This window comes from Paenibacillus sp. Lou8.1 (assembly GCF_024213565.1).
GTDB classification, from domain to species: Bacteria; Bacillota; Bacilli; order Paenibacillales; family Paenibacillaceae; genus Paenibacillus; species Paenibacillus polymyxa_B.
In genome coordinates, this window is record NZ_JANAVN010000002.1 from 1 (window position 1) to 57,671 (window position 57,671).

Consider the following 57,671-nt stretch of genomic DNA (forward strand, 5'->3'; position numbering starts at 1 on the left):
CCGGATGTATATATTACATAAGCCAAGTTTTCAGGTTTACTAATTAACTTTGGATTTGATACATCCCCAGTAAATAGATCCTGATTTTCTATGCTAATAAATTCAGCATTTCTGTAACTACCTTTAGCATTTATAAATTTATCCTGTATCAGAATAATTTGGCTGCCACTGTCATCAAGCATAAACTGGATCCTGTCTTCAGGGTATTCAGGAGCTATGGGTAAATAAGCCCCCCCAGCTTTTAGGACAGCCATGATCCCTATGATCATTTCCGGGGAACGTTCTACCATAATTCCCACTACACTATCAGGTTTTATTCCCTTTTCTCTTAATTTTCTGGCCAGTTGGTTTGCCTTTTCGTTTACTTCCTTATAAGTCAGCTGTTTATCTTCAAACACTACAGCAATATTATTGGGTGTCTTTTCTACCTGCTCTTCAAACAGTTGATGTATAGTCTTATCCTTAGGATACCGGACCTTTGTATCGTTAAAGTCATATAGTATTTTCTGCTTTTCTTCCTGTGAAAGCATATCAATTTCTGACAACCTTTTTCCAGGATAAACCGTTATCTCTTCCAGAACATTAAGGTAATGGGCTGCAAACCTTTCTACAGTCTCTTTCTTGAACAGCCTTGTGGCATATTCCAAATCAAATGCAATACCTTCCTGGGTTTCCCGAGCATTTAATGTCAAGTCAAATTTGGATATTCTAAATTCATTTGTATAGGGTATAAACTTAAGCCTATCTATCTTCAATTCTGATGAGCCGGTATTTTGCAATACAAACATAGTATCAAAAAGAGGATTCCTGCTCATATCCCTCTTTACATTAAGCTTTTCCACCAGTTCTTCAAACTGGTAGTCCTGATTTTCATAAGCCCTTATAGAGTTTTCCCTTACTTCCTTTAGAAACTCAGCAAAGGTCTTTTCTCCCTGGGGATAGTTCCTCATGGCTAAAGTATTTACAAACATACCTATTATGTCTTGTAAATCTGTATGAGGTCTTCCAGCTATAGGGCTTCCCACTATAATATCTTCCTGCCCCGTATACTTAGACAGCAGTATGTTGTATGAAGCAAGCAATGTCATGTAAAGAGTAGCCCCATTATCCCTTGCAAGCTTAATAAGTTTTCCCGTAAGCTCACTGTCTGCTTCAAAACGGATAAAACCTCCGTCAAAGCTTTGAACCGCAGGCCTTTGGTAATCTACTGGCATATTCAGCACAGGAATTTCTCCATTAAATTCCTGGAGCCAGTATTCCTCCTGCTTCTTTATTTTGTCCCCAGCAAATAGTTCCTTCTGCCAAACAGAATAGTCCTTGTACTGTATACGGAGGGAAGAAGGGTTATTTCCTCCATACATATCCATGAACTCATGTACCAGTATATCCATGGACGTACCGTCAGATATGATATGGTGCATGTCAAACATCATGACATGCTTGTCTTTTCCCGTTTTCACAAGGCCTACTCTTAGCAGCGGAGCAATTCCAAGATCAAACGGCTTTATAAATTCTTTTACGATTTCCCCCACTTTTTCTTCGTCAGATTCTAGATACACTACACTAAAACCCACAGGATCATTGATCTTCTGGACGGGTTCACCCTCTATGAAATGGAAAGATGTTCGAAGGGTCTCATGCCTATTTATAAGCTGTTGGAAGGTCTTCTGAAAAAGCTCCAGATCAATACTGCCTTCAACCAGCAAGCTGCCTGGCATATTGTATGCTGTCCCTGCTCCTTCAAACTGATTTAATATATACAGCCTTCTTTGGGCTGATGACATAGGGTAGTATTCCATCTCTTTAGCAGTTTGGATGGATTGATATATACTCTCCTTTGCTTCCTTCATATACCTTGCTATTTCCGCTATAATTGGAGCCTTAAATATTTCCTTAAGAGGCATGTCTATATTGAACTCTTTGTGAATTCTCGCTACAAGGCTTGTAGCCTTTAAAGAGTGTCCACCTAACATAAAGAAGTTGTCATTTCTTCCTATCTTCTTAATTCCAAGGATGTCTTGCCAAATCAGTGCAAGCTTCTCTTCAAATTCGCCTATAGGCGCTTCATACTCTATTCCCGTATTTATATTACCTTCGGGTTCAGGCAATGCCTTCCTGTCTATCTTGCCATTAGCTGTCAATGGCATTTTTTCAAGCTGCACAAAGTATGATGGTACCATGTATTCGGGCAGTTCTTTTAAGAGATGCTCCCTTAGTTCTGATATTGTCAGCTCATTTTCTCCCGCTATATATGCACACAGGTATTTACTGCCCTGATGGTCTTCCTTTGCAATCACCAAAGATTCCTCAATTGAAGGATGCTTTAGCAGTTGTGCTTCTATTTCACCAAGCTCTATCCTAAAGCCTCTTATCTTTACCTGGTGGTCTATTCTACCCAGGTATTCCATTTCTCCATCAGATAATAACCGGACCAGGTCTCCAGATCTATATAACCTCTCTTCCGGCTTGTACGGATTTTGAACGAACTTTTCCTTTGTAAGCTCCGGTCTTCCAAGATATCCTCTGCAAACTCCGTCTCCTCCTACACAAAGCTCTCCGGCTACTCCAATGGGAACAACTTTCATGTTCTTATCCATTACATATGTTGTAAGGGTTGGTATAGGCCTTCCTATGCTGCTCACATTAGATCTAATTTCTTCCTCTTCTATCTCTTTATATGTGACATGCACTGTTGTCTCGGTTATTCCATACATATTGATGAGTCTAGTCTGCGGGTACTTCTTTCTCCATTCCTTCAACAATGCAGGCTTTAATGCTTCCCCTCCGAATATGACATATCTTATCTTAAGTTCTTTTTCTTCATATGATACTTCTTCATTGGCTATATTATAGAAGGCTGAAGGTGTCTGATTTAATACGGTCACCTTCTCATTCCTTAGAAGTCTCAGATACTCTACATTGCTGCGTGCTGTCATTTTAGGAACTACCACCAATCTGCCCCCATATAACAACGCCCCGTACATCTCCCATACGGAAAAATCGAAACTCATAGAATGAAACATAGTCCATACATCATTTTCGTTAAAATCAAACTGCATTTTACTGTTAAATAACAGCCTTACTATGTTTCTATGCTCTATCATTGCCCCTTTGGGTTTACCTGTAGAGCCTGAGGTATATATTAAGTAAGCTAGATCGGAAGGTTTATTTACCTCCGATAAGTTATATTGTTCATCTGAATATTCCTGCTCATCTTCTAAATTTATTACTGTACCTATTGATGTATATTTGTCTATAAAATGTGATTGGGTCAACAGGATCACTGCCCGGCTGTCTTCCAGCATATGACTTATTCTTTCCTCAGGATAATCTGGATCTATGGGAAGATATGCCCCTCCTGCTTTTAATACCCCTAGGATTGCTACTATCATCTCAAGTGAGCGTTCTGCCAGAATACCTACGATACTGTCCGGTTTGACTCCTTTAGCCCTTAATACATGGGCCAACCCATTTGATTTTTTATTGAGTTCACTATATGTAAGCTTTTTACCCTCAAATACCACAGCTACATGATCAGGGTTCTTCTCTGCCTGCTCTTCAAAAAGCTGATGGATAGTCTTGTTTTTAGGATACTGTGCCTCTGTAGCGTTAAAGGTATATAGGATTTGCTGTTTTTCTTCCTGTAACAGTAGATCAATTTCCCACAACCTTTTTTCAGGGCATGCCGTTATCTCTTCAAGAACGGTTAAGTAATGGGTTCCAAACCTTTTTATTGTCTCCTTCTTAAACAGCCTGGTACAATATTCAAGGTTAAATGTTATACCTTCTTGACCCTCTACCACTTCAAGCATAAGGTCAAATTTTGCCTTTCTGCCTTCCAGCCAGTTGTTGTATTGTTTGAAGTTTATACCCGATGCTGCAAATTCTGTCTTGTTTGAAGTGCGCAGTGCAAACATAGTGTCAAAAAGAGGATTCCTGCTCATGTCCCTCATGAGATTAAGTTTTTCTACAAGTTCTTCAAACTGGTAGTTCTGATTTTCAAAAGCCAAAAACGCATTTTCCCTTACTTCCTGCAAGAATTGGACGAAGGTCTTTTCTCCCTCAGGATAGTTCCTTATGGCCAAGGTATTTATAAACATACCAATGATACCCTGCAGGTCAGCATGGGGCCTTCCGGCTACAGGACTTCCAACTATGATGTCTTCCTGTCCAGTGTATCTGGACAGGAGTACGTTATATGCAGCCATCAGTACCATGTATAAGGTAGCTCCATTATCTGTTGCAAGCTTATTTAGTTTGACTGAAAGTTCAGGGTTTATTTCAAAGCTTACAGCATCTCCTTCAAAACTTTGTACCGCCGGTCTTGGATAGTCAGTAGGCATATCCAGTACCGGTATATCACCCTTAAATGTCTGGAGCCAGTATTCTTCCTGCTTCTTTATTGAGTCTCCGGCAAACATCTCCTTCTGCCATACAGAAAAATCCTTGTACTGTATCCGTAGTGGCAAAAGGGTCTTCCCTTGGTACAAATCCAAAAACTCACTCATAAGTATATTGACTGATATACCATCTGATACTATGTGGTGCATGTCAAACATCATAACACGCCTGTCTTCGTTCGTTTTTACAAGTCCTACTCTCAGTAATGGAACTTGGCTAAGATCAAAGGGCGTTATGAATTCTTTGACTATTTCTGCTGCTTTTTCTTCATCCAGTTCCAGGTACGTAATACTGAAATCCACGTAATCATGAACCTTTTGTACTGGTTCACCCTCAACCATATGAAATGATGTGCGCAGAGCCTCATGTCTTTTTACTAGCTCCTTGAATGCCTGTTCGAAGCGTACTGCATCAATGTTTCCTTCCAGCAGTACGACGCCTGGCATGTTATATGCAGTACCTGCTCCTTCAAGCTCGTTTAGTATATACAGCCTTTTCTGGGCAGATGACATAGGGTAAAATTCCTGCTCTCTGGCAGAAGGTATTCCAGAAAAGGCATTTGGCGTATATTTTGAAACATCTTTTCCTTTTTCTTTTAGCATCGTCTCAAATAGCTTTCTTTTTTCTGGAGAAAGAGATTCTATTCTTTTCATCAAATTATCCATAACTTCGTCCCTCTTCTCTATTTCATCTCTTTTAATTCCTATTTATAGATTTTCAATCATGCTTAAAATTTCTTCGATTTCCACTGTATCGTTAAGTCTATTTTTAATACTTTTTGCTATTGCCGAAATTGTAGGACCCATAAACACTTCTTTTAATGCAAATTCTATGTCAAATTCTTTATGAACCCTTGATACAAGATTGGTTGCCTTTAATGAGTCTCCTCCTAATTCAAAGAAGTTATCATTTACTCCAATCTTCTGGACTCCAAGGATTTGGCTCCATATCAGTACAAGCTTCTCCTCAATTTCACCGAATGGTGCAGCATAGTCTACCCCTGTATTAATATTTCCATCAGGGGCAGGCAGGGCATTTCTATCTACCTTGCCATTCGCTGATAAAGGCAGTTTTTCCAACTGTACAAAATATGAAGGGATCATGTAGTCTGGCAGATCTTTGGAGAGATACTCCCTTAATTCCGGTATTGTCAATTCACTTTCTCCAACTATATATGCACAGATGTACTTGTTCCCTTGGGGGTCTTCCCTTGTTGCTGCCACAACTTCTTTTATTGAAGAATGTTTTAGAAGCTGAGCTTCTATTTCTCCAAGCTCTATTCGGTATCCGCGGATCTTAACCTGATGGTCTATTCTGCCCAGGAATTCGATATTCCCGTCAGGCAGCCATCTTCCCAGGTCTCCTGTTTTGTACAGCCTTATCCCCTTTTCTTCTCTGAAAGGATCTTCAAGGAATACATGGGCTGTTTTTTCAGGGTCATTTAAATAACCCCTTCCTACACCTGTTCCAGAGACGCAGATCTCTCCTTTTACTCCGATAGGGCACAGGTTCATGTTTTTATCTGTTATATATAGATTCATATTTTGTATAGGCTTGCCTACAGGAATGTTCTCTCCTTCATGAGCAGCTTCCATAGTATATAGAGTAATATCGTCCGCTGCCTCTGCAGGTCCGTAGGCATTAACTACTTTAGTATTTGGACATAGGTCAAACCATTTCCTTACTATGCCGGATTTTACGGTTTCTCCCGTTATCAGCAAGTAATGAAGTTTTTCCGGTTTATTCCCTGTATTTTCCACATACTCAAGCATTAAAGCAAGGTATGAAGGTACCACCTCAAGGACCGTTATGCCATCTTCTATGATCCGATTCGTAAACCTTGCAACATCCTTTACTATTTCATCTGGATAGATGATAATTTGAGCTCCTATGGTTAGGGCTGCAAAGAACTGCCATACAGATACATCAAAGTATTGAGGCGAGTTCTGGGATATTATGCTGTTGTTAGTTATACAAAGTTCCTTTATTTCCGCATGGATGTGGTTTATCATGCCAAGATGCTCTATCATAGCTCCCTTTGGTACACCAGTTGAACCAGATGTATATATAACATAGGCCAAACTATTTATGTCTATATCTAGATCTAGGTTTTTGCCACTTTCAGCCTCAATCTCTTTTTCACACTGGTCAAGGTATATAATTCGGCCTTTATAGTTCTCACTAAGCTGCTGGGTCACATAATCTGATAAGGTCAACACATAGGCAGCTTTAGATTCCTTAAATATATCAAGCACCCTTTGTGTAGGGTATTTTGGATTTACAGGTATGTAAGCCCCCCCTGCTTTCCATATACCAAGTACCGATTCTACAAATAAGGGTCCCCTCTCCAGCATGACAACTACGGCTTCTTCTCTACCAGTGCCAGCCTTTAGCATGTACCTTGCTATCCTGTTTGCCCTTTGGTTGATCTGGCCATATGTAAATCTACGGCCTTCATACGCTACTGCTATATTGTCTGGACGTACTTTCGTCTGCTGCTCAAACAGGTGGTGTACCGTCAGGTGATGTTCAAATTCAACCTTCGTATCGTTAAAGCCGTATATTATTCGCTCCTTTTCTTCTTGGGATAACATATTGATTTCTGATAGTTTTTTTTCAGGGTTTGAGGTTATCTCTTCAAGGATATTAAAGTAATGCTGAACAAGCCTTTCTACCGTCTCCTTCTTAAACAGACGTGTAGCATATTCCATCCATAATATTGTATTATGACCATCTGGTATCAACTGGAATGTTAGGTCAAATTTTGATGTTTTACTTTCAACCGGATATTTGGAATACTTTAATTCACCACGATGTTCCATAATATGCTCATCAGAAGGAACAATATTAAACATAACAGTAAATAAAGGATTTCTGCTTGAATCTCTCTTTACGTTAAGTTTTGTCACAAACTGATCAAACCTGTATTCCTGATTTTCATATGCTTCTAAGGAGCTTTCTTTTACTTCTTCCAAGAACTCAGTAAAGGCCTTATTTCCCTCTGGGAAATTCCTTAATGCCAGGGTATTTATAAACATCCCCAGTATTCTTTCAGTATCAAAATGAGTTCTTGCCGCTATAGGAGTACCAATAATTATGTCTTCCTGTCCTGAGTATTTATACATTAGTGTATTTAATGCCGCAAGAAGTATCATATACACGGTGGCTCCTGTTTGGGAGGAAAGTACATTTAATTTATCCATCAAATGACTGTCTAAATCAAATAGCAACCTATTTCCTTCAAAGCTTTGAAGGACAGGCCTAGGATAATCTGTAGGCATATCAAGGATAGGAATTTCACCCTTGAACCTATTAAGCCAGTATTCTTCCTGCTTTTTGTAAACCTCAGTGCTAAACAAGCCATTCTGCCACTGGGCAAAATCCTTATATTGCACCTCCATTGCCGGAAGGCTTTCACCACTTAATATAGAAACTATTTCATCAAAAGTCCTGATTATTGAAGTTCCATCCGAGACTATATGATGTACATCAAGCAAAAGTATTTGCCTGCTAGCATGGATTTCTATAAGACCTACTCTTATTAAGGGTGCTTTGCTTAAATCGAACGGTCTTACAAATTCATCGATTATTTTCTCTACTCCGTCTTCCTCAGACTCAAAATATTCTATAGTAAAATCAACTTCATCTTGTATCCTTTGCACAAGCTCCCCATCAATCATCTCAAAGGATGTCCTAAATGCTTCATGCCTTTGTATCAATGTTTTTAATGCTTCCCCAAGGGCAACCCTTTCAATCCCACCTTCAAATAAAATTCCCACAGGTATGTTATACCCAATGTTGTTACCCTCAAGATTATTAATGATATACATCATCTTTTGTGCAGATGAGGTTTCATAGTACTCTTTTTCAGAAACTTTAGGTATTCTTTCAAGCTCAGCCTTACCCATATTTAGGGAATCCTGTTCTGAAATCTTTCCCGATTCGTATAGCTTTGATATCATTTGATCGGAAAGATCGTATATGCTGGAACCCTTAAGAAGTTCTACTATGGAAACAGGTGTTTTAAAGGCAACCTCCATCCTGTTTTTTATTTCGGTGGCCATTAATGAATCCATCCCAAAAACAGTTAGTGGTTGTTTGGTACTTAGATCCTCAGGATTATAACGCAAAACCTTCGCTACTATTGTTTTAATATGCATTTCAACGATATTCTGCCTGCTCTGTATTGGAGATGAAATAATATCCTCCAGGATATCAACATCCACCTTTGATTTATTTATATTCTCTTGTTGTCCTGACTCATCTTGCAAAAGAGTTTTAAGCACATGTGGAGAACTCATGGGTGAGAACCATTTTTCCCCAAACGTTTGCCACGAGAGTATAGGTAGAACCACAGACTGTGCAACAGCTTCTCCAACAAGGTGCTCCATAGCCCTAATTCCCTTTTCTACCGTTACAGATTCTATGGATTTTTGTATATAATACTCCGGATCACGTTCCATAAACCTTGCAGCCATTCCAACCTCTGACCATGGTCCCCAATTGATACTCAGTGCAGGAAGTCCTCTCGATAAACGGTAATGTGCAAGTGAGTCCAAAAAGGCATTCCCAGTTGCATATGCTCCCTGGCCTGGTGAACCAAATACAGAAGCAACTGAAGAAAATAAAATAAAGAAGTCAATAGGCCGTCCCTCTGTCATACGGTGAAGGTTCCATGCACCATTTACCTTAGGCGAAAGGACCCTATAAAAAGTCTCATCTTTACTAACCTCAAGAAATTGATCATCCGTAATACCAGCAGAATGTACAACACCTCGAATAGGAGGCCTTTCTTCCTTATCAAAATCTTTAAAAAATCCAGCAAGCTTTTCCTCATCAGTTACATCCACTGATCCAATATATACTGTTGCCCCCTGGGACTCCAGCTTACGAACAAACTCAATCCTCTCTGCAAGGCTGCTGCCTGGCTCTACATTGTTCCATTCAGAACGTTTTGGAAATTCTCCGCGTCCAAGCAGTACCAGATGTCTTGCTCCCTTGGCAACCATCCACTGGGCTGTAATCATACCTATGCCACCAAAAGCACCTGTAATAACATAACTTCCATCGGGGCGAAGATGTACGGGTACTTGATGCTGCATATCAATCCGCAGTTTATCGATTCTTGCTGCAAGTCTATTCCCATTACGGAAAGCAATTTGGTTCTCTCCATTACCTAAGACTTCTTTTAACAGCATTTCCATTTCACCCGCATTGGCCTCTATGTCAAGGTCTACAAGGCCTCCCCAATTTGAAGGCAACTCATGGTAACCTATGACGGTGCCAAGGCCCCATACCAACGACTGTAAGAATGCAGAATTTGGAGTAGCCCTGTTGATCATTTGGGCTCCTCTTGTAATAACCCACAGCTTAAAATTTAATCCCAGATTTGTGGTTGCTTGTACCAGGTGTTTTAATACAAACAGGTTTTCAAAACAAGCTTTTTCTATAGCTGTATTGCTAACTTCCTGGATCTCAAGGATATTGAGGCTCCACATATATACAATACCTGTTAGCTTCGTTTTAATTTTTGAGAATTCATCAAACAACGCTCTAAGATCCTCAATGCTTCGAGGGTTTATATATATCTCACGCTCTTCATACTGCCAACCAAAATTCTCACCAGGATATACCATAAAGCATTCTTCTCCCCTTTTTTCAAGGAGATTTGCCAGTTCTTTTCCTGCTGCTTTATGATCCACAAAAATAAGCCATGCTCCAGAGTTAGCAGCAGCTGTGCGGGTATCAACTTCTTCACTTTTTAGAAGCTCCCAGTTTATCTCATAAAGATAATCCTTAACTCTTCCAGCATCAGACCCTCCACTATTTCCAAGTTCCTTAGTTCTTATGCCCAGTATTTCGGCGATTAGATTTCCGTCCTCACTATATAGACGGATGTTGGCGTTCAAATTATTATCTTTCCTATCTACCATCTGCGTATGACAAAGCATGACAGGCTCCGGCCTTCCATAAAGCTGCACCCTGTCTATTCCTACAGGTAGGAATGATTGGCCTTCGTTATTTTCATCTTCATTAAGTGGTGCAACTGCCGCAATGGTAACCTGGAAACAGGCGTCCAATACCGCCGGGTGAAGACCGTAGATAGAGCTATCAATCTCCAGTATTTTAGGGATCTCGATCCTGCCAAGAGCTTCGTTATCACCTTTCCATATCTTGTCTATACCTTGGAAATAAGGACCATAATGGAAACCCATTTGATAGAAGGTTTTATAACATACTTCTTTTCCGTATTCTTTGGTACAATTGCCAAGTATTTGAATCAACTCATCTTTAGCAGTGATCTTTATGTTTTGCCGTTTTCTTATTGTGCCGGATGCATTGCATGTCCAAGTCTTATCTTGTCCCGGTATCCTGCTTGAAATCTCGAATTTTGCGGTTTTTGGATCCAAAACCACCTGCACCACAGGTGATACTCCTTGATTTAAAAATAAAGCATTTTCAAACTTTATATCTTCAACTGTATAAAAACCCTCTCCAAAATAGCTTCTGGCACAAGCCATTCCCAGCTCTACATACCCTGCTCCGGGGAAAACTTCTATACCTTGTATTTTATGATCAGAAAGATACGTCATATAGGTAGTATTAAGTTCAATCTCCCATATAGGGCTGGAAGTTTTCAAACGGCGTCCTAAAAACTTGTGCTTATTTTTTCCCTGCCTAAATTCACTTGATTCCTGCGTTTCCATCCAGTATTTATCCCATTGCCATGGATAAAGAGGGAGACTTACAAACTCACCTTGGTACCGGTAAATCTTGTTCCAATCTATAGGGTATCCCAGTGCATATAGATTCCCTAAGTTCTCCAGTATTGAAACCTGTTCGTTTTCATTTCTTTTTATAGAGAACAACTTCTTACCTTCAACGTTTTTAGCTGACAGACAATCAGAAATAGAAGCTGCTAAAACAGGGTGAGGGCCCACCTCAATAAATAAGTTATAATTCAACGAAATCATTTCATACATTGCTGCTTCAAAACGTACCGGCTCTCTTACATTTTTATACCAGTAATGTCCATCACACTCTGTACCCGTCAGCATTTTCCCTGTAACCGTGGAATATATCGGTATCCCGGCAGGCTGGGACTTTATTCCTTTTAATGCCTCCAATAGCTCCTGCTCATATGGTTCCATTTGGTAACTGTGATACGCTACATTGACCTTTAAAAGCCGCGCAAAAACCCCCTTATCCTGCAACTGTTTTTGGATCTGCTCAAGGGCATCAGGATCACCTGACAAAGTTACCGAATTTGGGCTATTGATTGCTGCCATTGAAACACCTTTTATGTTCTCATCCAGCAGGGCCACAACTTCTTTTTCTGGTAAACCTACCGCCAGCATTGTGCCCTTGTTTACTGCTTTTTGCTGTGCACGGCTTCTGTGAATACTTACCAACATGGCATCTTCAAGGCTGTAAATTCCTGCAACATATGTAGAAGCCACTTCTCCAACACTGTGTCCTACCACCGCATGGGGTATAATACCCAAGGATTTCCATACTTCAGTCAAACCCACCTGAACAGCAAAATTGGCAGGTTGAGCAAACTGGGGCTGGTCCAGACGTGAATTCTCCTCATCGGCGAGAAGTTCCTCCAGTAGAGACCATCCAGCATACTGACGTGTAAGTTTATCACATTTTTCTATCATATTTCTAAACACAGGGTCTTTTTCAAGGAGCTGTCTGCCCATAGCCCACCATATGGGCCCCATACCTGTATATACAAAAACAGCTTTATTGTACTTTCCTGCCTCAACATTTCCCGCAGACATCCCCTGGCGTGCTTGTCCTTTAATATACGCTTCCAGGTTTCCTGCAAGTTCTTCCTTTGAAGATGCCGAAACCGCTAGTCTATAGTCATGATGGGTGCGCTTTTTGCTCATCATGCTTCCAATATCATATAAAGAAATACTTTCTCCACTTCCATTAATAAAATCAACATACTTTTGCGCATAGTTTTTTAGCGCCTTTTCTGAGCGCGCAGATATGGGAATCATATATGGCCATCCGGTATTTACATTAACTTCAGGAGTACCCTCTTTTTGGAGATCTGTAGCTTCCTCCAAGAGGATATGGGCATTTGTTCCTCCAAAACCGAATGAATTTATGCCAACCAATGCGGGTTGCGGCAAAGGCTCCAGGGTCTGAGGAATTCGTATACATAAATCGTCAAAGGGAATTTTAGGGTTTGGATTCTTAAAGTGCAGATGTGGAGGTATTTGCTTATGCTTTATGATTAGTGAAGCTTTTATCAGTGCGGCAACTCCTGCAGCGGCCTCAAGGTGGGCAATGTTTGTCTTAACAGATCCGACAATACACTTTTTATCTTTTGGCCTGTCTGTTGAAACCACTCGTGCTATTGCATTAGCCTCAATAGGGTCTCCAACCGGAGTGCCGGTGCCGTGAGCTTCAATATATGTTATATCTGAAGGTGATATTCCTGCCTTTTTGTATACCTCCTTCATTAAGTTTTCCTGAGCCTGCCCGTTTGGAACAGTAATCCCGTCTGTGTGGCCGTCCTGGTTTACACCCGATCCACTTATTACGGCATAAATCCTATCTCCGTCTTCGATAGCATCTGACAGGCGTTTTAAAACCACAACGCCGGCTCCTTCTCCTCTTGCATAACCGTTTGCACTGGAATCGAAAGTTTTGCACCGTCCATCGGGAGATAAAAAACCACCCTTACTTTCCGCTATGGTATACTCAGGTGTAGCTATAACACTTACTCCGCCTGCTATTGCGAGATTACATTCATTATTCAATAAACTCCCGCATGCAAGGTGTGTTGCAACCAAAGAGCCCGAACACGCTGTATCTACAGACAAACTTGGACCTCTGAAATCATATATATATGAAATCCTGTTGGACAACATAGTCATCATCATACCCGTTGCCGAATGTGTATCTAAACTTTCAACCGATTCGTTTTTAAATTGTATTGCTTGATAGTCAAGGGTGAAGCCCGCTACAAAGACACCGGTATTGGTTCCTGCTAGCTTGGCCGGATCCAAGCCTCCATCTTCCATTGCTTCCCATGATGTCTCCAGCATCAGTCTTTGCTGTGGATCAAGAAAGGCCGCTTCCCTTGGAGAAATACCAAAAAACAAAGGGTCAAACTCATCTATTTTATCTAAAAATCCACCATGACAGGTGTAATGCTTGCCTGGCTTTGATTTGTCAGGATCATAAAACTTTTCTAAATCCCAGCGGCCTTCGGGTAAATCGGAAGTCATATCTTTTCCCGCAGTCAATGCTTCCCAGAACTCCTCAGGCCCCCTTATTCCTCCTGGCAAACGGCATCCTATTCCTATAATGGCGATTTTATCCATAACTTTCGACCTCCAATACTTTATTTATATTCTCTTGAATAGCTTGTCTGATAATTGAACAACCCTGCTGCAAAAGTTCAAGCTCGATGGTTAACGGAGGCATAAGTTTTATAACACTGTCTTTTCTTCCTGCGCTTTCGATGATTAAACCGTTTTGGTAACATTCCTCTACTACTTTTTGCGTGATTCGCTCATCCTCCACATTGGAAAAATCAATACCCCAAATCAAACCTGCACCCCGAATGGTCAGGCCCTTATGTAATGACAAAATCTGCTTGGTTAAATATTCTCTTACAAATGCTTCCTTATATTTCACAGACTGTTCCAAATTATTCATTTCCCAATATTCCAACGCAGCTGTAGCTCCAATGAAAGCAAGCTGGTTTCCCCGGAACGTACCGTTATGCTCACCAGGCTTCCAGACATCAAGTTCCGGTTTCATCAGCAGAATAGACATGGGAAGGCCATACCCGCTGATTGACTTGGAAAGCAGTACAATATCAGGGATCATCCCGGCACGTTCAAATGAAAAGAACGGTCCGGTGCGTCCGCAGCCAACCTGAATGTCATCGCAAATCAGTAGAATACCGTGTCTGTCGCTAAGTTCCCTCAGCCTAAGCATCCATTCGGGTGAAGCTATATTTACGCCGCCTTCCGCCTGAATGGTTTCAAATATAATAGCCGCCGGTTTTTCGATTCCCGAGTGACCGTCGTTTAGAACGGCTTCCATGTATTCAATAGTATCGAATGAGTCAATTGGACTCTCGGAGTATGGGAAAAAGGTAACATCGGATAATGCTATGCCGGAGGAAGATCTTTTCTGAATGTTGCTGGTAACAGCCAGACTCCCCAGCGACATTCCGTGAAATCCTCCCATAAACGCAAATATACCAGTCCGTTTAGTGATCTTTCGGGCAAGCTTCAGCGATGCTTCTACAGCGTTTGTACCTGTAGGCCCGCAAAATTGAATTTTATAGTTTAACTTTCGGGGTTCCAATATGATCTGCGAGAATTTTTCGATAAATTCACGTTTCGCTTTTGTGTACATATCAAGCCCATGAGTAATACTGTCCGATTCAAGATAAGCGAGTATCTTTTGTTTGATGTATTCGTTGTTATGTCCATAATTTAAAGCTCCTGCTCCTGCAAAAAAATCAACAAATTTCTTTCCGGATTCTGAATAAATCAGTGCACCTTTAGCCCGGTCAAACACATCGTAGAAGTTTCTACAATATGCTCTTACGTTGGATTCATACTGCTCAAAAATTTCCATACTCATAATTCCTCCCTTAAACTGAAGTTAGTGTTTAAACACTAACTTCAGTTTATTTTTCCGGCCCAATCCACATCCATGTTCTCTCCCGGCTTGTGGTGGATGTGCATCGTTGCCTTTGTCCTCCCCCGCCCACTCCCGGTATTACTTACAAAACTGGGTGTACATGTACGGTAGGATTGTAAAACCTGCAAGGGTGGAAAATAAATAACATCTTAGTTCTTACCGCCATAGCCCTTATAAGTAGCGTAAACTGCATCTGCATATTGATTGGCCAGAATAGGACGGCCATAAGAGTCTGTAGCTCCCGGATACCAGTTATCTCCTCCGTTATAGTGTAATAAGCCATTATATATGTTGCCGAATCTAGTAATCTTTTCATTTAAAATCAGTCCGCCCAAGCATACCTGATCTTGTTCACTGCCGTGATTATAAGCACGGCCAAATTTTGAACTGAATTGAGATAAATAAGCATTACGTGTGTTTGGTTCTACCTGCATCAATCCGTCGCCGGCTGATGGACTGCCTGGTAAGCCTGCTCCAAAGCTGCTTTCCTTTTTGATCACAGCACTCAGCAATAAAGCAAAATCTTCGCCTTTACCGAATTTATCGCCCGCATTCATTGTGTATGTCCATATGTGGCTTGGAACTTCGGAAGGCTTTGTTACTGAAGGACCTGTTGGTGGCGTTGTTGGCGGTGTTGTAGGTGGCGTAGTTCCGCTGCCGCCTTTCTTCCATAAAGCAGGAACATTGGATGGTTCCCAGCCTACAAGGGAAGTATGTGCCTGAAGACAGGTATAAGTACTTCCACTATATGTTACTGTATCATTTACCGCATATGCAGTATTTGGACGTTCATACAATATTTATACCATAACGAACATTGTTCGTAAAGAACAATGTTCGTTATGTGTTAGAACACCTACATGTTCTAACTTTAGAACTCTCATCTTTTTCGCGCCTCCAAAAGGCGGAATTTAGGAGAAGAGGATATCTTGGTGTCGTGTGAAAGTATAACGCAACGCTCCACTACCCGCCGGATATATATCGCTAGCTCCAGAAGTTTGGGCTTACCGGACGCGCTGGGGTTATGGCGGCAGCCGCAGGACCGATCGATGAGGATCGGACGGATTGACGCGGCATCAATGCGTCAAAGTCAAGAGGCCGCTGAAGAGCTTTCGTAAGCTTTTTTCTGTTGCGGACGGAACCACGAGGCAGCAAGAGCGAGTAGAGAAGTCCCTATTAGTGCGATGATGACCCAGCGGTAACCGTGAATGACGAAAGCAAAATCAACGGCAGAAATCACATTGTTCTTTCCGGAATACAGCACGTTCTTCAGGTGGGCTGGCAGCGCTGCGCCGACGATGGTTAAAGAAAGAGCCGTACTCAGCACTTGACCCAAGTTATATAGCATGGACCGCAGTCCATTCGCCACCCCGCGGCTTTGCTCCGGAACGCTTGACATGACCTCCGTCGTATTGGGGGTAAGGAATAAACCGGTCCCGACCCCGATTAACAACATGCCGCAAGCGGTGACCCCGTAAGAGAAATTTCCACCGACCACGAATAGGAGTAGTAGTAGTCCTGCTATAGAAATAAGAATTCCAAGTGAGGCCAGAACTCGAATGGCCGCCTTCTTAGTCAACATGCCAGCAATCGGAGAAATGACCAACATCCCTATCGTAATTGGAAGGATCCTTAGACCGGCATTAAGCGCGTTTTGGTGGAAGGCAAATTGGTAATAGAGAGCGAAGAGCAGAGCAACCGCCGTACGGGCAAAAGAATTAAAGAATGTAGCGATGTTCCCCATACTGAACGTCCAGCTTTCAAAAAGGCTTAAATCTAGTAGAGGTGATGCTGAACGATGCTCATGCCATAAAAATATAGTAGTAAATATGGCGAATATCGCAAAACCTCCGATCACCTGCTTGTCTCCCCAGCCCAGTTCTCCCCCCTTGGATAAAGCAATGATTAGACCCGCTAAAGCGACAAAGATCATGATGCCTCCATATCCGTCCACTTTTTTATGGAGCTGCGCTAGGGGCTTCACCCTTAGAATCCAGAGCCCCCAGATGAGAGCAATGATCCCGAAGGGAACATTAGACCAGAACACCCACCTCCAGCCTCAGGCGGTCGTGACCACGCCGCCGACGACCGGGCCAAGCACCTGCGCGACGGAAGCGGACAATAAATTCAGACCGAGACCGGTGCCCAGCTGCGATTGGGGAAACGCATCGGTAATCAGCGGTGTTGTGTTCGTCACTACGAGCGCTCCTCCGGCAGCCTGTACGATCCGAAGAAGGATTAGTACCTCTACATTAAAAGCATAACCGAGTAGTAAACTGGATACGGTAAAGATGGCCATTCCTATTAAATACATTCGGCTTCTTCCGAAAATATCCGAAATTTGTCCGAAGATTAAAATCAGGATAGTGTTTACCAGCATATAGGAAAGTAAAATCCAGCTGGAAGCTGCCGCATTCGCATGAAATTGCTGGCTTAATTCCGGCAATGCGACATTAAGCGTTCCGATATTGACCAGAACCAGGAACGCTCCGAGACTGGTTACAGATAAGACATACCAGGGGTACATCCTATCGGACTTGGGACTTCTCTTTTGGGTCATAGAGACCAACCTCCTGAAATAAAAAAACGACCCCTGGAACCTGATAAATCCAAGGGCACATCTCCTTTGGGTTCAAACTTCAGCAAAGGCAGAAATGATTTCCTGTGTTGTCCGAACACGCCCGATGCGTGGAAAAATAAAATTTTTCACGTGATCGTGCTCGGCTTGAGAAAACCCGGTCATGGCATCGATCGCCAAAATCAGCTGATACCCATTCATAAACGCTTCCCGCGCGGTCGTATCCACGCCAAGCCCGGTAGCGATGCCGCATAAGACGATGGTGTCGATTCCCCGGCGACGCAACTGCAGGTCGAGCTCCGTTCCGTAAAAAGCTCCCCATTGCTTTTTAGTAATGATGTGGTCTGTTTCGGCGACCCGCATTTCCGGGACGATTTGATCCCATCCTTCAGGCAGATTCAGTGGTGGTGCAGGCGAATCCAACTTCGGTCTCGGGATATCCTTCAGATCTTTGCTAGATACCCGGACCAGGGCAACCATTGAGCCTTGCTCACGGAAAGCATCTGCCAAGGCGGCAGCGTTAGATACTACCTGCTCGGCGGAATAAGGGGCGTATTGATTACCAAGCCATTTTTGCAAATCAATGACAACTAACGCTGTTTTTTGCGGATCCAATAATTTTTCCATTCTATATGTTCTCCTCACCCTTTGGATTTGACCTGAAGTTTAAAATATTAAACATTTGGTCATTTGACTATGTCCGGCCTGCCTCTCTAGTAGCTCATCATTGTCTCCTAAGATACGCCGATAAGTAAGATGGAGCGCTCTTAGATTATGGGGTGTGAAATATGGCTTCCTAAGTTCAGGCCATAACTTCGATTGAATGCGAGTTAAAAAATTATACAGTCCGCTAGTTCGTATAGGGCCATCATTATGTTTTGAAGCCAGTAAACGAAGTTCCGTAAGGCCATCCCCACCCCACTCTCTTGGAAAAAATATAGGTTCTGATGGGGCAAAATGAATCAATTCGTTAAACCATCTTGCAGCATCGTTCTTCACTAGAGCGTGATGAACCCATTCATAGCCGTTTCGATCGGGTTGATTGCGAATGGTCTTGGTTTTGTGAAAACGAATCCAGGAATTATCCTGCGAATCTATAAATAAAGCATTCTGAAGCAAATTAACTATTTCATGAGGCCTTGCTGCAGTTGATAACATCAACAGGCAAGCCCGCCTATGACGAAAGTCCATCAGAATGTTCTCGTTAATTAAAGGAGTTTGATCGTTCATTAAGGTCTGCACAAGAATATAAGCTTTGGACATACTAAATACTCGTCCATGATCTTTTGACATAACACGTCTAGGTCTTGGCATAATCCGTTCTATGTTGTATGAAGCATTTGTAGTTCTTATAAGCCACCTAAGCCAATGTCGAAGCGCCACTCAGAAAAACGTCTTATCTTCTTGTCCCTTCATCTGGCCAAAAATCTCTGTGTATACTTCTGATATTGAATTCTCGCTTATGTCAGTAAGACCTTTTGATCGACATTTGATTGCAAAATACCGGATGTACTTGACTATCGCTTTCCAATAATTTATGCTGATAGTTTTTTTACCGTATCTGAAAAGTAAATTTCCTTCATCGTCGTAATAATCATCAGTTATTGAATCATTCACACGTTGCCTCAAGTAAGAAAATGCAAAGGTATAGAGACTCTCCTCAAACGGCGTTTGGGTTGGATATATTCCCGCGGCTATCCAGAGACTTCTTTCCGCTTCATCGCAAGGTATGACCGGTTTATTTTCAATCAAGGAATCTGTTTCTTTAGCTAACATCTTACCTAGGAGGGTTAAACTACTTCTATGATATTTAGCGATCTTACTTGCTTTTGCTAATACAGAGGAAGTAATAATATGATTACCCTCTAACCCTTCCTTAAGGGCGTAACCTGCGAACCATAAGCAAACTACAGTTCGAAGCAAAGGAATCCTTTTCTTTGCCTTTTGTAGTTGTTTTTCGCTATCCATCGGATACAATACCGGATAGTATTTATCGTAAAGCGCATCAAAGTACTCAAAATTCGGTAACTCGGGAAAAGGAAATTTATTGAATTCGGTCTTGGTTGGAAATACGATCTCTAAAGGCAAACTGATCCGTTGTAAAAAGGCAAGCAGTAATACGTAATCTCTTTGGGTGCCGGGTAACTTGAAAAATATTGTGGGTTGTACCAAATCCGTTAAGGAGCTTGATAAAATAGGTTCAACCCGTCCCCAAGTCTCTGCCGATCTGTATTGTTCATACTCCGATCTTGTCAGATGCTCTCTACTCTCGAATTGTCCCTTTCGCCTTACAGTAATGGGTCCAAATCTCAGGGATTGCCAAGCTAATATTTGCGACACGATTTCACCTCTTTCCAATCTAAGCTCAGACTAGTCGACTGATAACCTCTATTTGAATCTGTTCGTCACTATAGCCGAAATGCCGAATCATGTCCCCAAGCAACGCTATTTGCGTAGCTAATCCGGCCGCCTTGGCGTTTTTGGTTGTAAAATCCCGACTGCCTCGCATCATGTTCCACATGTCCTTGGTTAATCTGGCCAAAGTATGAAATGCCTGTGCTGCTTCACTTTTTCGTATGGCGAAATGATGACAGGAAAAACACTTTGCCTCAAAAAGGCAAGCCCCCTGTATTAAACATCTTCCTACACCTGTAGGAGCTGGAAGCCCGAATTTTGCAAAGAATTCATCTAAAGATAGCTCTTCAGATCCCAAAGCTTTTATCAATTCGTCAGGCTCAGTTTGTTCGCTGGCAAGTGCTTCGAAGATTCGCCAAATAAACCGTCCCGCAATCTCACCATCCTGATATTTCTTAATAGTAGCAAATAACAATGCTTGACGGGAGAGATTACTTCGTAAGTATCGATTCAGCATGGTTTGATTTTCATGACCTGCAGCAAGTCGTGCTAACTCACTGTTCCCGGTTTCGATTGCAATGTGAGTTATGAGATAGTGTCTGTAACCATGAGCCTTCCCTTTTTTATCTCCATGTCCAATAAATTCTGCTATCTTATCAAAAAACCTATATATTTGTCTTTCATTCAAAATCCAGGGATATTTCTCCAATAGAAAAAGATGCACATACGATGCATCCGCTCTTTCGTTCCGTATCGGTCGGAAGGCTTTATCGCTCGATCTTTTCTGTAAAAATTCGACCGCTCTAAGACCTGCAGAATCAATTATAGGAAATTGGCCGTTACGATGTTTAGCTTTCTCAATACCTGAATATGGGCTGTATAATCCTACCGCTGATGGAGCATTAGGCAATGGCAGCATACATTCTTCAGCCTGAAGATTGAGCAGATACGTTTTACGCACCGGTGATGAGGCAATAATTAACCAAAAAGCGCAACATAAAACTTCAACATCATCTTCGGGATGATAATTTTCAATTGCTTCCTTCATGAGCATCGGGAAGTTTGGGTCATCAAAAGCGAGGCCATCACCGGAATATGTTTCTTCTTGGGCCTCACGATGAATTCCAGAATATAAATCACTGGGCCAGTCAACGTATGTTGGAAAAAATGTATGAGAACCTTTCCCCCAATCAAAGAATAACTTTATGTGTAGAAGATTGTTCCCGGTATACTTAGCTGAAAACTCCTCTCCATCGTTATTCTTTGAAATGTAATCAAACAAATCGAGAAAATCTTCATACTCGAGAGATGAAGCATCCGACTCCCCGTGCTGGTCAAGCCATTTGAAAAATTTATGCAAAGCACTGCCCGCTTTACGAATATAATAGTCTAGCGAATTACTTCGTTTTAAATGCTCGCGAAACTCACGTGCGATATCCCCCCCACTTTGGATGCTCACAGCAATCGTCAAACAGTATTCTTTGCCTACGTCTTCCTGGTTCATCCGAATATCCAAGCTCAAAAAGAATGTCCTTTAAACACTTGGCGTTATAACGTTTGTCGTTCGGACGCATTACATCCGCTAACGCTATATCTTCTTCCGTGAAATCGCCCAGCGGTTTCATAACACCTAGAAGGTGTATAGATAGTTTGTTGAACAAACCTATACGGTTTGAGTCTTTTTTGCGGATGTGTTCTGCTTCTGAATTTTTGAGGAGGCCCATTTTGACGGGGAAATCCGACAGATTAACACGACCTCTGGTTGACAGGTAACAAACCAAGTCGTTTCGACGATATTGTGCTACTACATCATTTCCCTTGCAAAAACCTGTATGCCAAGCCCAGAAAATGACATACCATAGGTCTCGACTGTCGCGATGCCGAAAGGTTGGTCTCTCTTCAGGCGGTACAGCTAACCAGTTATCCGGGGCCGGAAATGTAGTAAATAATTGAAGGACGGGATTTTTTATAGAAGAAAATACTTGATTCACATGATTCAAACGCAGCGTGTTTTTTAAAAATTTGCGAAATTCCGATAATGGAGTCCATTCTAGTGTCATTCCGAGTCCTCCTCATGCGCGTGGATTCCCTCTGAGATCTCCGCCTGTCGCATAAATACCCTCCCTAAATGATCTACTTTACCTTTTTCTGTGTCATTATTTGACTCAGGTATCCAATGAATATATGTATCGCGCGTAATCACGACAGAAGAATGCCCCAACCACTTGCTGATCTCTTCGATTGGTCTGCGATATCTTAGGAGAAGTGATGTCGCGAATAAGTGTCGGAAGGTGTGTGGATAGTAGGAACGTAGGTCTACGCTTCCCCCAGTTCGTTGAAATAAGTCATCAGCCAAATTATTATACTTACTGTAAACGCCTTTCTTACTTAATGGCTTCCCTTTTGAATTGTTTGACTCTGATACAAATAGATAGCCATGATCTTCACTTGTGTAATAAGACAAAAGTTCCCGCCGCTGAAGAAGTGCCCAATACAGAAGATCAGTGAACTCCTCTTGTGTTGGAAATCGGATATTTTTCCTGCTAAATGGATCAATTGTTTTGTGAGTTATCAACGCCACGTCCCTGCAGGAAGCCTTCGTTTTCCATCCCGTATCAATGACCCAATTCCCCCGCAACCCGCGTTCTTTTACAAACTGCAAGTTCCCGGAAAGAGACTCGGTTAATTCCTCTCTTGCTGTATGATACACGTTTAAGTTGGAAGGAATTGTTGACGGCTCAATTCGAATCTCAGCTGCTTCACCAGGGCGTAATCCAAAGTAACGCAATATCGCAAAGAGAAGAAGATCCAAAGCATTTTCATACGGATCGATCAATTCAAAGAACATGTCTGCTTCGGTCTCACTAAAGACCTTGTCGTGGTTAATGGGAGAGGCTTGCCTGCTCTTCCCTCCTCCAGGTCCTGCAGTACCGGAATCTCGAGCAATATTTTCCACATCAAACACTATCCGCACCCTACTACCCGCAGTACCCGCTATTAATGAATGATTATCTCTTATTTCTTTTCTCGGAACCTGCTCTAATGGCAGGTATTTAAATCTTGTTGTTCTATCACGCAAGAACTTCAGATATGCACATGCAGTATAGATGATCGGAGCAAGTGCACCAGACGGTACTCACACCAGTTGGTTTTCTTTAAATCGTTATGACTGCTTCGAATTACGGTTGATAGCTTCCCTTCTGCCATTGCATGTTTGTTAAGGGGGATATTCTTTAACATAGACCAATGAATCCCGTGAGTCGCCACCTTTAAATCTTCAAATGGCTTGTAACCTTTTGGAATACATCGAAGGTAATCCGCAAATCCCAGTAATATTACTTCAATAGGATACGGTCCACCTGCTTTTACTTCGATATTATGGATATGTTCAAAATCTTCCTCTAGCCTCCAGAACATCATGTAATCCAAGAACTTTTTCAGATTCTGGGCATGCCATGTAACCGTATTCATTTTTAGCTTTTCCGTTAATAATAGATTCATTAAAAATGTTGTAGCTTCATGATGAGTACTATGATTTGGTTTAACAATAGCGATCACTTGGGTACCTTCTACTTGATGTATGTAATGTAAACCATCAATGTTAAGGGATTTGTAGTATCGGGCATACCCAACCAATCGCATTGTTTCCCCCATTAGCTGTGCTATGCTCAGAAGCTCTTTATACACACACTCCCCCCCTCTCCCAAGCATTTTTATTCATTCCTCTGTATAAGTTGAGTATAGAGGGACCACCCCCACCTCAATTATGTTTCCATAATTTTCTTTAATTCTACACAATACGTTGCATTCTGACAACAATAATTCACCCCCTATCCATAGATAAGATAAGGGGTTTCGAGATTTACATTATTTACTTCCCATTTCTCCTTCCTCTTCTCCAAGATCATACCCTAATAAATAAAAATGATTTAAGAAAGAATAAAGTTCTTTGCCAGACACCTCTTGATTATTATTGGCTAGCTTCAAATGATACTTTATCACGTTCAACTTTTCTTCACTTTTAGAAGGGCTGAAATTGGCTTGAGTTACCTGCCTCTCAAATTCCTCCACATCTTTCGTATGCCGTGCCTGGTTCAATAGCCACTGTACATTATGAAAATCTGTTGCATTCAGTGGACCCGTGATTAGTGCAATAATGTCTTTTTCTTTATTAAAAATTTTAGGATTATTAAAATCACTCCACGCTGCTCGAATGACTTCCGAGAATATTTCATCTCCTTGAGTGATTTTAATCCTATGCTTGATCTGACCAAGTAACTTTCGCTTTCTCTTTGAAGCAGGCTCTTCTATTAATACAATAAAGTCATCAGTATTAAACCCATCAACTCTTCCTTGTAGTTTTATTTCAGTAATAGGCCAAGGAGGCAAACAAGGTGCAACTCCTCCTGTAAGCATTAAGATGACAAAAGAAGCTTGAACGTGGGCCTCAAAATGTCCTCCCCCGCCTCCCGTAGAAATCGGATTACTGAGTTGTTTATCCTTCATATTAATTTGTCCTCACAGAATACTTTGTTTTATAACTTATCAATCTTAACGTAAGTATAAGTCGCAAAACAGTTTTCATCAAATTGCGCTTGTTAATTTTAATATTCAATATTTTCCACAAATCCCCTGCCATCTCCAAGAATTTCAATACACCTCGAAACCGTTTTATCACAAACTCACGAAGTTTAGGGTTATTATCAGCCATTCCGAATTGGAAACTGCTTTGACAACGCTTGTATTGAGTCGTTCTTTTCGCATCTCAAAACCGAAAAGATCTATTTAACTAAACCTCAAACATTATTGGAGCTATAGCAGGATATCCAAAATTACGATTAGATTTACAACCATTGGCGCTTTCAGAAATGGGAAACGGTCGCAGCATAGGGTTGTTTTTTAGGGGTTGTCTACTTCACAAGGTTATGACCAAAATAGCGAATTTTAATGGGACAATGTTCTTGTCCTCGGCATCATCCACGTATTGTCCCATCAAATAATCTTTTTACCTAGCCAGCTAAGCGTTGTTTTCTGGAAATAAAAAAACTGATGATTGGAACCAGCACCTAAACCTTAAGCCTTGATATAAATACTGTAAACTCCTATTACCTGTCGGTTATATTTTACATCCACAAATAATTAACTGTCATCTAATGCGATATATTTTTTTGGAAATTTAAAATGACAACCTTCAGATGAGCGACTGAGCCTCTCCTTCTCGGTTCGGCACCAGGAGAACCGCAACTGCGTCGCGGGCAGCCGGCGCGCAAAGCCTCGTGTTACTGCTTCCGCAGCACCTCCAGCCTATCCTGCGGCCACCATCCAAGACTACGAAGAAAAAGAGAAAAGAGTTATAAGAACCAGAATCTTTCGAAATCCTTTGAATCTTATTAGATGAGTATCAAATCGGCAATGGGATCAAGTTCTTCTCCTCGAGTCGGGACAAGAACTTGTACCGTTAAAGCAAAAAAGGCACTATATTATCGACTTTCAATGGAACTATGTTCTTGTCTCCCGATTTATAGGTTTGCGACAGAAGACAACAGGCACGTTTCTTATTGTAAAATGTATAAAATCTTCAATTCGTCTATGCGCTTCTCAATACTTCCGATGATGATCCTAGATTATAGATCTTCCACTTTCAACTGTGAACGATCAAGCCCGTTATTTAAGGGTTGCTCCTATCGTGAAATGGTTCAATAACCCGAATTGCTTTGTTGGGAATGGGATAATATTCTTATCAAAATCGATAATGAGATAAAGTTCTTGTCATTTGGTTTTGACAAGAACTTTATCCCAAAATAAAAGAGCCGCGATTTTCGCAGCAATTAATGAAATGTTGTGTTACCGCTTTTGCATTCACATATTTCATAGTTTGATCAACAATATCCGCATTGGGTTTGGCCTCGTATTGTCGATATTGTATAAACATGGAATCAAAATGCTGGAACAATTATCACTAAAAAGATTCCGGATGATTTAAAAGAACTATTTAGACATTCAAGTGTTTCTTATATACCAAGTAAGCTAACCTGTTATGCTTAATTTGTGTAAGCATTTTAGCTTTTCTCTTCGAAACAGGTTCCTCAACAAAAACAATTAAGCCATCGGTATTAAACCCATCGATTTTCCCTTGAAGCTTTAATTCGACCACAGGCCATCGCGATAAACAAGGCGCAAATCCACCTGTAAGCATCAATGTAACAAAAGAAGCTTGGATATGAGCTTCAAAGTGTACACCGCCGCTCCCGGATGCAAATGGATTGCTCAGTTGCTTATCTTTCATACATATCAATTCTTTTATATGAGTAATATATTTTCAATTAAAAATTTTTACATATAGAAACTGGTAGTTTACAACAAAGAAGTCGCCAATCTGGCGACGCCTCTGCAGAATCTATAAGCTATTTAAATCAGTAGGCTCTAAGTTTTTTTGATGGTAAGAAATTGTGAACATAGCGAATATCTCCATCATTACTCAAAACGCTCATTCTGATTCTGTTCTCGTGATTGTTCCCATTCATGGACTCTGATAATTTCTTTCTTCAAAATCGGTTCTTTATTTTTGGCCCACTGTGAGACAACTGGATTTTCGTGAATCATAAGGCTTTCTAACAGTGGAAGGCGTTTTACCATTTTATCTGCTAGTGATCCTTCCCATTGATTTGGATGAAAGACATGCATAAATTCTTCTAAAATAACTGAAGGATCAGAATAATGATTGATCAGGAATATTGCTACGGGTGTCCATTGCAATTGATCGGCTACATGCATGTACGGTTCAATAGCCGATGCTATTAAAGGATAATGTGCTTTTCCTTTGATGTTACACCATTCAATAAATGTTTCATGGGGGATGCTTCTCAATGGACTCACCATCAATTGTCCACTGAATATCTGTTCGATGTAGTAATCTAATTCGTTATGATCTCCTATAAATACATCCAAAAATACAAACGGATGGGCCTCAACTAGAGATTTATAAATATAATCAAAGTTGGTGTAAAAAACACGATTATCTGCAATGGCAGTATAGAGTTTTACAGCTAGATGTTTTGCTTTATCAGCAGCATCTTTGTTTTGAAAGCATGATTTAACTATTTCTGATATTTGATATGAATAGCTATTAGTTTCTTGAGAAAAATCGTAACCTAAAACTAATTCTTGGCCCAAAGTGAGTATTCTTGGACTCAATTCATTATTGTTTTGGTGAAATTTCATATTAAAGATATCTATAGCAACGGCCAATCCATTCTGTTTAGAGCTAATTAGTCGAATTAACTCGCAGAATAAGTCTTCGTTATTTAGTTCAGATGTGTGTGTGTAAGCTAGATTCCCGTATAAGTAAATTGGTGCTTTCCCTAGCTGGAGGGATCTTTTTATACGTTCAATTCCATCTATGTCAATTATCACAATCTGAAGAATTGGGAAAACTTCCGAAAGTATCTCGTGATCTATTGCTTCATCTAGTAGTTCTTTAGTGCTGCTGTTATCAGTTGAAGTAAGATAATCCAGAAAGCCTTGTAGCAGTTGATAATTACGTTTATTGTGTTCGATCGTACTTAGTTTTTCAACCATTGTAGCCCATAGTTTTTTGGGATCATTAGTCCCTTTGGCCAGGCCTTGTCCTAATTGAAATACATTTCTTCCATTAGTACTCATGAGATGTATCAACAAGGCATTCAAGGTATCTTCTTGAGAACTAATTTTATAGCCAAAATCTTGCGATAAATCTCTAATCTTAGTCAATGCCTCTTCAGTATCTTTTGCTTCTACTATGTTAAGAAGACTTCCGTGATCGGGCAATGTTAGCAGCATTACTTCATCATATAAATTTTGGGGTCCCAGTAATGTAGCTAATGATTCAAGTCGAAATACAGCTTCTTTTGACATTTTGTCAGAATCAAACCCTATAGTGTTTTTAACAGCATACCAAGCCCCATACCATGGATTTTTAGCCGAAATTTCTCTCACAGCGGATTCTAACGCATTGTAAACTTTTGCTCTAGTCCATATCCCCCTGAATTTTCTACAGAGGATTGCCTTTATCTCAGTAGATATTATTTTTTCTGATAAAACTATTGACACAGCATATTGAATGAATGTTTCATACCAAGATCTGATTTCATCATTAGATGTTGGATGGTACCCATAGTCTCGGACGTGAGCTCCAAAATCAAAGCTATTAATAGATGTAAAATGCCAAGCTTCTAGTGCTGCATCTAAAAGGGAAAGTCCTAATGCATTTTTTTGCTCTGAATCTGACTCAATTAGATTAGAAATGATTTTTAATCTTTGATCTACAGTAGCGTGTGTTCCAGAAAGATAAATGTAAAATAATGATTTTAATGTACTGCGTATCGAGTTTTTGTTCTCGTTAACATCTTCTGTTAAAGCAAAATGACATAATAATTGAACAGATCTATCAAAAAACTCAACATCATATGCTAAAGACTTTAACAAACTTGTAAAGTAACTAAAATTTTCATTATGACGGGAAAAGAAAGTTGAGTCTCGATCTTGATCTAAAATTTCCTCCATATGTGCTAGGACTAATTCGGGGTGAAGTGGTGCAACATTACCAAGCATAGTCACAGCAGCATTATCGAGTTTGCGAAAATCCTCCAACGGTCCCCCATCTGAGAGCCATTCTTGAGCAACTTTTCGAGCAGTTTGATTGTGATGAAGATAACCAAGCCTTCTGGAAAATGATATTAATAACCTCTTATTAGCACGCTTTTCAAAAACATCTCTTAGTAACGGGAGTGGAAAATTCTCTAATGAGCTCTGTGCTAACCTATTTGCTATAGCATGTGGTAATACAGCTCTCCACGTGCTCCGCTGCTGTACGAGATCTCTCCTCTTTAATTCGGCAACATTTTGATACAGTTCCAAGACACTCATTCCTGCTAATTCAGCAAGAATGGTCATTTCAATATTTCTTGTTGCTTCCGTCTCAATATTAAATGAATAGACGAGTGAACAGATTTCGGCAGCTTTAAGTAACTTTGAGTCTGAATCATGTCGTTGATGAAATAATCTATTAAATAATTCAGAATCCCTTAGGTGGGATATGTTTTCTCCCATCTTTATTGTTCTTGCTATGGCAACAGCAACACGTGCGTTCCCACCAGACATTTCTGCTATTTTTCTTGAGGTTACACTGTTTATATGCGTGAATTTCTTACAAATTACTTTTTCTAATAGCTCTATTGAAGAAGGTTCTAACCGGAAAACAGTTGTTTGTTCGGGCTGATCCTCTCTAACATCGTATTCAACTGTAATTAAACTAATGAGACTATTGTTTGAGTTTAATTTAGTTAGTTGATTATGTAGATCAGGAGGACAATTATCGACTATCAAGATTCCCCGTTTTCCAAGCGATTTAAGTCTTGCAGTAAAGGATTTAGGGTCAGGAAGTGGGGCATCTCCAAGATCTGTATAAAAAGCTAGTGATTTGTTTAGAGCTTTCTCACCAACTTGATCATCAAATAAAGCTTGAACTAGGCGTGTTTTCCCCACACCTGACAATCCAATTAGCCGAACAGAACTACCAGGACGCTTTAAAATTGTTCTTAGTTCCTGAATACCTTGTAACAAATCCATTCCTTTTGCAGCAATACTTGATGAGTTAGACAAACGAGAGGTTCCATCCAATAGATATCCTCCATCATCACTCTCAGAATGGTCTGCCCAGTTATCAAATGATCGCCATCCTTGTAGAGGTTGTCCAATTTTGTCTCTAACCCATAAAATCATAGAAGGATGGCTTCTTACCCAACTGGCAATACGCTCACGATCATAAAAGTCAACTTTTAATTGTGAAGCGTTGGCATAATCTGAAATAGCATCTTGCATGGCTAATTTTCTGCTACTTAATGCAGAATCCGAAGTAGATCCCTGACTACTTATAATAATGTAAGCTCCCTTATTATCGGCTAAATCTCTTATTACTTCTCTTAGTATTCCTTTTGGCCGCATTTCATCCAAAATGTTGCTCCGAGGCATATCAGGTTTCTTCACTTGAAATGCCGTGTTTGATCTCGGGATGAAACCATCATTATCCATTATTGATTTCACTTCAACACGCACATCTATTCCGCCATCTTTAGCATTTTGATTACCTCCCCAAGTCACTCCTGCTGTCGTGATTTGTGCAGATGTCAGTTCTGCTTCACAAAGAAGGCCTACCAAGGATCTTAGGTCGGTATCATTAAGTTGAGCGATTTCATCACCTGTTATTTCAAGCATACTTATCCCCCGTTTTGTATACACATGTATAGACTTCTTGTGCTTATGACTTGTACTCAATCTATATATTACCATTGAAAATTCAACACTTCGAGAACTATGTTCCACGAAGAGAACATTCTTTTGGTAGTGACGGATTTTAATACTTACTTTGTTTTTCAACAGAAATAACTATCAACCTTTACCCGGTTTTATTGGGAACGGTCAACAATTTAGTTTACGTGGTATTGAGAGCAACCAAACACTATTAGCTCCAGTAATTCTTGCTGATTATATAATGATAATTAAAGCTCTTATGCTAAAATTAGGTATGTTTAATACTATCGAAAAAGAGGACCACATATGAAAATATACGAACGAGACTATACTTACCTTACCGATGAAGAATTGAAGCTGTGGGATGAGAAAAAGGAAGCGGAGAAGGTTGGGAAGTTGGGGGGGAAGTGGATACGCAAAAGTTTGTTCAGAGAGTACCCGAAAGCTGCACGCCATTTCATGAGCCTTTTTCCAAATAACTACCTAGACATTGAAGAATTGAAAAACGAGTCGGAGCTTAACTACTTATGCGAAAAATATGCTGAAATGTTAGATAGTCATGGAACGCCTGAGCGAACAGTTTTAAATTGGATTCGAGAGAATAAATCCTATTTCATAATCGCCTCCATTTTACAAAATTATAACTTTGGTCATCACGATGCCTTCATCTTTCCAGAGCTTAAGTTAGGTACAACTATCCAAGTTGATTTCTTGATAATCGGCAAAAATTCAGGCGGTTATGAATTCGTCTTTGTTGAGTTAGAAGCACGGTACGGGAAAATCACTTTGAGTGACGGTGATTTAGGCGATGCTTTCAGAAAGGGTATTCGTCAAGTAAAAGACTGGTCTGATTGGCTCGAATCGTACTATACATCTTTTCAAGAAGCTATTCTAAAGTACAAGAACGCGGCACAACAATTACCTTTAGAATTTATGGTACCCGACAGGACGAGAATGCATTTCGTCGTTGTTGCAGGCCGTCGGGCAGACTTTAACGAAAAAACTTACCGAACTAAGCGTCGTACCAAAACGGAACAAAAGATTGAACTTCTGCATTATGATAATCTTTATGATACTGCTAAGGCAGTTGTTGGGTAAGCAACTTATTAATAACTGCCGATACGTCCACTTTTCTTACACATAAGCCGAATTAAGCTGTTTAGGTAAATACCAAATCAATAATAACACTATGTTCTTGTCCTTTCAGCAACCGGTACAAGTTTTTGTTGTCGACTCCGGACACTAACTTGTACCGATAAAACAAAAAAGCTGCTAAAATAGAGACTTTCGATGATTGGTTCGTCGGAAATGAGATAATATTCTTGTCAAAATCGGAAATGGGATAAAGTTCTTGTCATTTGGTTTTGACAAGAACTTTATCCCATAAAATAAAAAAAGCCGCGATTTTCGCAGCAATTAATGAGATATTGTTTTTATCACCCGACATTATTTGATAAATTATACATCTCTAATTTATTTCATGATAAATAGCCCCACTTCATTGATTCAACATTTTCATCATTAATTATATAAGGTAAATCTAGATCAAATGCTTTTAGATACAATACGCTCATCTCCCTCTATTCTTCCCATGGACGTGGTTGTTGATGTCTACTCATTGAATTGCCTTTTTTCCATAGACTCATAGCATTCGCTTTCTCCCAATCAAGGGCTTTCTGCCTGTTACGCATTTTTGTAAAGGTTTTACAAAAAAGGTCACCCGCTGGGAGTCTTCTTAGATGATGCTTGTCGTCAACGTCGTTTTCAATCCAAATCCGCAGTAAAGGACCTCGAAATTTTTCAGTTTCTGAGGTCCTTTTTTACTAACTCTCAATATTCAAAATCTGACTTTAAAATTCACCGAACCCCTTGATCGGTAAAAAGCACTTTCAACTCCCTGTAACTTCATCCCACAATAAAAGTCGTCCTATCCTCCTAAAATAGCGATATACATCTAATCGGCAATCGGACTATGTTCTTGTCCATTCCGGCAATCGGTAAAAGTTCTTGTCCTTGGCTCGGGACACGAACTTTTACCGATAAAATAAAAAAGCCGCTAAAATAGCGACTTCAATGACACAATGTTCTTGTCCCTCGACAAGAAGCAATATCCCGAGGTCACGATGGAGCGCATGGAAAAAACCAATCCTTCTCCTAAATGGCCTTGGTAAGATGGTGGGTACGAGGAAATTATGTTCGTCGTAACTTCAGTTGGCTTGCACCGAAGACTCCAGCATCGAACGTGACGACTTCCATCTCCAGATCGCTTGTAAACTCTGATTGGTGCAGTCCAAGCTTTAGGATCGGTTCAACTGCGCTTTTTGCTCCTGCTTTAACGTTGGTGCCTGGAAGCTTACGGCAGCTTTCAACTCGATAATCACCGGCCATAGTCGACACACCGATCAGTGCGGTCATACTCAAGCAACTCCCTTGTTTGTCGATATGATCTGGAATGAATGAGTCGGCAATGACGCAAAGAGCATGATTTTTTTTACCGCTATTGAACATCCAGTCTAATATTGTTAATGCATTAGATAGAGAAAGGCTACCAGACTGCCCGACGGAAATGGGCATAACCTCATTTAGCCCTAATTCTTGTCTCAGTTTAGCACAGCCATTAACACCAGCTTCAAAGTCCGTCTGATGACAGTAACAGAGCAAGTCAATTCCTTCGGTCCAATTCCTATTCTTTTCAATTAGATCGGTTATCCGTCCCCATGGCATTTCTAATCCCACAGCGGCCTCAGCATGATGAAATGTCAAATACATAGCTCGTTCACCTTCTTGGAATACCGATGAATCGCACAACCGTAATAGCCTCCAAAGCCAACGGAAATCGTCATATACAAGTCCCCTTCTTTCAAGAAACCTGAACGGATAGCGTGATCGATATTATTTAGGATATCGGTGTTATGAATATGTCCGTCCTTGGAGAGGGTTAGATTGTAGAAGCGTTCCAGGGACACCCTCAGCACTTGAGCCAGCATACTCCATACGTGTAGCCCCAAATTGGTGCAAAAGATCACGGCGATCTGAGCAATGTGAATACCAGACTCGCTTAATGCTGCTCTTACTGCCTGTCTGACCCCTAAATAAAACGTTGAGTAATATAATTGAATACGATCTGGAGCCAGATCGTATACGAGGCCGTCGACTCTCATAACCGAAGCAAGTGTCTGCTGTCCTTGACGCTGCCCCTTCATATATAAAGCAGCACTCGCGCCGTCACCGAACACCATGAACGGATCGCTCCGTTCATAAGAATTCATGGCTCTGTCGGCAGTGATGAACAAGATTCCTTCACCTTGCTGACGCGGGGCCATGAAGTAGTTCGACGCCAGGCACAACGATAAGTGCATCGTGGAACAAGAATATTCCTCCAAAGGGATAAATGGGACTGCCTCAAGGGCGAATTCATCTGCTAGGCGATCAAAAAGATTCCGTTCACCGTTTTCATTATTCGTTACACTAGCAAACATGACCGCCGCGATCTGTACATTCATCTGCAGAGCCCGGCGCAGAATTGGCCTACACACGGTAGCAATCATCTGTTCCAATTCAAGTTCCTCTTCTATGGGCACCAGCTCAAAGCCTTTGTTCAAGTATTCCGAATCGCTCATTCGAAATTCTACGCCGTCGGCCTTCACCTGCTGAATCGCTTTCGAGACATGGATACGGGACTTCGGGAGATAGACGGAATAATCGACGATCGTCACGTGGTTCTCATACATTGTGATGAGCCCGCTTTCGGAAATGCATGATCTTGTACTGGCGTTCCCCGCTTTTCATTTCATCGTACAAGGAAGTGCCTGGCACACCCATTGTTTTCCAAATCGTAGTATCCATCTGATCTTCAGTACCAAAAGCGGCTATGCGATTCTTTAGAACTTGATCACTTGAAAGCAAAACTTCCCCCGTGATATCGCGTGATATAAGCAGCTCGAAGCCCAGTTCAAGCAAATATCGTTCACCATCGTCAAACTTCCAGGTTGGCAAATCGTCCGCATAAACGAAAGTCCCGCCCGGTTTCAGCACCCGGAAGACCTCGTCATAAAAAGACTTAATCGATGGATATAGATCAGACGCTTCCATGTTGAGGACAAAATCACAGCATGACGAACCGATAGGAAGCCTCTCGGCATCCCCAACACAAAAATAGGCATTTGGGAAACGGTTGGTCAATTGGCAAAATGCAATATTGGCTTCGGTCAGATCTAAGCCAACAACGCTTCTCACACCGTAACTTCGACAGAGCTCTCGCACGCCTCCCCCCCTGCCACAGGCTACCTCCAAAATGTTCTTATCCTCGAGATATAAACCATCCAAGCACTCCTGCAGAAGCCGGATGGAGTTTCGATTGACACTTGCTGGGGCCTGATTGAACTCGGAGGCGAACCCCCAATTGATAAATGTCGAGAAACGGGAAAAGCCACTCTCGTCCAAGGACCGATTATAGTTAGTGAACATCTTCATGATATCCTTTTTGAGGACTGCAGTTTCCCCGCTTTCCTGCCCTTGCAGATCAGCCAGCATAAACGGAACACCACCATCACCGAAGAAGTAACTGACCGCGCACTCCCCGCACACCAACATCTGATCCGATGTGTTTAGCTTTGACTTGCAAATAGGACATACTAAGGCAATGCCGGTTGCCGGCCAACGAAGCATATGCATGTCATTCCTCCCTCCCTCAATTAAGTTGTCAGCCTTTAGCCGCTTGCACTGTTATAATTACGTATTGCCCGACTCCAAACAAAGCGAACGATTACAAGGAGCACAATTGGTACGATAGCGCCCCATACCGCCAAAGCAGGTGTCAGCTGATTCATCACCATCATAGGCGCAAAATTCGTAATGACGAGAAAAGGCAATAAATACACGCCGATTCGTTGGATGAAACGTGAATAGATCGGCATTGGCATATTATTGGCGTCCCAAATGGAATAGAAAATTCCCGCCAGCCCTCCCGTATTAACAAGCCAGAAGGATAACAAGGCTGGGATGAACATGAGACAGTAAGTAATGATCAACGCTGTCCCCAAGTAAAACAAAAATGAGAATAAACTCCATGCCGTTACCGGGATATTTAATGCATTCCAACTGATCACAACCATCGTTCCACCCGCGATGAAATTCGGAATTGGCATCCCAAGATCGATGTATCGAAGCGAAACCAAAAACTGTAGTGAAATTGGCTTAACCATGAGTAGATCCAACGTCCCGCTGCGTATATACTCGGATACCCTGACGAAATTAGGGAAAAAGAGCCCGGAATAAAGACCGGTCATAATCGTGTATGTGCCGACAAACATCAAGATACCATCAGGCGTGATCGATCCGATATGCAAGTCCGTCTCATAGACTACTACGACGTAAAGCAGCTTGGCAAACAAGTATGCGATTTCCACAGCAATCCCGAGTATGAAGTTCGTCCTGTATTCCATTTGAGCAATAAAACAGTTCTTAATGAACAAAAAGTAAATCATTAGGTAGTTGCGAAGCGTTCCCAGCCATCCTCTCACCGGTCAGCCCCCCAATCCGAGATACTTCTTCATTCCGGCGCGCCATACGATCCGTGAAAAGGCAAGCAGCGCGATCATCCAGAAGAACTGCATCCCGATTCCTTGTACTGCCTCGTCCATTGACAATCTGCCATTAATAACATTCGCAGGAAAATGGATCGTATACTTGAATGGCAAGTAGTCTAAAATCTTATTTATAGTCTTACCAAACACCTCAATCGGAAAAACACCACCACTTAAAATGATGACAAATAAGCCGGTCATTTCAAAAAAATAGGAGATTTCAGACAATATAAATGCAACAGCCGCGAGCGTATAAGAGATAAGAAAGTTTAACAACAAAGACATGACCATTGACACCATAAAGAGTAGAATATGTGCCAAGGGAATCCGTATACCATAAGTTCCGGTCAAGTAAACGAGTGTAAACAGCAAGATACATAGCATGGCTGAAAAAAAGAAAATCTTTTGCCCCAGCATAGTAAATAGCTTCAGAGCGAAAAAACTGACCGGTTGAACCAAATATTTATTCAACCCACCATCCTTGATCTCGGTGGCCACGTTTTGACCTATATCCGTTGTCACAATTTTCGTCACGATGGCTGCCGTTATCGTGTATAAAATCATTTGGCCATAGGTATATCCGAAAAATTCCGACGATTCCGATCTTCCATAGACCGCTGACCAAATATAATATTGGATCAGAATCGGAAAGAATGCACTGATCAAGGAAAAGAGAAAGTCAAATCGATATTCAAGTGAAGACTGAACGCCTAACTGGAACACGCGTCCGTATTTGGGAAAGGCACTCATCCGGATACCCGATCATCCCGCTGATACAAGGATACAACGACTTCCTCGATAGGAATATCTTCGATCGTAATATCTTCAATCGGGTAGTGTTCAAGCAAATCCCTGGAAGCCATGCTAATGCGCTCCTTACTTATCTCCAGCGTGGCATGAAATCCGTCCGATTGACGCACCTTCCCGTACAACTGCAGCTGTCCAGTCGCTACGTGTTGCTTAATTTTTAACTGTATGATTTTCGTGTCGTTCAAAACATCGTCGATTCGCTTCAGATCCCCGTCGAAGACGAGCCTGCCATCATTAATAATGATCGTCCGCTTGCACAGATCCTCGATGTCCTTCATGTAATGACTTGTCAAAATAATTGTTGTCCTATGCTGTTCATTGTAATACTTCAAAAACTCCCGCACCTTTTTCTGTGTAACAATATCGAGCCCGATCGTCGGCTCATCCAGGAAAAGCAGTTTCGGTTTATGAATAAGCGCCGCAAGGAGCTCCATCTTCATACGCTCACCTAGCGATAAACGCCTTACCTGAACATTCATAATGTGCTTGACGTCCAACAGTTCGATGAGTTCGTTCAGTGTTTGTTTGTAATGCCGATCGTCAACCTGATAGATATATTTATTTAGCAAAATGGATTCCGCCGCAGGCAAGTCAACCCATAGTTGGCTCTTCTGCCCCATTACAATAGCGAACTGCTTCTTGAATTCCTTATTTCGCTCATAAGGCTTGAAGCCCAGTACAGTAAGTTCGCCGCTAGTTGGATGTAAGATGCCAGAGAGCATCTTTAGCGTCGTCGTTTTGCCTGCCCCATTAGGCCCAAGGAAAGCAACCATTTCCCCCTCTTCGATCGAAAAGGAGATATTTTTCACCGCTTTCTTCGTCAAACTTTTCCGATAAAAGAGGTTTTTAATGGAATGAAGCATTCCGACCTCTTTGGTGTAATAGGTGAAGTTTTTAGCTAACTGCACCACATGGATCGCTGTCAATTGCGCTCCTCCTTAACAATTAAATCGAACTAGAAGGTGGACGATAACGTTTACCGGCCATAATGATAAAGTAACCCGCATCGGGAACAGACCGGCATCAGTCCGCAAGCTAATACCTCTCGGTGTTTGGAAAAATTTTCCCCCTTCCAAACCTCCTTCACATCCACATCACTAATGTTGCCGACCGCCATCTCAGGAAAGAACTTGCACGGAGTGACGTTTCCGCTCGGCAATACGTCCATTCGGGTGGAGATCGCCAAGCATTCCTTCCGCTTCATCCCGGTTCTCTGCACGCCAGTGACAAAATCCTCTATCTCGTCTTGCTCCAATGCGGGCATAAATCGAACCCGGCTTCCCCATGTTTGCTCGGAGATGCGGAGAACCTCCTCCTTGAGTGCCCCCACCTTCTCGCCGGAGATATGATAAGTGAATGAATTCCAACTGCAGCTACCCTGACGGATTGGATCCAACCAGTCAAACTCTTTAATGAAGAAATTGTCCATCTCCTGAGCAGACTCAGGTGCGATATACCACGGATATACAAAGTAGACCGAATCCACGCCCATCTCCACGAAAAACTTCATAAAATCAAACATTTTGGGAATCATGAGATCATTCATCGTCAAGCTGACGGATACTCTGCCCTTGAAAATGCCCTGCCGTTGCAACTCCAGCAGACGCTCTATGGCACTAACCACCTTTTTGTAGGTCCCTCTGCCCCTAATCGCGTCGTTCTCAGCCTCGAATCCCTCCAGACTGGCTAGTACAACAAGTCCCTCACCGATCTTAAGCAGTGAATCTAACTTTTCCTCCAGAAGAATCGCGTTTGTACAAATCGTCGTCGTCCGCTGATCGCGTTCCAGCAGATTCGCAATCTGATCGAACTTGCTATGGTACAGCGGTTCTCCGCCCCAAAGATAGACTTTCGACTTCTTCTCATGGGTGAAGGCAAGGAGCTTATCGACCAACGCGACATCAATTTCTTTACCTTGCTCCTCCTTGGACATGTCCCAGTGAAAGCCGTCCGCGTTCCACTCGTAGCAATGCTTGCAACGCAAGTTGCACCCGTTGTTCAGCTTGATCCCGATATCTTCCGGGATCTCCATCGCATAGCGACTATCGGTCGCTCGAAGCCGACTGACCCGGGACATATTCATAATTGTACGCTTCAGATCGTTAAACACACGCTCATCAAACTTCCGACTCGTTTTGGGTTGCATAATTTACACCTCCATAAGTTTTGCAATGTTCGCGGGCATGTAGTAGGTTACAATGAGCACGTTCCAATATCTCGATGTTGAACCCCTGCATCTTCCAATCCGTAAAGGACACGCCAAATCCTTGCTTAATCCAATATTCAGCATTGGCGGTTTCGTGTCTTCCAAAGGGCTCAAGAAAAACCATAGGCGTCGCAGCGGCGAACGATTCCATCAAGGAATAGCCACCCGGCTTACTGACAATGGCTGTGCAACGGCGAATTCGTTCAAATAGCAGGGGAACAGTTCCGCTGTCTAAGTAAATGGGAGTCTCTCCATGTTGGATCTGAGCAAATGGAGGAAAACCGAACTCCCCTCGTCTATTCCTCAGCCACGGACTCCACGAGGGGTCGTTCCGATAATAGCAAATGCGTGGATCAGGCTGGATATCCTCGTCAAAATAAGCCAGAACATCCAGCTCCATACCGCCTTCAAGCAGGTCTCTAACAGCCTGCGGGTAGGTCCCAATCCCCCAGCCGCCACCATGGACCACCATTCTCTCTTCTCGCTGGCGAAACGGGATCGGTGCTTCGTCCGTCATCGGAAGTTGTAATTCAAAACGCTTCTTGGTCGGTTCGTAAAACCAAATGTGGTTGTACCGCTCGCTTCGAGATCCATAGACCAAATAAGATGGCGAAAGCGTAGCATCGAGATGAAGCATGTCGACCTCGAGCCGAGTTCCAACAAACCGTTCATATTGTTCCAAAATCGGGATCCAGAACCCAGTCAACGCAATGAACGACGTCCGGCGCTCACGGGACCAATCTTCCAGCAGCAGCTGTACCTTGGTGGGATCCAGGCAATCTGAAATATCGCGAGCCAACTCCACACTCTTCCGAGCGATAGCGAAATTATCATGAAAAGCTTTACGATAAGCCGGCACTTTGTTCTTTAAGCCGTCGACATACACATTTTCGAGCACACAGACTTCGTTTGAAATGCCGGAACGCTCCAGGTAAATGCCTAGCTGTACGGCGGGCATGTACACACCTAGTGAGTTACCGGATCCAAGTATAGTGACACAAGGCTTCAAATGACTATCCATACCACTTGCCTCCCTGGACTTCAAAACGTTCCTTTAGCTTGTCGATTAAACTTTTCTGCTCCTGCACATCTCGCGCGATTACAAACAGATAAAGCCTGCCCTTGATGAAACTGCCTTCGCTTAATGTCTGTGGGTAATCTGATTCCCCATAGCCAGCAAACATGCACGCCGGGGAAAGCGGAATGATGCCCTCACCGGTATGATTAGGGTATAAAACGCCGTCATCATCCAGCTGTCGCAGCCACTCCCCGTAATCAAACCGATGGCGACTGCCTACCGTTCGGAACGTAAATATCCCGTGCTTCCCATTTTCCAGCCGTTCGCCCAGTCGATGACTGACCAGTCCCATCGATTGACGGGCGTTGATTTCTACAATCGGCACGATTGTCCCGTCCTTTAGTATCATGGAGTCAACACAAACATGGCCGAAGTACCTGTCCTTGTATAGTGAGGAAGCAAGCTTCTCAATGACATCGAAATAACCGTTCCGTATTAGCGAATGACTGTTCTCCTCCTGCATCGCTTGTGACCCCACATAAGCAAACTGTCGATTGATGATTTGCTGCAAGCCGACGATCTGGTACGACCCGCTCTCATCAATTGAAAATTGGCAGGAAAAATCATATTCCACGTCAAGGAACGGCTCGACAAGAAACGCCGTTGAGGAACCAGCTTGCTCTTGTTTGCGCAAATATCTTACTACACGTTCCAAAGAGGATAGGTTTTTAAACAGCATATTGCCTTTTCCAGCTACGCCAAAGGGGTCTTTTAACAGGACCCCATTCGACAACCCCATAAGCTCTAGCCCTACTGCAGCCAATTCATCCGCGCTGAACACTGGCTGGCTATAGGAGCTGCCCAGAAGTCTCTTAGCAAGATCGGCGGAATACAACTTAGAATTTACTCGTTTAACGTCTTGAAGGGTGGGCAGCTTGTTCGAATAGTTGTACCTGTCGAGAAGCTCGTGAACGTAAGGTACGACTGAAAAGGGAGTCATTTCACTAAACTGCTTCAGCCGCTCGTCGGTCTCTGGAACTTCGTACAGAGCGCGAAATAGATTTGGTTCATGGCTTGGGACATTCGCACTAAGCTGTGTAAAATGAAAGCCGATGTGTGCCAAATAATCCATGTGCGCCTCATCCATCTCAAAGCGGGTCAACAGTGTGTCCTCCGGGCCGCATAAGGAAGCCAGCAATTCATCCATAGCCATTACCACCCGCGACCGTGAAGGATCAGGAATAAAAGGCAACCTGCTACTCCCTTCTTCACGCCAATAGGTTTCCGAATCAAAGGTGCTGGCAACCAACATACTACCCGACCTCTTGATTCATGCCTTTTAGGAATGCCATGAAGGCACCGATTGAGCGCAGACAAGCCAAGTCCAGGTCCTCGTAAACGATCTCCACCCCAAAAGCATCTTCAACTCCGAGAATAAACGTTATCATCTGTAGGGAATCTAACTCGACGTCGTTAATCAGGTCGCTCTCCATTGTGAGAGTTTCACGAAGCGAGTCATCCTCGAGCACAGTTGCAATGATATTTTTTAATGTTTCAAACATAAACGTCATCCTTTCAAGTTGTATTTTAGATTTTTTATTTAATTCCAAAAAAAATAAATAAAAGGTATAATAGTAATATATTTCTTATCACTGTTAAAGGGAGGGCTTGAACCCTTGAATAACCACTGTCTGTTTGTCTCCGCCCATCTGGACGATGCTATTATTTCTTGCGGCGATTATATCGATTTGCTTGTTCGTGCTGGCTATCATGTGACCATAGCAACTGTTTTCACTGGTACTGGCACAGATCTATCCCTACTTGCTCGCATTCTGCACAAAAAGTTCGGACTAAGCTCCGACGTGATGAAGGTACGGCGAGAAGAGGACATTAGTGCATGTGATCTTCTCGATGTGGACACGATTCATCTGAACATGCAGGAATGTATCTATCGTAAAGATCGCAGCGGTGCCCCCTCATATGAAAAGCTGGACGATCTGTTCCGTAGTGACTACGAGACCGAGCTGGACGTGATTTCTGAGGCAACAAAAGTGCTTTTGACACGACTCTGTCTTACAGACTACGATCATATTTATATTCCGCTTGCAATCGGAAGACATGTGGATCACGGTATCGTGCGGGTTGCGGCCGAACAGGCTGTACGAAGTATTAGTGATCTGGAAGTCTCTGCCCGTTTGATTTACTACGAAGATCTACCGTATTTAAACTATGGTCAAGATATAAAATGGGAAATTGACCTAGCTCGGAATCTACATCCAGTCTACATTTCACTTCCCAAGTGCAGTTTGAAACAGAAGACTGCGGCCATCCTGGAATACCGCTCCCAGATCCGTCTATTATGGCACTCCCGATGGGAGATGCTTAGACAAGTGATTCAACATGCGCATTCGTGCCGTCCGCCAGAGCATCAGCCTGATCCAAACTCATATTGCTTCAGACTGCATGTTGTGAGTGTGCATGATCAAGTACCGCTTGCTATAAGCGTTCCTGGTAACTTTTAATAAGATCAGCCAAGTCGCCAAGGGTTAGATGACTGCCTGCCATGTTACCTACCAGTTCGTCCGGGAGCTCTAGACCGAATTCGGTTTCGAGCTCCACGACGAATGTAATCATCTGCATAGAATTCATTTGGATCCATATCTCTTCAAGTAACGCATTAGCGTTTATACGTTGTTTATCGTAGTCCGGAATCTTTTGATGAATAAGGTTTTGGATGCGTTCCAAACAGGGTTGTTTTCTCAACGTTAGACCTCCTCCTCTACGCCCATTGGAGTTATGTTTGACACAAGGCTCAAGTTGTAGATCATAAGTTCGATAGCCTCGCGCTCACAGGCTTGAATACGCCTAATTAACACTTCCACTTTTTTGAGGTTATCTTCGTTTTTCGTCAGTGAATATTTGATAATCAAATTTCGCGCTAATAGAGCATCGTCGGCAATCGTCTGATAGCGAACCTTGAGCTGATTACTTTCCCCTAGAACACCAGTTTGATTCATGAAGTCAATTCGTTCCAACATCAAGATCTTGTGATCATAGATCATTTGAAACGGGCGATTATCTTCCTCAATTTGTCCACTGCGTATGCGGGTTATATCCAAAATCAGCTCGTCATAAACACGAATTCCCCAAACACATGGATTTGTTGTATAACCCAACTCTCTGTATTTGTCGGCGGGATTTTCTCCATTTAAATAGTCCTTAAGGTGCTCAATAACATAGTTTAGATTAAAGTCATAAGCTGCTCGCTCGTTGAATTGTAACAGAGAGAGACCACCCTTCCACGCATACAACCAATCTCCATCATCATCGATTCCCTCGTAGGCACGTCTCATTTGCTCAAATGTGATTTCGTTAAATGAGTATTTCCCCCCCATGAATGTAAAATCGGCGATATGAAATATATCCCTCTCCTCGTCATAACCAAAAATAAATGAGTCATGTGAGAAGAAAGATTCAATATCCAAAAACTGCGCTTGATCAAGAAGCAAATAAATATAATTATTCATGTCTATACAATCCATCAGAAAAGTACATATATCCTTGTTGAAATTTCGGACTAACTGACGACTTAAATGTTGGCGAAGCAGCCAAGGACAAAATTCAAAGGTAGGAGTACGGTAGAAGTCCACGTAGGAACTTCCCTCATTTAAGGTGAGCTGGAGCGGAATGAAATGTGTCATAATCCACGGCTTTGCTTGCGGGTAATTGGCTAGGACGGCAAACGTATTTGCCTGCCACTGCCACGAGGTGATTGCCGGATACTGCATCGGTAATATCTTGGATCGCAATTAGACACCCCCTTGGGAGAGAATTTGATTTAGTGTCAATTAGCTAAGAACTACAGACTGACAGCACAGATAGAGTCAAACTTCCTGGACCACCGCAACGCTGTAGTCCTTATTCGTTTTCAGGAGTGATTGCTTCGTTAATTAGTTTGGGGCACCAAGTTCAGATCCGGGTGCCCAAAACCGGACTGTAACCATTTCGTCGAATCAAGCCATTGCTAAAGTCTAAACCGTCTCATTTTCCCAGATGCTTACCAGGTCATTGATTTGAAGCGACACGACCTTTAGTTCTCCGCCAAGGGCATAGAGTTCTAGTCCTCTAATTTCCAAGTCCGGGAAAATCATGTCTGAAACGATTGTTTTTCCTTTATTGCCGAAGACCTCGACACTAGACCAATCAACGTAAATGCTCAAGGTTATCCGTTCATGCTCTGGCTTCATGGGGGCTTGGTGCTTTGCAGCAAAATCAGGATGGAAATCAATTGCGTTTGAGCTTCGTCCTATCGACAAACAGCTCCTCATTCAAGACATCATATCCGGTGGTTGTCTCCTGAGTAGAAGAGGAACGCACCTTGAACCCGAATTCCACGGCAGTACCGATTTCAAATTCCGCAATAATTTCGGCCTTTGCAGTAGAAATATCAGATAAGACGTTGCTACCTGGCTTAATCGTTAAGTCTTGCAGAGACATAATCGGTCTTCTGAGTTGACTTAACTCTCTTATAGGTACTTGGATTAAGCGAATTCCTTCCGGATATGTCTTAAGCTGAATCTCTCGGGGGATTGACATGTGGCCACGCCATTCCTTTGAAGGAAGGGTAGAGGCATAACGCCAGTTGTTCATCCAGCCGACCCAGATCTTTCGTCCGTCTTCTTTCGGAATACCATCCCATGTCACGGCCGCGTAAAAGTCAGACCCGTAATCTATCCATTTGATCGTATCGAATGATTCCAACGTTTCATCCCTTGTAAATACCTTACCGTCAAAGTTGCCTATAAAATACATCATGCCAGAACCGCCTGCTGGTGGTTCTGAATCGTTTGGATTCACACCATTTCTATCCCCGACACTTAGCAACAGAACCCACTTAGTGATATTTGGATCCTCATCCACTTGGATTTTAAATACCTCAGGACATTCAAATATCCCTCGATGGATACCCAGAATATCGGAACCGAAATCGCTTGCAAAAGACCATTCCTTCAGATTCGAAGACGTGTAAAAGTCGACGCGGTCTCTTACGGCAAGAACCATAACCCACATTGACGATTCTTCATACCAAAACACCTTCGGATCACGAAAGTCTAGCGTTTTCGTTGGGAACAAAACAGGGTTACCTTCATATTTTATCCAAGTTCGACCTTTATCCCTGCTGTAAGCGATGCTCTGCACCTGTGGTTTGCCGGGCTTAGCCACGTTGCCCTCATTCGTATAAATTGCAACTAATCCTGATCCTTCTTCGCTGAAGAAACCGCTTGTGTTGTTCTTATCAACCACTGCACTTCCCGAAAAGATCGCTCCGTCTTCCCCCGGCGGGATGGCTGGTGGAAGTTCCTCCCAATGCACCAAATCCTCACTTACCGCATGCCCCCAATGCATGCTGCCGAAGTCAGGCTGTGTATCATGTGGGGTATGTTGGTAGAACAGATGTCATTCATCCAATTCTCCCCAGGTGAATAATGAAATTGGGCCTATATGTCTCCCTGTAATACAGATTTCCTGATCCTTTTCTACTACTAATATCATCTGATAAGTGCATTTTGTTAATGTTGCTCACGCTCCTTTGGGTTTAAATAAGATCCATATTAGAATTGATTCAACTCGTTCGGGACATATTACGTCCACCTTTCTATAGAAGCAACCAAGAAAAACTACAAGAGCACTCAAAACAACATGCCCATATTTAACAAAATAAACCACATGTGTACAAATGTCAAACTTTTTCTTACATTCGCATTATTTTTTAAATTAAAATAAACTTTTTAGTTTACATATGCACATTTTGGTAGTGTTTCATCTGAAAACGGCCGTTTTTATTTGAGTTCTCCTTATCGCATTTAATTATTCAGTAAATAAAATGTAAACCATTGAATACCCAAATGATGTTATGATTTTCAATAAACTATCCAATTTATCAAATAAAATTTAGACATTTGGATTTTTTGACTAATTCTCTGAATAATTTTTCGTTTTTGAAATGAATAAATAGGAAAAGCAGTTCCTTTTAGCTTTCTAAAGCTTTATTATCTCTTTGACATTCTCCTGGAGAACACAGGTTGTATCTCTAGATCGCTTACCACCACGTGCGAGGTCTACTAAACAATATGATCCATCATGGTGGACACTTCGCTGATTTTGGAGTTCATCGCGTCTACGGTAAGGTGATATCGTCGAAGAGGTGGCTCACTACAGTCTTAATACAAAAGGCACCAAAAACCAAATTACGGTTTCAGGTGCCTTTTGGCTTTATGCGTTTGTGCTTTGTAATGCTTTTATAGCCAGTCCCAACCCTCCGCAATGATTTAGAGGTCATTTTTTTCATTGTTAAAACTCATGATTTTTTTATCTATCAAATCCATCCATACATTATTTAGTCAAGTTACATTTACTATATATAGAATTAACATATCTTTATTGGTGATGAACTGTGACCCCATTTGTGGATCCTTTTGAAAAGGGTCCCTATTCATCAATCATCAGGAGTCATCTTTTTTAATGTCCATTGGAACCGTTCGGTATTGTAATAGGTGATGTATTCGTTGACACGAACTCGCAGCTCTTGTAGGGATAAGCAATCCTTGAACTCTAATTCATCCTTCATATGCCCGAAGAACGTCTCCATCGAAGCATTATTCCAACAGTTTCCTTTTCGTGACATCGATTGTTTAAACCCAGCTTTAGCGATAATGGAACGAACTTCAGGATGTGTGTAATGGAATCCCTGATCAGAGTGAAAGATAGCCTCCGGATGTACTTCCAAACGATTAAACAGCCGCTTCAGTGTTCGTTGAACAAGAGACAATTCAAATGAAGAGGACAGGTAGTGAGCTAAAATTTCTTTTGTTGCACCATCCTTTACACAGGACAAATAAGCCCGTTGGCCATTTCCATAATGCATATAAGTAATGTCGGTGAGCAATACCATTTCAGGCTCTCCCCGGTCAAACCGACGCTTCAGGAGGTTTGGGCAGGTGCGGTGCTCTTGCGTCGCTTTAGCCATTTTACGGTAGGGATTCGCTTGACGAATCACAGCAACGAGTCTGAATTTCCGCATCAAACGGCGAATTTTCTTATGATTCATAACGATTCCATGAAGCCGTTCTAACCTCATTTTGATGACCAGCGCGCCAGCCATCCCTCTAAGTGCATCAAAGTGCGCCTTCAGAAGTAAAAAGTCTCGTTCATCGGCAGCCTCTCGAAGCTGGCGGTGTTCTTCCGCCGCACACCAGCGATAATACCCGCTTGTACTTACCTCAGCAAGCTTACAAAGATAGCAAATCACGCGTTTCAGTCCATGTTTACGAACAACCTGATTGATGAGCTGAAAGCGCTCGGAAGACGCTAGTAATTCATTGTGTCTTTGTGCCTTTCGAGCGCTTCTAGCTTTTTTTAAGAGTTCATTCTCGGCTTCCAAAAGCTTGATACGAGCCTCGGCAAGACGGAGCTTTTCCTCAGCCGATAGCTCACGACTAACCGGTCTTTCTGAGCTTCCCTTCCCCTACGCTCTTCCAGCAGCCCAGCTTCACCTGAAGAAGCATATGTTTTCCACCAACGCTCCAGACATCTTTTTGGCGTCTCCTGTACGAAGATTTCCATGGGTGTATGCCCCGCTTGATTGGCCTGTACAGCCGCAATCTTAAAGGCAGGGGAATACGTGATATTCTCTGATACGCGAAGAACGGATGGATTCGACTCCAGTACCTTGATCTCTTTCTCCGTAAAAACCCGTCCGATTTTCTTCATAATCTACATCCCCACAAACTTTTATAATCTGATTAAAACGCAAAAGACCCGTAAGAGGGTACTTTTTTCAAAGTGTCCATCTTACGGGTCACAGTTCATGACTTAGAAGTGGACTTTTTTTATTTTTCAATAATTCTAGCTGTTTAGCTTCGCCTGCACGTACATAGCGGTCACAAACTCATGCTGCCTGGTCAAGTGCTGAAGCTCACTGTAGGACTCTTCCCACTCGCGATGCGCTTTAACATCCCCACGGTAATACATCTCGGCAATATGCCAAGCATCTGCTGCATCGGTTTTCATTTTTTCGAAGTTGTGTGCCTTTGGATCGTTTCGCTTGCAAAGGATTGATGATGTAGTGAATCCATCCGCTACGTTTCAGATATCCTGCCAAACCTCGATGGTAATGTTCGGTTGCCTCGAAGACAACGACAGGCTCCACACCACTTGCCTCTTTCAGTTTGCTAGGCACTTCCCCTAGCCGCTCGAAACCTTCTTCACCATGCTGGAGGGTCTCCATCCTTCCATATGGTTCGTTACGCTTTTTGAAGGCCTGAATAACACTACATCCTTTCGCCACATCAATTCCAACAACGGGTTGCATAAAAACCTCCCTAATTCGATTTACCGGCATTCCCACCTGGTTTCCAAACCCATAGCTTAGCTTGTGATACGAGGTCATAGCCCTCAACCAGCTCAAACATGGTCGTTGGATGGATTTTGTACAGGTTCTTTGTCCCTAAGCCGCCCTCGTTCTCCGGGATACCACCATCGTAAAACACCCATTAAAATAGGCAAACCAGAAAATTTCTTTCTGGCTGTCCTAATAATACGAAAAGCCGATATAATAGTGACTTTAAACGGTGCAATGTTCTTGTCCCTCGACACGTTGGCAGAGATTATTCATCACTATTGTAAAATAACTGGAAACATATGCATAAAAGTTGTATATTTAATTCATATTCTTGAAATTAATTCTAAATTTTAAAGGGGGGATTGATCGTGGTAAAGTGTTCATCCTAGCGCCAGGTAAGTAAGGATAAAATATCGCGCATCAGAAAAAGCAACAAATGGGGAGTAAAGATTATGAATGCAGAAAATTATTACGAATTTTGGTCCACTTTTCTTTATGAATAGGCTGGATGAAGGGCTTATGCTATGGGGCGGTGCTCGTCCCGATCCTTCTTCTGGTAAATGTCCGTTTGATTTGGAGAAAGGCGATAAATAATTATAGCAGCGCAAGCGGCTAAAACGATGAGGAGATGTAGATATGAAAACGACTTGGCCTTTGTCCGGTATTACCCTGGTATGCACTGAATGCAAGAGTGATCTTTATGAGGCGGACAACTGTTTGATCTGCGAGACCTGCGGCCTCGAATACGCCTGGGAAGAGGGCCTCGCAAGTATGTTAATTGACCGTCCTGTAGCGGAGAAGCTTGCCGAAGGCGCGGCGCAAAAGGAAGCGATCATCGGCATGTTTGACTCTATTAACCGGTCGCTTGAGGAGAAAAGACTGTCCAGATTTTCCACCTTTATTAACTGGGGTTATGCATCCGATAACGAACTACCGGGCGGCCCTCAAGGTATTAACCACAGCAGTATCCAGCTGCTTCGCGAAATTATTGGCGGCCTGGATGTTTCAGGCAAGGATATCCTGGAAATCGGTTGTGGACGGGGAGGCAACGTGAGCGAGCTATGCAAAAACTATGGGACCGGCAGCGTGGTCGGCATTGATCTGACACCGTCCAATATTCAATTTTGCCAAAGGAATAACCGATATGAGCAGGCTTACTATTGTATTGGCGACGCGGAGCAGCTGCCTGTTAAAACGGAAAGCTGCGACATTGTGCTGAACATCGAGTCCTCGCATTTGTACCCTCATATTGAGCTGTTCTTTACGGAGACCTACCGTGTATTAAAGCCAGGTGGGACATTTTTGTATGCGGATATTATGAGCGCTTCCGACGTGCCGCGCTATGAAGAGCAGTGGCAAAGACTAGGCTTTCACACCTCGTTGATCCGGGATATTACAGGCAATGTATTACAATCGGGAGACGATGCTCTGGATACCCGCCTGCATGCGCTTGAAGGCTCCTTAGAAGGGGAAGATCGAGTATGGGAATGGCTGGAGGCACCCGGCACGCAAAATCATACCGATATGGTCGCAGGTAGAAGAGTATTCAAAATTGTCCATTTGGTGAAGATGCCTCCGGCACCGAAGGAGAGCCTAGCCATGGTTGAAGGAGGAGCAGCGGTGAGTAATGCTTGACCATTAACAGACGTTAACTGGGCGTGTCCGCAGTGCAAGCAAACGCTTGTGAAGAGGGAGTTCTCATTCGACTGTACGTCATGCGGCGAAAGCTACCTCATGACCGCTGGCTCGATTCCATGTCTGCTTGTGGAAAGTGACGCGTTAGAAACGATGGAGCATAAGGTGCAGAAGGAGGCGGTTAAAGAGCTGGCAAGCGACAACACAAGGAAGACTCGATTTATTTTCAAGATTACAGTTCCAGACTCGTTCGCCCTGTTTTATTTATAGACCGGATAAGAAACTGCCTTAAGAAGAGCTATCTTGCAAAATGAAATTACAATTGTCGCTAATCCCAACGGTAGCTGACATGGCAAATTCGGTAGCGTTATCCGACAGTGGAATTCCTTTATTTATGTTGATACTTAGCATTGTATTAATATCATAGCCCTCATTTTTGTATAATCCGACGGTCGATCCGCAGCCGGCTACAATTTTTAAACAGCGGTTCTCCAATATCGGAGAACCGCTGTTTTGTCTAGAAAATATTTACGGGGCTTACTTCTCCGCAGATAGGGCGCATGTCTTTTATTGCACGGTGTGCTTTTGGCCAAAACCTCTTCAGCGCTTGATAGACTTCCTTTTTGTCCTTGATAACATATGCATGAACTGCTCCTACTTCAGATGATGGTGGGCGGACATCAACGTGCTGCTGTTGTACTGGTTCACCTCGCCAGCCAATCCCGAGAAACCCCAGATTTTTGTTCATGTATAGTTCTCTAATCGGCCCCATTGCTTTGGAAACAGGTAACCACTTATTTATCGCCCACAGACGATTTACTCGCATGCCAATAATAAATACGATAGACTCCCCATCGATCTCGGCCTTATATCTTTCCTTCTGAATTCCTCACTTCACTTCTCCTTTTCACCCAACATGGTTCTCTGTTCAATAAACTTGATGTTGCTGGCAATGTGATAGACTTCGTTCTTCGTCAGGCCTTCTTTGTTGAGGTGACCCGCAGGATCGAAAGCCTGTACGTTGGTCCACATGAAATCCAATGTCTGTAATTTTCAACATCTCTTCCTCTGGGATTAAACGAAATATAAAATTCTTTTTCGGAGGAGATTGATTTTTGTCTTCAGCGATGATGCAACAATCTGAATCATGAATTACTAGATTTCACATTAAAAGTAGCGAATTTCCTTGTGTTTCGCATTACAAAAATTGACATTTTATATGAAAATAAGTAATATAATTAGAAACATTTATACTGTAAAAGAGCCTTTCTCATCCCCCTCTTTTTAAATTCCTGATCCTACCTAATTTAAGGAGTGAAAATGCTATGTGCGCACGAACGCTAAAAGCGAATACAAGGAATGTAATCGGTAACTATTGCAAATGGATCACAGTTGGTATCATTTTAACTTTCACGGGATGCCCGCTTGCATCCGCCACTCCTTCACCCTCATCCTCTAGTAAAACTAGTGAACCCGCCTCTTCCCTAGTTACATTTCAATTGCAAGAGGCTACGATTGCTCAAATGCAGGAAGCGATGAAGTCAGGGGCACTGTCAAGTGTCGAGCTCACTGCTCTGTACCTTAACCGGGTATATGCCTATGATTCTAGTGGCATTCGACTGAATTCCATCCCTATTCTGAACCCCGACGTACTAAAAGAAGCTGCTCAAGCTGATCAACTAAGGGCACAAGGTATTAAGACTGGTCCTCTGCAAGGCATCCCCTACACGGTTAAAGACAGCTACAAGGTTAAGGGACTCACTGTCGCTTCTGGATCTCCGGCTTTCAAAAACCTGATGGCAAAGGACGATGCCTTTACAGTAGAAAAGATACGCAAATCCGGTGGGGTGCTCATTGGTAAAACCAATATGCCGCCAATGGCAGCAGGGGGAATGCAAAGAGGCGTTTATGGCCGTGCTGAAAGTCCGTACAACCCAGATTATTTGGCTGCAGCCTGGTACTCTGGCTCCTCTAACGGATCTGGCGTATCAACAGCCGCCAACCTCGCTGCCTTCGGTATGGGGGAAGAAACGGTATCCTCTGGAAGATCACCGGCATCTAACAATGGTTTAATTGCCTACACCCCATCGCGGGGCCTAATCTCCATTCGGGGGAATTGGCCGCTCTTCCCTATACGTGATGTCGTTGTCCCACATACGAGGACTGTCGAGGACATGCTCCGCTTGCTTGACGTGATCGTTGTAGAAGATAAGATCACCAAGGGCGATTTCTGGCGAGAGCAGAAAGCCGTTCGGCTCCCTTCTGTCAATAGTGTCCGTCCCAAATCCTATTTAGAGCTGCGAGACATTCAAGCTTTGAAAGGCAAACGCATTGGCGTTCCGAAAATTTATATTGGTAAGGACCATGAAACCACAACTCCGATCAAATTCAGACCTTCGATACAGGCATTATGGGAAAAAGCTGTTAAGGATTTAACTGCTCTTGGAGCTGAGGTTGTGGAAGTTGACTTCCCCTTGCAGGCGAATAGCGAGAAGGACCGGCCAACAGCGAAAACACCTGAAGATCGTGGTTTGATGCCGGCAAAGTGGGCTGAAAAGGAATTCGGGTTGCTTAATCCTTATGCAGCTGAGGAATTCCTTAAAAGTGTGGGCGATCCAAATTTCCCGTCATGGGCAAATATCGACCCTGCAACCGTCTTCCCGAATCCGCCCGGTTCGGTAGATGCCAAACGTGGCAGAGACCTTGGCCACTATGACGTATTCATTGAAACCATAAAGAAAGGCGTCACCCCATACGAACAAATTCCTCAGTTTCAGGAAGGTCTGAGGGGGCTTGAAAATGTACGAAAGATTGATTTTGAAGATTGGATGAAGCAAAACAACCTTGATTTTATTGCATTCCCGGCAAATTCGAATATCGGCAAAGCTGACTCCGATGTGAATGAAACGTCCTACGAGGAGGCTTGGGAGAATGGCAACTATTTCTCCAATACGAATTTCATTCTACGCGAGTACGGGATCCCAAGTGTGTCTGTGAGTATGGGCGCTATGAAGGATACCGGTATGCCCGTTAATCTGACGATGGCAGGTGCCGCATACAGCGATAATGACCTGCTTCGTTACGCTTATTCCTATGAGCAGGCGACCAAAAACCGTCCTATTGCAGCACGTACGCCAGCGCTTGAGGATGAAACCTTTTCCTATAACCCGCAAACCACTCTCCCACCCTTTAAACGCAAGGAAACAGGAACCCCTGTACTTAAGTTGAATGCTTCGATCACGGATGATGTTCTCGCTTTGGAAGGTTCAGTCACAGATCAAAGTGATATCGCGCAGCTTAAAGTTTATGTCAATGGCATTCGTGTCGTTATTACAGAAGATAAAGCCAATTGGTCAGCAACGCTTCCAACTACTAAATACAAACAGGATGGTGCCTCCCAAGCTGATACGCTGCATATTCTCGTGCTGGCCAAGGATATTTACGGAAATACCTCTGCTCAAGTCAAGTCTGTCACTTTACCCCAACGATAAAGGACATCATAGAACTGACTATAATTGTGGGTTCCCTGACCGTAAGATTATCATTAGTTGGTTGAAAAAGGCTTGTTCTGAAGCGAATATGCGGGTTCGACTCTGAGGGCACACTTGGGTATTTAACACCTGATACTGTCGAGGAAAAGGACTTGTACCTATTGCCGTAAAGGAAAAGAGATTTAGATTATCGGGTCAGCTATGTATAAATCATTTTGTGTCATGGATAAAAGGACGAACAGGGTAACCGCCCTTTTATCCATGACAGGATGCATTTAATACTGTCCATTATGACAGAGGCTATTACTTAGCGCATTCAGCCATTACAATATTTCGATATACCCTTCTGTTCCATGCACACGAATTCGTTGCCCATCTTTTATCAGTTTGGTAGCATTCTCCACTCCGACAACTGCGGGTAAGCCATATTCACGTGCGATAACGGCTCCATGAGTCATCAGTCCACCAACTTCGGTGACTAGGCCTTTTATGGATACAAACAATGGTGTCCAGCTGGGGTCAGTAAAGGCGGTGACTAATATATCTCCATCTTCCAGATCAGCATCTTCCATGTTTAAGATGACACGTGCTCGTCCCTCTATAACTCCGGTAGAAACAGGCAGACCTACAAGCGCTTCGGCTGGGAGATTTTCTCGATTGTACTCACCCGCAATGATTTCACCATCAGACGTGATTACACGCGGGGGAGTTAGTTTTTCATATAATTTATAGTCGTCTTTTCGTTTACGGATGATCTGATAATCCAGTTTATTTGTGCGTACGACTTCGTGAAGTTCTTCAAAAGTGAGATCGTATATATCTTCTTTCTCGTGAATAACACCAGCTTGTACGAGTTGTTCGGCTTCTTTTAGTAAAGCCTGCTTATAAACGAAGTAGCGATTAACCATGCCGTATTTGGGATATTCACGATAACCGATGAAATTCCGGATCAGGTCGATCATTCGTTTTGTTTCTTTGGCTTTTTGTTCACCATCCGGTAATTGCTTCAATCGATCTAATAACTCTTGTTCTTTTTTCAAAGCCTCCTGTCGCCCCTGCTCAAATTTCCAATTGCCAGCATTAGGCTCAAAGTTTTTGATATTACTGAGAATCATGGGGACAAGTATAATTGGTTTTTCACTCCAACGAGTTCTCGAAATATCGATTTCACCGGCACATCGCATTCCGTATTTGTTGAGATAAGCATAGATAGCGTCTTGAGTTTCCTGTCCACCATCCAACTTAACCAGTTCATCCAAAAAATTATCATCTTTTACATGTTGTAAATAATCAATTACCTCCGGATAAGGACGAATCGCATCTGCGACATCCAATAGCGCCAGACCCATTTCCGAAGTAATGTTGTTTGGTACAGATTGAGAAAGCGTATCTGCTGCGTTTTTTTCACCTAACCACTCGTACATTTTTTCATTGATCCATGACGAAGCATTCATAGCAGTCATAAAAACCTTTGAACTTTGTGGGTCAAATAAGATCTTCTTTAATTCTTGGAGATCTTCCAGAATAAAATCAAATAAATCTGCTCCTGATTTCGTTTGGATGTTTTGTTTTAATTTTTCTATCGATGTTTGACTGTTCTTAATCAAATCAGAAACGATTGCCGGATCGTTTTCGATTTGTGCTTGAAAACCTGCAGACGACCTACCTTTACTGCTATTACCGGGACTCCGTTCTGTTCTATCATCTGGTAACGATTTTATAAAATCTCGCTCTATTAGGGTCATAAATGCGTCTTTTATGAGCGGATCAGATTGTCCCAGGGTATTTATGAAAGTTTCTCTGCTGACAGGTGAAGCCAGCATTTGTGTAACATCAACAAACAACCTTCCACCGGCTATACGCATGGGTGCAGGAGTTATTAACAGGTAAAAAGACAATCCCAATGGTTTTATCGGGTCAGTCATCATTTGTTGATGACCGACAGATACATAAACGTGATTTTCTTGATCATTCGCTTCAGGGATCGGGTATAAAGTCGTGATTGGACGACTCTGGACTATATAAAAAGTATCATGGGCCAAACACCATTCGATATCTTGTGGGCAACCCAAATGAGCCTCGATATGTCTTCCGATACGTGCCAGTTGCAAAATTTGTTGTTCAGTAAGGGTTTGAGTCTTTTGCTGATCAGGCTCGATCTGCTTTGTCTCTGTTCCGCCTTCTTTTCGTCCATAAATGGCCAATTTTTTGGTTGCTATCCTCTTATCGACGATTGCCTCTTCCTGTACTTTATAACAATCGGCAGAGACCAAGCCAGAGACCAATGCTTCTCCAAGTCCAAAACTAGCATCGATTGATAGCAGCTTCCGGTTGGATGTAATCGGATCAGCGGTAAATAAAATTCCTGAAGCCTGCGGGAAAACCATCCTTTGAACAATAACGGATAAATAAACTTGACTGTGGTCAAATCCATTTTGCATACGATAGATAACCGCGCGATCCGTAAATAGGGAAGCCCAACATTTGCTGATATGCTGCAAGATTGCTTCTTTGCCGATGATATTTAAATAGGTGTCTTGTTGACCAGCAAAAGAGGCATGTGGCAAATCTTCAGCAGTCGCACTGGAACGCACTGCGTAAGCATGTTCTTCTCCAAACCGGGAGAGATAGTGAGTAACTGCTTCCACAACATCGGCAGGAACTTCTACTTCCATAATGATTTGTCGAATCTGCCTGCTGATTTCACCAATTTGAGCACGATCTTCTGCTTTTAGCCTTGTTAGTCGATCCAACAATGCATAATACGTTTCTTTTTGTTCGATGGCTTTTTGATACCCCACTGTTGTAACACAAAATCCTTCTGGTACATGTATTCCTTCAATTTTTGATAATTCCCCTAAATTCAACCCTTTTCCGCCAACGAGCAAAAACTGCGTTTTTTCCATTTCCTGAAAACCGAGAACCAAAGAACTCATTCAATATCTCTCCTAACTATTAAATTGAGAAAAAAACATTTGACAAGAGTTTAGCGGCATGGTAAAGTTAAAGTGTAAGATGTTATATTTATGCCTACTTAAATTAAGAAGTCGCAATCTGATTATATCATCGTGTCTGTTTTATATGCAATATAAAAGAACCTGATAAAACTATCCAGGTTCTTTTTTGATTTTCCACTATCATTAGTCAAATCAAAAACCGTGGCTCGGGCTGAACTCAGTTACTGCATAGTTCCATATCGGTTCTATGCAGCCTAAAGAAATCCTGAAGTGGCGTCCGGTTCTTATTGAGCTAACCTGCCCGTTAGTTCAGCGAACGAAGCACGTATAGTGAACCTCTTATATTTTTTCCGGGCTGCTCTTCTTTGCACTTGGAAAATGGGAAAACATATAAGTTTCTATAATACACTTCATCTCACATGTTAATAATTAGCCCGAGTCAACTAGCTTTGCAAAAGCCGGTACAGCAGCGCCTCTCCCTTATTCTCGAACGTTCGCTGGTTCTCCAGAAATTCAGGTACCTTCGACAGCCGAGAGGGTCTGTACCCGGGGCCGCCGCAGCCGCAGGAGTGGTAAGCGTATCCTTGTTGATATAGTAGCTCTACCTTTTTCCACTGCTTGATATCCGTTTGCTTGGGGGCCTGAAAATCATGACCCATGTCATGCATGGATGCCTGGCATTGCGGACAGACATGGACAATCCGTTCATATTCATCCTTCGGCATTTCAAACCTTGATGTCTGCTTATATACCTTCCTGCAGGTAAAGCATGCAAATATATCTTTATATGGGCCGTACATTGCATATCTGCACATATCGTTCCCCCCTTATAATCTAGAATCGGTCGGCATTTTTCACTTACATCATGGAAATATTTCAGTATTTTTTAAATTGTAAATAATTTTTCTTTTGATGCAGCAGTTGAGGAAGTTCCCCGGTGAGCGGTTGCGTAAAACAATATACCCGACTACTCTTTCATTCTATACGAATCAAGCCTTAAGAACTTTTACTCCCCAAACTATTTATAATGCTCCCTCGCTCAAATAAATTAAATTGAATTTGGGTAAACAGCCGGAACATTATACATCTCCATGTACAATTGATTTTTTATGAATTTAAATTGCGAGTCTGTCAAAAGATCGGGATAGCTCATGATACATAGAGTGTATTCAAGGAGGATTTCACCTATCATGTATACAAGGACGAAAACTCCTATGATGATTCCTCCAGTTTGACCCCGCCTGAGGGTATATAACAATAC

The 57,671-nt window shown here is 42.4% G+C and carries 43 protein-coding genes and 3 pseudogenes; 7 read left to right on the top strand and 39 right to left on the bottom strand.

Annotated features, from left to right (window positions below; translation table 11 throughout):
* The 4 genes from NLX78_RS02820 to NLX78_RS02835 form a co-directional block, all read right to left on the bottom strand.
* On the bottom strand, positions 1–5,066 hold a 5,066-nt coding region (locus tag NLX78_RS02820; protein WP_254349549.1), incomplete at its 3' end, for a non-ribosomal peptide synthetase.
* A 42-nt stretch (positions 5,067–5,108) separates the two neighbouring features.
* Positions 5,109–13,748, bottom strand: a complete 8,640-nt coding sequence (locus tag NLX78_RS02825) for a non-ribosomal peptide synthetase/type I polyketide synthase (RefSeq protein WP_254349550.1) — start codon at positions 13,746–13,748, stop codon at positions 5,109–5,111.
* Positions 13,741–15,021, bottom strand: coding sequence for a diaminobutyrate--2-oxoglutarate transaminase (gene ectB, locus NLX78_RS02830; RefSeq protein ID WP_025719505.1), 1,281 nt, complete (start codon positions 15,019–15,021; stop codon positions 13,741–13,743). The genes NLX78_RS02825 and ectB overlap by 8 nt, the downstream gene beginning before the upstream one ends.
* A gap of 215 nt (positions 15,022–15,236) precedes the next feature.
* A complete protein-coding gene (locus NLX78_RS02835; protein ID WP_254349763.1) occupies positions 15,237–15,644 on the bottom strand; it encodes a transglycosylase SLT domain-containing protein in 408 nt (135 codons plus the stop codon).
* Between the two features lie 13 nt (positions 15,645–15,657).
* Here NLX78_RS02835 and NLX78_RS02840 point away from each other — a divergent pair, with 13 nt between their 5' ends.
* The gene (locus NLX78_RS02840) at positions 15,658–15,810 is read left to right on the top strand and encodes a hypothetical protein (protein WP_231517198.1); all 153 of its coding nucleotides are present in this window, start codon (positions 15,658–15,660) and stop codon (positions 15,808–15,810) included.
* Here NLX78_RS02840 and NLX78_RS26840 read toward each other — a convergent pair.
* The 12 genes and pseudogenes from NLX78_RS26840 to NLX78_RS02900 form a co-directional block, all read right to left on the bottom strand.
* Positions 15,810–15,884: pseudogene (locus NLX78_RS26840) on the bottom strand (carbohydrate-binding protein); the annotation flags it as partial. The gene NLX78_RS02840 and the pseudogene NLX78_RS26840 overlap by 1 nt on opposite strands.
* Positions 15,885–16,177: 293 nt before the next feature.
* Positions 16,178–17,647, bottom strand: a pseudogene (locus NLX78_RS02850) (MFS transporter).
* Positions 17,648–17,719: 72 nt separating this feature from the next.
* A complete protein-coding gene (locus tag NLX78_RS02855) occupies positions 17,720–18,292 on the bottom strand; it encodes a hydrolase (protein WP_025723565.1) in 573 nt (190 codons plus the stop codon).
* Between the two features lie 39 nt (positions 18,293–18,331).
* Positions 18,332–18,928: a site-specific integrase gene (locus tag NLX78_RS02860; protein ID WP_254349551.1), complete on the bottom strand. Its 597-nt coding sequence runs from the start codon at positions 18,926–18,928 to the stop codon at positions 18,332–18,334.
* Positions 18,929–19,048: 120 nt separating this feature from the next.
* Complete coding sequence (locus tag NLX78_RS02865; protein WP_254349552.1) at positions 19,049–20,005, bottom strand: hypothetical protein; 957 nt, start codon at positions 20,003–20,005, stop codon at positions 19,049–19,051.
* A 25-nt stretch (positions 20,006–20,030) separates the two neighbouring features.
* On the bottom strand, positions 20,031–21,524 hold the full coding sequence (locus NLX78_RS02870; protein WP_254349553.1) for a site-specific integrase: 1,494 nt from the start codon (positions 21,522–21,524) through the stop codon (positions 20,031–20,033).
* A complete protein-coding gene (locus NLX78_RS02875) occupies positions 21,445–22,080 on the bottom strand; it encodes a hypothetical protein (protein WP_069012404.1) in 636 nt (211 codons plus the stop codon). The genes NLX78_RS02870 and NLX78_RS02875 overlap by 80 nt, the downstream gene beginning before the upstream one ends.
* A complete protein-coding gene (locus NLX78_RS02880) occupies positions 22,077–23,099 on the bottom strand; it encodes a tyrosine-type recombinase/integrase (protein WP_254349554.1) in 1,023 nt (340 codons plus the stop codon). The genes NLX78_RS02875 and NLX78_RS02880 overlap by 4 nt, the downstream gene beginning before the upstream one ends.
* 5 nt (positions 23,100–23,104) lie before the next feature.
* Positions 23,105–23,707, bottom strand: a complete 603-nt coding sequence (locus tag NLX78_RS02885; RefSeq protein ID WP_254330428.1) for a hypothetical protein — start codon at positions 23,705–23,707, stop codon at positions 23,105–23,107.
* A gap of 180 nt (positions 23,708–23,887) precedes the next feature.
* Positions 23,888–24,526: a hypothetical protein gene (locus tag NLX78_RS02890; RefSeq protein WP_025723561.1), complete on the bottom strand. Its 639-nt coding sequence runs from the start codon at positions 24,524–24,526 to the stop codon at positions 23,888–23,890.
* A gap of 1,486 nt (positions 24,527–26,012) precedes the next feature.
* Positions 26,013–26,306: a hypothetical protein gene (locus tag NLX78_RS02895; protein WP_025723560.1), complete on the bottom strand. Its 294-nt coding sequence runs from the start codon at positions 26,304–26,306 to the stop codon at positions 26,013–26,015.
* 188 nt (positions 26,307–26,494) lie between these two features.
* On the bottom strand, positions 26,495–30,271 hold the full coding sequence (locus tag NLX78_RS02900; RefSeq protein WP_254349555.1) for a hypothetical protein: 3,777 nt from the start codon (positions 30,269–30,271) through the stop codon (positions 26,495–26,497).
* Positions 30,272–30,613: 342 nt separating this feature from the next.
* On the opposite strand from NLX78_RS02900, the gene NLX78_RS02905 reads away from it, so the two are divergent.
* Positions 30,614–31,405, top strand: a complete 792-nt coding sequence (locus NLX78_RS02905) for a Shedu anti-phage system protein SduA domain-containing protein (RefSeq protein WP_254349556.1) — start codon at positions 30,614–30,616, stop codon at positions 31,403–31,405.
* Positions 31,406–32,497: 1,092 nt separating this feature from the next.
* Here the strand turns inward: NLX78_RS02905 and NLX78_RS02910 are convergent.
* Genes NLX78_RS02910 through NLX78_RS02955 form a run of 10 tightly spaced genes read right to left on the bottom strand, consistent with a single transcriptional unit; the run spans position 32,498 to position 41,488 of the window.
* Positions 32,498–33,115 (bottom strand): beta-ketoacyl-[acyl-carrier-protein] synthase family protein, encoded by a 618-nt coding sequence (locus NLX78_RS02910; RefSeq protein WP_254349557.1) that lies wholly within the window; start codon positions 33,113–33,115, stop codon positions 32,498–32,500.
* On the bottom strand, positions 33,067–34,038 hold the full coding sequence (locus NLX78_RS02915) for a 3-oxoacyl-[acyl-carrier-protein] synthase III C-terminal domain-containing protein (protein ID WP_250261297.1): 972 nt from the start codon (positions 34,036–34,038) through the stop codon (positions 33,067–33,069). Before NLX78_RS02915 ends, NLX78_RS02910 begins: the two co-directional genes overlap by 49 nt.
* Positions 34,031–34,981, bottom strand: a complete 951-nt coding sequence (locus NLX78_RS02920) for a methyltransferase domain-containing protein (RefSeq protein WP_254349558.1) — start codon at positions 34,979–34,981, stop codon at positions 34,031–34,033. The genes NLX78_RS02915 and NLX78_RS02920 overlap by 8 nt, the downstream gene beginning before the upstream one ends.
* A 35-nt stretch (positions 34,982–35,016) precedes the next feature.
* On the bottom strand, positions 35,017–35,829 hold the full coding sequence (locus NLX78_RS02925; protein ID WP_231109362.1) for an ABC transporter permease: 813 nt from the start codon (positions 35,827–35,829) through the stop codon (positions 35,017–35,019).
* A 3-nt stretch (positions 35,830–35,832) separates the two neighbouring features.
* Complete coding sequence (locus NLX78_RS02930; RefSeq protein ID WP_165176800.1) at positions 35,833–36,642, bottom strand: ABC transporter permease; 810 nt, start codon at positions 36,640–36,642, stop codon at positions 35,833–35,835.
* Positions 36,639–37,628 (bottom strand): ABC transporter ATP-binding protein, encoded by a 990-nt coding sequence (locus NLX78_RS02935; protein WP_254349559.1) that lies wholly within the window; start codon positions 37,626–37,628, stop codon positions 36,639–36,641. The genes NLX78_RS02930 and NLX78_RS02935 overlap by 4 nt, the downstream gene beginning before the upstream one ends.
* Before the next feature lie 50 nt (positions 37,629–37,678).
* Entirely contained in the window at positions 37,679–38,848 is a 1,170-nt protein-coding gene (locus NLX78_RS02940; protein ID WP_254349560.1) for a radical SAM protein, read from the bottom strand.
* On the bottom strand, positions 38,820–39,929 hold the full coding sequence (locus tag NLX78_RS02945; RefSeq protein WP_254349561.1) for a hypothetical protein: 1,110 nt from the start codon (positions 39,927–39,929) through the stop codon (positions 38,820–38,822). The genes NLX78_RS02940 and NLX78_RS02945 overlap by 29 nt, the downstream gene beginning before the upstream one ends.
* Positions 39,922–41,238, bottom strand: coding sequence for a hypothetical protein (locus tag NLX78_RS02950; RefSeq protein ID WP_254349562.1), 1,317 nt, complete (start codon positions 41,236–41,238; stop codon positions 39,922–39,924). The genes NLX78_RS02945 and NLX78_RS02950 overlap by 8 nt, the downstream gene beginning before the upstream one ends.
* 1 nt (position 41,239) lies before the next feature.
* A complete protein-coding gene (locus tag NLX78_RS02955) occupies positions 41,240–41,488 on the bottom strand; it encodes an acyl carrier protein (RefSeq protein WP_061828348.1) in 249 nt (82 codons plus the stop codon).
* A gap of 114 nt (positions 41,489–41,602) precedes the next feature.
* Between NLX78_RS02955 and NLX78_RS02960 the strand changes: the two genes are divergently transcribed.
* Complete coding sequence (locus tag NLX78_RS02960) at positions 41,603–42,448, top strand: PIG-L deacetylase family protein (protein WP_061828347.1); 846 nt, start codon at positions 41,603–41,605, stop codon at positions 42,446–42,448.
* Here the strand turns inward: NLX78_RS02960 and NLX78_RS02965 are convergent.
* The 8 genes from NLX78_RS02965 to NLX78_RS03000 all read right to left on the bottom strand — a co-directional run bounded on the left by NLX78_RS02965 (position 42,423) and on the right by NLX78_RS03000 (position 48,475).
* Complete coding sequence (locus NLX78_RS02965) at positions 42,423–42,689, bottom strand: acyl carrier protein (protein WP_238807812.1); 267 nt, start codon at positions 42,687–42,689, stop codon at positions 42,423–42,425. The genes NLX78_RS02960 and NLX78_RS02965 overlap by 26 nt on opposite strands.
* A 2-nt stretch (positions 42,690–42,691) precedes the next feature.
* Positions 42,692–43,714, bottom strand: coding sequence for a hypothetical protein (locus tag NLX78_RS02970; RefSeq protein ID WP_254349563.1), 1,023 nt, complete (start codon positions 43,712–43,714; stop codon positions 42,692–42,694).
* A 243-nt stretch (positions 43,715–43,957) separates the two neighbouring features.
* Positions 43,958–44,173, bottom strand: coding sequence for a glycoside hydrolase family 32 C-terminal domain-containing protein (locus NLX78_RS02975; protein WP_367987601.1), 216 nt, complete (start codon positions 44,171–44,173; stop codon positions 43,958–43,960).
* 37 nt (positions 44,174–44,210) lie between these two features.
* Entirely contained in the window at positions 44,211–45,332 is a 1,122-nt protein-coding gene (locus NLX78_RS02980; protein WP_254349565.1) for a glycoside hydrolase family 32 protein, read from the bottom strand.
* 1,090 nt (positions 45,333–46,422) lie between these two features.
* A protein-coding gene (locus tag NLX78_RS02985) for an IS3 family transposase (protein WP_254349566.1) occupies positions 46,423–47,696 on the bottom strand; the annotation gives its coding sequence in 2 pieces (ribosomal slippage) (positions 46,423–47,453 and positions 47,453–47,696; 1,275 coding nt in all).
* A gap of 135 nt (positions 47,697–47,831) precedes the next feature.
* Positions 47,832–47,996, bottom strand: a complete 165-nt coding sequence (locus tag NLX78_RS02990) for an IS110 family transposase (protein WP_254349567.1) — start codon at positions 47,994–47,996, stop codon at positions 47,832–47,834.
* The gene (locus NLX78_RS02995) at positions 47,935–48,375 is read right to left on the bottom strand and encodes an IS110 family transposase (protein WP_367987700.1); all 441 of its coding nucleotides are present in this window, start codon (positions 48,373–48,375) and stop codon (positions 47,935–47,937) included. Before NLX78_RS02995 ends, NLX78_RS02990 begins: the two co-directional genes overlap by 62 nt.
* On the bottom strand, positions 48,308–48,475 hold the full coding sequence (locus tag NLX78_RS03000; RefSeq protein ID WP_254349569.1) for a hypothetical protein: 168 nt from the start codon (positions 48,473–48,475) through the stop codon (positions 48,308–48,310). The genes NLX78_RS02995 and NLX78_RS03000 overlap by 68 nt, the downstream gene beginning before the upstream one ends.
* 308 nt (positions 48,476–48,783) lie before the next feature.
* Here NLX78_RS03000 and NLX78_RS03005 point away from each other — a divergent pair, with 308 nt between their 5' ends.
* The 3 genes from NLX78_RS03005 to NLX78_RS03015 all read left to right on the top strand — a co-directional run bounded on the left by NLX78_RS03005 (position 48,784) and on the right by NLX78_RS03015 (position 50,232).
* Positions 48,784–48,921: a hypothetical protein gene (locus tag NLX78_RS03005; RefSeq protein ID WP_250261288.1), complete on the top strand. Its 138-nt coding sequence runs from the start codon at positions 48,784–48,786 to the stop codon at positions 48,919–48,921.
* 42 nt (positions 48,922–48,963) lie between these two features.
* Positions 48,964–49,962 (top strand): methyltransferase domain-containing protein, encoded by a 999-nt coding sequence (locus NLX78_RS03010; protein ID WP_254349570.1) that lies wholly within the window; start codon positions 48,964–48,966, stop codon positions 49,960–49,962.
* A 99-nt stretch (positions 49,963–50,061) separates the two neighbouring features.
* Entirely contained in the window at positions 50,062–50,232 is a 171-nt protein-coding gene (locus NLX78_RS03015) for a hypothetical protein (protein WP_196765419.1), read from the top strand.
* A 247-nt stretch (positions 50,233–50,479) separates the two neighbouring features.
* Here NLX78_RS03015 and NLX78_RS26845 read toward each other — a convergent pair whose 3' ends face one another.
* From NLX78_RS26845 to NLX78_RS03030, 3 genes and pseudogenes are all read right to left on the bottom strand, one after another.
* Complete coding sequence (locus NLX78_RS26845) at positions 50,480–50,710, bottom strand: hypothetical protein (RefSeq protein ID WP_254349764.1); 231 nt, start codon at positions 50,708–50,710, stop codon at positions 50,480–50,482.
* A gap of 27 nt (positions 50,711–50,737) precedes the next feature.
* Positions 50,738–50,788: pseudogene (locus NLX78_RS26850) on the bottom strand (DUF4188 domain-containing protein); the annotation flags it as partial.
* Positions 50,789–50,856: 68 nt separating this feature from the next.
* A complete protein-coding gene (locus NLX78_RS03030; protein WP_155765218.1) occupies positions 50,857–50,994 on the bottom strand; it encodes a hypothetical protein in 138 nt (45 codons plus the stop codon).
* Positions 50,995–51,287: 293 nt separating this feature from the next.
* Between NLX78_RS03030 and NLX78_RS03035 the strand changes: the two genes are divergently transcribed.
* Positions 51,288–53,453, top strand: coding sequence for an amidase (locus NLX78_RS03035; protein ID WP_254349571.1), 2,166 nt, complete (start codon positions 51,288–51,290; stop codon positions 53,451–53,453).
* 323 nt (positions 53,454–53,776) lie between these two features.
* On the opposite strand, the gene ppsA is transcribed toward NLX78_RS03035, so the two are convergent.
* Together ppsA and NLX78_RS03045 are read right to left on the bottom strand one after the other, a co-directional pair.
* Positions 53,777–56,389, bottom strand: coding sequence for a phosphoenolpyruvate synthase (ppsA, locus tag NLX78_RS03040; RefSeq protein WP_254349572.1), 2,613 nt, complete (start codon positions 56,387–56,389; stop codon positions 53,777–53,779).
* 464 nt (positions 56,390–56,853) lie between these two features.
* Positions 56,854–57,225, bottom strand: coding sequence for a hypothetical protein (locus tag NLX78_RS03045; protein ID WP_165176824.1), 372 nt, complete (start codon positions 57,223–57,225; stop codon positions 56,854–56,856).
* Positions 57,226–57,671 lie beyond the last annotated feature (446 nt).

Bases quoted from the DNA above. Each gene is read 5' to 3' on its own strand.
- NLX78_RS02825 (WP_254349550.1), bottom strand. From the start codon at position 13,748: ATGGATAAAATCGCCATTATAGGAATAGGATGCCGTTTGCCAGGAGGA.
- ectB (WP_025719505.1), bottom strand. From the start codon at position 15,021: ATGGAAATTTTTGAGCAGTATGAATCCAACGTAAGAGCATATTGTAGA.
- NLX78_RS02835 (WP_254349763.1), bottom strand. From the start codon at position 15,644: ATGAATGCGGGCGATAAATTCGGTAAAGGCGAAGATTTTGCTTTATTG.
- NLX78_RS02840 (WP_231517198.1), top strand. From the start codon at position 15,658: ATGTGGCTTGGAACTTCGGAAGGCTTTGTTACTGAAGGACCTGTTGGT.
- NLX78_RS02855 (WP_025723565.1), bottom strand. From the start codon at position 18,292: ATGGAAAAATTATTGGATCCGCAAAAAACAGCGTTAGTTGTCATTGAT.
- NLX78_RS02860 (WP_254349551.1), bottom strand. From the start codon at position 18,928: ATGTCCAAAGCTTATATTCTTGTGCAGACCTTAATGAACGATCAAACT.
- NLX78_RS02870 (WP_254349553.1), bottom strand. From the start codon at position 21,524: ATGAACCAGGAAGACGTAGGCAAAGAATACTGTTTGACGATTGCTGTG.
- NLX78_RS02875 (WP_069012404.1), bottom strand. From the start codon at position 22,080: ATGACACTAGAATGGACTCCATTATCGGAATTTCGCAAATTTTTAAAA.
- NLX78_RS02890 (WP_025723561.1), bottom strand. From the start codon at position 24,526: ATGAAGGATAAACAACTCAGTAATCCGATTTCTACGGGAGGCGGGGGA.
- NLX78_RS02895 (WP_025723560.1), bottom strand. From the start codon at position 26,306: ATGAAAGATAAGCAACTGAGCAATCCATTTGCATCCGGGAGCGGCGGT.
- NLX78_RS02900 (WP_254349555.1), bottom strand. From the start codon at position 30,271: ATGCTTGAAATAACAGGTGATGAAATCGCTCAACTTAATGATACCGAC.
- NLX78_RS02905 (WP_254349556.1), top strand. From the start codon at position 30,614: ATGAAAATATACGAACGAGACTATACTTACCTTACCGATGAAGAATTG.
- NLX78_RS02915 (WP_250261297.1), bottom strand. From the start codon at position 34,038: ATGTATGAGAACCACGTGACGATCGTCGATTATTCCGTCTATCTCCCG.
- NLX78_RS02920 (WP_254349558.1), bottom strand. From the start codon at position 34,981: ATGCATATGCTTCGTTGGCCGGCAACCGGCATTGCCTTAGTATGTCCT.
- NLX78_RS02930 (WP_165176800.1), bottom strand. From the start codon at position 36,642: ATGAGTGCCTTTCCCAAATACGGACGCGTGTTCCAGTTAGGCGTTCAG.
- NLX78_RS02940 (WP_254349560.1), bottom strand. From the start codon at position 38,848: ATGCAACCCAAAACGAGTCGGAAGTTTGATGAGCGTGTGTTTAACGAT.
- NLX78_RS02945 (WP_254349561.1), bottom strand. From the start codon at position 39,929: ATGGATAGTCATTTGAAGCCTTGTGTCACTATACTTGGATCCGGTAAC.
- NLX78_RS02950 (WP_254349562.1), bottom strand. From the start codon at position 41,238: ATGTTGGTTGCCAGCACCTTTGATTCGGAAACCTATTGGCGTGAAGAA.
- NLX78_RS02955 (WP_061828348.1), bottom strand. From the start codon at position 41,488: ATGTTTGAAACATTAAAAAATATCATTGCAACTGTGCTCGAGGATGAC.
- NLX78_RS02970 (WP_254349563.1), bottom strand. From the start codon at position 43,714: ATGCAGTATCCGGCAATCACCTCGTGGCAGTGGCAGGCAAATACGTTT.
- NLX78_RS02975 (WP_367987601.1), bottom strand. From the start codon at position 44,173: ATGAAGCCAGAGCATGAACGGATAACCTTGAGCATTTACGTTGATTGG.
- NLX78_RS02980 (WP_254349565.1), bottom strand. From the start codon at position 45,332: ATGCATTGGGGGCATGCGGTAAGTGAGGATTTGGTGCATTGGGAGGAA.
- NLX78_RS02990 (WP_254349567.1), bottom strand. From the start codon at position 47,996: ATGAAAACCGATGCAGCAGATGCTTGGCATATTGCCGAGATGTATTAC.
- NLX78_RS02995 (WP_367987700.1), bottom strand. From the start codon at position 48,375: ATGACCTCGTATCACAAGCTAAGCTATGGGTTTGGAAACCAGGTGGGA.
- NLX78_RS03005 (WP_250261288.1), top strand. From the start codon at position 48,784: ATGCAGAAAATTATTACGAATTTTGGTCCACTTTTCTTTATGAATAGG.
- NLX78_RS03010 (WP_254349570.1), top strand. From the start codon at position 48,964: ATGAAAACGACTTGGCCTTTGTCCGGTATTACCCTGGTATGCACTGAA.
- NLX78_RS03015 (WP_196765419.1), top strand. From the start codon at position 50,062: ATGACCGCTGGCTCGATTCCATGTCTGCTTGTGGAAAGTGACGCGTTA.
- NLX78_RS26845 (WP_254349764.1), bottom strand. From the start codon at position 50,710: ATGAACAAAAATCTGGGGTTTCTCGGGATTGGCTGGCGAGGTGAACCA.
- NLX78_RS03030 (WP_155765218.1), bottom strand. From the start codon at position 50,994: ATGTGGACCAACGTACAGGCTTTCGATCCTGCGGGTCACCTCAACAAA.
- NLX78_RS03035 (WP_254349571.1), top strand. From the start codon at position 51,288: ATGTGCGCACGAACGCTAAAAGCGAATACAAGGAATGTAATCGGTAAC.
- ppsA (WP_254349572.1), bottom strand. From the start codon at position 56,389: ATGAGTTCTTTGGTTCTCGGTTTTCAGGAAATGGAAAAAACGCAGTTT.
- NLX78_RS03045 (WP_165176824.1), bottom strand. From the start codon at position 57,225: ATGTGCAGATATGCAATGTACGGCCCATATAAAGATATATTTGCATGC.